At 71.7% G+C, this 57671-nt stretch carries 46 protein-coding genes and 1 pseudogene (2 of these 47 running past the window's edge); 36 read left to right on the top strand and 11 right to left on the bottom strand.

From position 1 onward, the window contains the following. From ACGF5U_RS10420 to truA, 3 genes are all read left to right on the top strand, one after another. A protein-coding gene (locus tag ACGF5U_RS10420; RefSeq protein ID WP_003956430.1) for a DNA-directed RNA polymerase subunit alpha crosses the window boundary here: on the top strand, positions 1 to 681 show its 3' portion. The gene continues 342 nt to the left of window position 1, outside the view; the window shows 681 of its 1023 coding nt (coding positions 343–1023); its start codon lies beyond the left edge, outside the window; the stop codon is at positions 679 to 681. 98 nt (positions 682 to 779) lie between these two features. Beyond that, entirely contained in the window at positions 780 to 1274 is a 495-nt protein-coding gene (gene rplQ / locus ACGF5U_RS10415; RefSeq protein ID WP_392715863.1) for a 50S ribosomal protein L17, read from the top strand. Positions 1275 to 1346: 72 nt separating this feature from the next. Next, a complete protein-coding gene (gene truA, locus ACGF5U_RS10410) occupies positions 1347 to 2210 on the top strand; it encodes a tRNA pseudouridine(38-40) synthase TruA (RefSeq protein WP_392715861.1) in 864 nt (287 codons plus the stop codon). On the opposite strand, the gene ACGF5U_RS10405 is transcribed toward truA, so the two are convergent. Then, positions 2175 to 3122, bottom strand: a complete 948-nt coding sequence (locus tag ACGF5U_RS10405) for a hypothetical protein (RefSeq protein ID WP_392715859.1) — start codon at positions 3120 to 3122, stop codon at positions 2175 to 2177. The genes truA and ACGF5U_RS10405 overlap by 36 nt on opposite strands. A gap of 55 nt (positions 3123 to 3177) precedes the next feature. On the opposite strand from ACGF5U_RS10405, the gene ACGF5U_RS10400 reads away from it, so the two are divergent. The 4 genes from ACGF5U_RS10400 (at position 3178) to glmM (ending at position 7585) form a co-directional block, all read left to right on the top strand. Next, on the top strand, positions 3178 to 4800 hold the full coding sequence (locus tag ACGF5U_RS10400; protein WP_392715857.1) for an ABC-F family ATP-binding cassette domain-containing protein: 1623 nt from the start codon (positions 3178 to 3180) through the stop codon (positions 4798 to 4800). A 320-nt stretch (positions 4801 to 5120) separates the two neighbouring features. Then, the gene (gene rplM / locus ACGF5U_RS10395; protein ID WP_392715855.1) at positions 5121 to 5564 is read left to right on the top strand and encodes a 50S ribosomal protein L13; all 444 of its coding nucleotides are present in this window, start codon (positions 5121 to 5123) and stop codon (positions 5562 to 5564) included. Between the two features lie 41 nt (positions 5565 to 5605). Then, positions 5606 to 6124, top strand: coding sequence for a 30S ribosomal protein S9 (gene rpsI / locus ACGF5U_RS10390; protein WP_392715853.1), 519 nt, complete (start codon positions 5606 to 5608; stop codon positions 6122 to 6124). A 102-nt stretch (positions 6125 to 6226) separates the two neighbouring features. Then, positions 6227 to 7585, top strand: a complete 1359-nt coding sequence (gene glmM / locus ACGF5U_RS10385) for a phosphoglucosamine mutase (RefSeq protein ID WP_392715851.1) — start codon at positions 6227 to 6229, stop codon at positions 7583 to 7585. A 125-nt stretch (positions 7586 to 7710) separates the two neighbouring features. On the opposite strand, the gene coaA is transcribed toward glmM, so the two are convergent. Continuing rightward, the gene (gene coaA / locus ACGF5U_RS10380) at positions 7711 to 8736 is read right to left on the bottom strand and encodes a type I pantothenate kinase (RefSeq protein WP_392718991.1); all 1026 of its coding nucleotides are present in this window, start codon (positions 8734 to 8736) and stop codon (positions 7711 to 7713) included. Between the two features lie 745 nt (positions 8737 to 9481). Here coaA and ACGF5U_RS10375 point away from each other — a divergent pair. The 12 genes from ACGF5U_RS10375 (at position 9482) to ACGF5U_RS10320 (ending at position 27855) form a co-directional block, all read left to right on the top strand. Next, positions 9482 to 17128, top strand: a complete 7647-nt coding sequence (locus ACGF5U_RS10375) for a ricin-type beta-trefoil lectin domain protein (RefSeq protein WP_392818358.1) — start codon at positions 9482 to 9484, stop codon at positions 17126 to 17128. Positions 17129 to 17133: 5 nt separating this feature from the next. Continuing rightward, on the top strand, positions 17134 to 17730 hold the full coding sequence (locus ACGF5U_RS10370; protein ID WP_392711948.1) for a hypothetical protein: 597 nt from the start codon (positions 17134 to 17136) through the stop codon (positions 17728 to 17730). Then, complete coding sequence (locus ACGF5U_RS10365; RefSeq protein ID WP_392711950.1) at positions 17727 to 18416, top strand: hypothetical protein; 690 nt, start codon at positions 17727 to 17729, stop codon at positions 18414 to 18416. Before ACGF5U_RS10370 ends, ACGF5U_RS10365 begins: the two co-directional genes overlap by 4 nt. A gap of 160 nt (positions 18417 to 18576) precedes the next feature. Beyond that, positions 18577 to 19371 (top strand): hypothetical protein, encoded by a 795-nt coding sequence (locus tag ACGF5U_RS10360; RefSeq protein WP_392711952.1) that lies wholly within the window; start codon positions 18577 to 18579, stop codon positions 19369 to 19371. Positions 19372 to 19407: 36 nt separating this feature from the next. Then, complete coding sequence (gene glmS, locus ACGF5U_RS10355; protein WP_392711954.1) at positions 19408 to 21255, top strand: glutamine--fructose-6-phosphate transaminase (isomerizing); 1848 nt, start codon at positions 19408 to 19410, stop codon at positions 21253 to 21255. A gap of 8 nt (positions 21256 to 21263) precedes the next feature. Beyond that, positions 21264 to 21632, top strand: a complete 369-nt coding sequence (locus tag ACGF5U_RS10350) for a holo-ACP synthase (RefSeq protein ID WP_392711955.1) — start codon at positions 21264 to 21266, stop codon at positions 21630 to 21632. 293 nt (positions 21633 to 21925) lie between these two features. Beyond that, on the top strand, positions 21926 to 23434 hold the full coding sequence (locus ACGF5U_RS10345; RefSeq protein WP_392711957.1) for an NAD(P)H-hydrate dehydratase: 1509 nt from the start codon (positions 21926 to 21928) through the stop codon (positions 23432 to 23434). Positions 23435 to 23646: 212 nt separating this feature from the next. Then, on the top strand, positions 23647 to 24312 hold the full coding sequence (locus tag ACGF5U_RS10340) for an SMI1/KNR4 family protein (RefSeq protein ID WP_392711958.1): 666 nt from the start codon (positions 23647 to 23649) through the stop codon (positions 24310 to 24312). 13 nt (positions 24313 to 24325) lie between these two features. Continuing rightward, positions 24326 to 25513, top strand: coding sequence for an alanine racemase (gene alr / locus ACGF5U_RS10335; protein ID WP_392711960.1), 1188 nt, complete (start codon positions 24326 to 24328; stop codon positions 25511 to 25513). Then, positions 25510 to 26721 carry an alpha/beta fold hydrolase gene (locus tag ACGF5U_RS10330; RefSeq protein WP_392711962.1) on the top strand — a complete coding sequence of 404 codons (1212 nt, stop codon included), beginning with the start codon at positions 25510 to 25512 and terminating at the stop codon, positions 26719 to 26721. Before alr ends, ACGF5U_RS10330 begins: the two co-directional genes overlap by 4 nt. Positions 26722 to 26731: 10 nt before the next feature. After that, entirely contained in the window at positions 26732 to 27223 is a 492-nt protein-coding gene (gene tsaE / locus ACGF5U_RS10325) for a tRNA (adenosine(37)-N6)-threonylcarbamoyltransferase complex ATPase subunit type 1 TsaE (RefSeq protein ID WP_392711964.1), read from the top strand. Between the two features lie 359 nt (positions 27224 to 27582). Beyond that, the gene (locus tag ACGF5U_RS10320) at positions 27583 to 27855 is read left to right on the top strand and encodes a hypothetical protein (protein WP_392711966.1); all 273 of its coding nucleotides are present in this window, start codon (positions 27583 to 27585) and stop codon (positions 27853 to 27855) included. A 23-nt stretch (positions 27856 to 27878) separates the two neighbouring features. Here ACGF5U_RS10320 and ACGF5U_RS10315 read toward each other — a convergent pair whose 3' ends face one another. Beyond that, a complete protein-coding gene (locus ACGF5U_RS10315) occupies positions 27879 to 28421 on the bottom strand; it encodes a hypothetical protein (RefSeq protein WP_392712622.1) in 543 nt (180 codons plus the stop codon). Positions 28422 to 28546: 125 nt separating this feature from the next. Here ACGF5U_RS10315 and tsaB point away from each other — a divergent pair, with 125 nt between their 5' ends. From tsaB to ACGF5U_RS10290, 5 genes and pseudogenes are all read left to right on the top strand, one after another. After that, positions 28547 to 29200 carry a tRNA (adenosine(37)-N6)-threonylcarbamoyltransferase complex dimerization subunit type 1 TsaB gene (gene tsaB, locus ACGF5U_RS10310; RefSeq protein WP_392711968.1) on the top strand — a complete coding sequence of 218 codons (654 nt, stop codon included), beginning with the start codon at positions 28547 to 28549 and terminating at the stop codon, positions 29198 to 29200. A 20-nt stretch (positions 29201 to 29220) separates the two neighbouring features. Further along, positions 29221 to 29673 (top strand): annotated as a pseudogene (gene rimI, locus ACGF5U_RS10305) (ribosomal protein S18-alanine N-acetyltransferase); the annotation flags it as partial. A 199-nt stretch (positions 29674 to 29872) separates the two neighbouring features. Further along, a complete protein-coding gene (tsaD, locus tag ACGF5U_RS10300; protein WP_392711970.1) occupies positions 29873 to 30991 on the top strand; it encodes a tRNA (adenosine(37)-N6)-threonylcarbamoyltransferase complex transferase subunit TsaD in 1119 nt (372 codons plus the stop codon). A gap of 26 nt (positions 30992 to 31017) precedes the next feature. Further along, complete coding sequence (locus tag ACGF5U_RS10295; RefSeq protein WP_392712623.1) at positions 31018 to 31290, top strand: hypothetical protein; 273 nt, start codon at positions 31018 to 31020, stop codon at positions 31288 to 31290. A gap of 57 nt (positions 31291 to 31347) precedes the next feature. Beyond that, positions 31348 to 32283, top strand: coding sequence for a polysaccharide deacetylase family protein (locus ACGF5U_RS10290; protein ID WP_392711972.1), 936 nt, complete (start codon positions 31348 to 31350; stop codon positions 32281 to 32283). 99 nt (positions 32284 to 32382) lie between these two features. Here the strand turns inward: ACGF5U_RS10290 and ACGF5U_RS10285 are convergent, their stop codons facing one another. Next, positions 32383 to 33570: an RsmD family RNA methyltransferase gene (locus tag ACGF5U_RS10285; protein WP_392712624.1), complete on the bottom strand. Its 1188-nt coding sequence runs from the start codon at positions 33568 to 33570 to the stop codon at positions 32383 to 32385. Positions 33571 to 33688: 118 nt separating this feature from the next. Here ACGF5U_RS10285 and ACGF5U_RS10280 point away from each other — a divergent pair, with 118 nt between their 5' ends. Next, entirely contained in the window at positions 33689 to 34627 is a 939-nt protein-coding gene (locus ACGF5U_RS10280) for a polysaccharide deacetylase family protein (RefSeq protein ID WP_392711974.1), read from the top strand. On the opposite strand, the gene ACGF5U_RS10275 is transcribed toward ACGF5U_RS10280, so the two are convergent. After that, complete coding sequence (locus ACGF5U_RS10275) at positions 34618 to 34806, bottom strand: hypothetical protein (protein WP_392711976.1); 189 nt, start codon at positions 34804 to 34806, stop codon at positions 34618 to 34620. The two genes, ACGF5U_RS10280 and ACGF5U_RS10275, sit on opposite strands and share 10 nt — an antisense overlap. Before the next feature lie 247 nt (positions 34807 to 35053). Here ACGF5U_RS10275 and groES point away from each other — a divergent pair, with 247 nt between their 5' ends. Both groES and groL read left to right on the top strand, forming a co-directional pair. Continuing rightward, a complete protein-coding gene (gene groES, locus ACGF5U_RS10270) occupies positions 35054 to 35362 on the top strand; it encodes a co-chaperone GroES (RefSeq protein ID WP_018528412.1) in 309 nt (102 codons plus the stop codon). A gap of 146 nt (positions 35363 to 35508) precedes the next feature. Next, positions 35509 to 37137 carry a chaperonin GroEL gene (groL, locus tag ACGF5U_RS10265; RefSeq protein WP_392711979.1) on the top strand — a complete coding sequence of 543 codons (1629 nt, stop codon included), beginning with the start codon at positions 35509 to 35511 and terminating at the stop codon, positions 37135 to 37137. A gap of 597 nt (positions 37138 to 37734) precedes the next feature. Here the strand turns inward: groL and ACGF5U_RS10260 are convergent. The 3 genes from ACGF5U_RS10260 to ACGF5U_RS10250 form a co-directional block, all read right to left on the bottom strand. Continuing rightward, a complete protein-coding gene (locus ACGF5U_RS10260; RefSeq protein WP_392711981.1) occupies positions 37735 to 38508 on the bottom strand; it encodes an SDR family NAD(P)-dependent oxidoreductase in 774 nt (257 codons plus the stop codon). 10 nt (positions 38509 to 38518) lie between these two features. Beyond that, entirely contained in the window at positions 38519 to 40060 is a 1542-nt protein-coding gene (locus ACGF5U_RS10255) for a multicopper oxidase family protein (protein ID WP_392711982.1), read from the bottom strand. A 71-nt stretch (positions 40061 to 40131) separates the two neighbouring features. Beyond that, the gene (locus ACGF5U_RS10250) at positions 40132 to 40812 is read right to left on the bottom strand and encodes an MOSC domain-containing protein (protein ID WP_392712625.1); all 681 of its coding nucleotides are present in this window, start codon (positions 40810 to 40812) and stop codon (positions 40132 to 40134) included. 182 nt (positions 40813 to 40994) lie between these two features. On the opposite strand from ACGF5U_RS10250, the gene ACGF5U_RS10245 reads away from it, so the two are divergent. Continuing rightward, positions 40995 to 41909, top strand: coding sequence for a LysR family transcriptional regulator (locus ACGF5U_RS10245; protein WP_392711984.1), 915 nt, complete (start codon positions 40995 to 40997; stop codon positions 41907 to 41909). Positions 41910 to 42070: 161 nt separating this feature from the next. Here the strand turns inward: ACGF5U_RS10245 and ACGF5U_RS10240 are convergent, their stop codons facing one another. Next, positions 42071 to 42391 carry a WhiB family transcriptional regulator gene (locus ACGF5U_RS10240; protein WP_392711986.1) on the bottom strand — a complete coding sequence of 107 codons (321 nt, stop codon included), beginning with the start codon at positions 42389 to 42391 and terminating at the stop codon, positions 42071 to 42073. Between the two features lie 359 nt (positions 42392 to 42750). On the opposite strand from ACGF5U_RS10240, the gene ACGF5U_RS10235 reads away from it, so the two are divergent. The 4 genes from ACGF5U_RS10235 (at position 42751) to ACGF5U_RS10220 (ending at position 47209) form a co-directional block, all read left to right on the top strand. Next, entirely contained in the window at positions 42751 to 43362 is a 612-nt protein-coding gene (locus ACGF5U_RS10235; protein WP_003948568.1) for a response regulator transcription factor, read from the top strand. Positions 43363 to 43595: 233 nt separating this feature from the next. Next, positions 43596 to 44198 (top strand): sigma-70 family RNA polymerase sigma factor, encoded by a 603-nt coding sequence (locus ACGF5U_RS10230; RefSeq protein WP_392711988.1) that lies wholly within the window; start codon positions 43596 to 43598, stop codon positions 44196 to 44198. A 244-nt stretch (positions 44199 to 44442) separates the two neighbouring features. Beyond that, positions 44443 to 45948: an IMP dehydrogenase gene (guaB, locus tag ACGF5U_RS10225; protein ID WP_392711990.1), complete on the top strand. Its 1506-nt coding sequence runs from the start codon at positions 44443 to 44445 to the stop codon at positions 45946 to 45948. A gap of 136 nt (positions 45949 to 46084) precedes the next feature. Then, a complete protein-coding gene (locus ACGF5U_RS10220) occupies positions 46085 to 47209 on the top strand; it encodes a GuaB3 family IMP dehydrogenase-related protein (protein ID WP_392711992.1) in 1125 nt (374 codons plus the stop codon). 273 nt (positions 47210 to 47482) lie between these two features. Here the strand turns inward: ACGF5U_RS10220 and ACGF5U_RS10215 are convergent, their stop codons facing one another. After that, positions 47483 to 48007 carry a hypothetical protein gene (locus ACGF5U_RS10215; RefSeq protein WP_392711994.1) on the bottom strand — a complete coding sequence of 175 codons (525 nt, stop codon included), beginning with the start codon at positions 48005 to 48007 and terminating at the stop codon, positions 47483 to 47485. Between the two features lie 141 nt (positions 48008 to 48148). Beyond that, positions 48149 to 49390 carry a nucleotide sugar dehydrogenase gene (locus tag ACGF5U_RS10210; protein ID WP_392711995.1) on the bottom strand — a complete coding sequence of 414 codons (1242 nt, stop codon included), beginning with the start codon at positions 49388 to 49390 and terminating at the stop codon, positions 48149 to 48151. A 222-nt stretch (positions 49391 to 49612) separates the two neighbouring features. Between ACGF5U_RS10210 and ACGF5U_RS10205 the strand changes: the two genes are divergently transcribed. From ACGF5U_RS10205 to ACGF5U_RS10190, 4 genes are all read left to right on the top strand, one after another. After that, the gene (locus tag ACGF5U_RS10205; RefSeq protein WP_392711997.1) at positions 49613 to 51319 is read left to right on the top strand and encodes a glycerol-3-phosphate dehydrogenase/oxidase; all 1707 of its coding nucleotides are present in this window, start codon (positions 49613 to 49615) and stop codon (positions 51317 to 51319) included. 147 nt (positions 51320 to 51466) lie between these two features. Continuing rightward, entirely contained in the window at positions 51467 to 54049 is a 2583-nt protein-coding gene (locus ACGF5U_RS10200; RefSeq protein WP_392711999.1) for a protein kinase, read from the top strand. 145 nt (positions 54050 to 54194) lie between these two features. Next, entirely contained in the window at positions 54195 to 56693 is a 2499-nt protein-coding gene (locus ACGF5U_RS10195) for a protein kinase (RefSeq protein WP_392712000.1), read from the top strand. 227 nt (positions 56694 to 56920) lie between these two features. Beyond that, on the top strand, positions 56921 to 57671 hold the 5' end (the start) of the coding sequence (locus ACGF5U_RS10190; RefSeq protein WP_392712002.1) for a serine/threonine-protein kinase. Its footprint extends 1094 nt past the window's final position; 751 of the gene's 1845 nt are visible here — the first part of the coding sequence; it begins with the start codon at positions 56921 to 56923; its stop codon lies off the right edge, out of view.

The following is a 57671-nucleotide window of genomic DNA, read 5'->3' as shown; positions in this document are numbered from 1 at the left end:
GGTGTCGAGGTGCACAACCCCGACCTGGTGCTCGCCACGCTCAACGGCAAGGGCAAGCTGGAGATGGAGCTGACCGTCGAGCGCGGTCGCGGCTACGTCTCCGCCGTGCAGAACAAGCAGGTGGGCCAGGAGATCGGCCGTATCCCGGTCGACTCCATCTACTCGCCCGTACTCAAGGTCACCTACAAGGTCGAGGCGACCCGAGTCGAGCAGCGGACCGACTTCGACAAGCTGATCGTCGACGTCGAGACCAAGCAGGCCATGCGGCCGCGCGACGCCATGGCGTCCGCCGGCAAGACGCTGGTCGAGCTGTTCGGCCTGGCCCGTGAGCTCAACATCGACGCCGAGGGCATCGACATGGGTCCGTCCCCGACGGACGCCGCGCTCGCCGCCGACCTCGCGCTGCCGATCGAGGAGCTCGAGCTCACCGTTCGTTCGTACAACTGCCTCAAGCGTGAGGGCATCCACTCCGTGGGTGAGCTCGTGGCGCGCTCCGAGGCGGACCTGCTCGACATCCGCAACTTCGGTGCGAAGTCGATCGACGAGGTCAAGGCGAAGCTGGCCGGCATGGGCCTGGCCCTCAAGGACAGCCCGCCCGGATTCGACCCGACCGCCGCCGCCGACGCCTTCGGCGCCGACGACGACGCGGACGCGGGCTTCGTCGAGACCGAGCAGTACTGAGCCGTACGGCTCAAGCGATGACTGCCTGTAGGCGTCCGCCTGCGGGGTCCTGACACCGGTACCTGATACGGCCGGTGCAGATCACAAGGAGAAACACCATGCCGAAGCCCGCCAAGGGTGCCCGTCTGGGCGGCAGCGCCGCGCACGAGAAGCTGCTTCTCGCGAACCTCGCGAAGTCGCTCTTCGAGCACGGCCGCATCACCACGACCGAGGCCAAGGCCCGCCGCCTGCGTCCGGTCGCCGAGCGCCTGATCACCAAGGCGAAGAAGGGCGACATCCACAACCGTCGCCTGGTGCTGCAGACGATCACGGACAAGAGCATCGTCCACACGCTCTTCACCGAGATCGCCCCGCGCTACGCCGAGCGTCCGGGTGGCTACACCCGTATCACCAAGATCGGCAACCGTCGTGGCGACAACGCCCCGATGGCGGTCATCGAGCTGGTCGAGGGTGAGATCGCCAAGAAGGCGACCGTCGCCGAGGCCGAGGCCGCGACCAAGCGCGCGGTGAAGGAGTCCGAGGCCGCCAAGGTCGAGGAGACCAAGGCCGAGGACGCCGCTGAGGCTCCCGCCGAGGAGTCGAAGGACGCCTGACGCGTCTGAAGGCTGAAGGACGGGCCCGTTCCCCTTTGGGGGCGGGCCCGTTCTCCTTGAGAGGATTCACGTGTGAGTGATGACGTGCAGCCCGGGTTCGTCCGGGTGCGGCTGGACCTGTCGTACGACGGCAAGGACTTCTCCGGCTGGGCCAAGCAGGCACAGGGGCAGCGGACCGTGCAGGGCGAGATCGAGGACGCGCTGCGCACGGTGACGAGGTCGGCGCGGACGTACGAGCTGACCGTCGCCGGCCGTACCGACGCCGGCGTCCACGCCCGTGGCCAGGTCGCCCATGTCGACCTGCCCGACACGGTGTGGGCCGAGCACCGGGAGAAGCTGCTGCGGCGGCTCGCGGGGCGGCTCTCGCACGACGTACGGGTGTGGCGCGTCGCGGAGGCACCGGCCGGGTTCAACGCGCGGTTCTCGGCGATCTGGCGGCGCTACGCCTATCGCGTCACCGACAACCCCGGCGGCGTGGACCCGCTGCTGCGCGGGCACATCCTGTGGCACGACTGGCCGCTGGACGTCGACGCGATGAACGCGGCCGCCGAGCGGCTGCTCGGGGAGCACGACTTCGCCGCCTACTGCAAGCGGCGTGACGGGGCGACCACGATCCGCACGCTCCAGGAGCTGCGGTGGGAGCGGCTGCCCAGCGGGGTCCTGGAGGCCACCGTGCGGGCCGACGCGTTCTGCCACAACATGGTGCGGTCCCTGGTGGGCGCCCTGCTGTTCGTCGGCGACGGGCACCGGCCGCCGGACTGGCCCGCCAAGGTGCTGGCCGCCGGCGTAAGGGACTCGGCCGTCCATGTCGTACGGCCGCACGGGCTCACGCTGGAGGAGGTCGGCTACCCGGCCGACGAGCTGCTGGCCGCCAGGAACCTGGAGGCCCGCAACAAGCGGTCACTGGCCGCCGGCGGGGGCGGTGGCTGCTGCTGACGCCTGGGCGCGGCCCCGGGCGTAGATCTGGTTGAAGGCGAACGTGCCGAGGTCGTCGCTCGACGCGAAGACGGCGGAGTCGGACTTCGTGACCTTCTTGCCGTTCGTGAAGCCCGCCTGCGTGAAGTAGGCGTAGCGGCCCAGCGCGTTCGAGCGGCGCAGGCAGACCGTGCCGCGGCAGAACTCGCCGACACCCGACCCGGCCAGCGGCGCGATACCGCCCTGGGCCTCGTCCTTCGCCTTCAGCGCGGCGGCCTTGGTGTCGAAGAGGGCGACACCCACGGTGATCGCGACGCCGTCCTTCTCGTACGTCGCACGGATCACACGGGTGCAGCCGTGCTTCTTGAGGATGGTGCCCAGCGAGCCCTGCGTGACCGAGGCGCAGTCCGTGGTCGAGGAGAGGGCGCCCTTGCGGTAGACGCGGTCGCCCATGGTGAGCCGCTTGCCGGGGAACAGGGACTCGGGGGTGAGCGGCGCCTTGTCCTTCGCGGCGGTGGAGATGAAGTCCATCGGGTTCGGCGGGGGCGGCGGGGCGACCGACGAGAACGACGGCTGCGGCTTGGTGCTGTCGGTCGGCAGGTCGGTGGCCGTCGGCAGGCCGCCGTTCTTGCCGGACGCCTTGTTGCCGCTGTTCGTGGACACGACGGCGATCGCGACGATGGCGGCGATCGCGGCGGTGGCGAGCGCGCCCCCGCCGATCAGCAGCCAGCGCTTGCGGCGGGCACGGGCGGCCGACGCCTCCGCCAGAGCGCTCCAGTCCGGTGTCTGACCCCCCGGGCCGCTCGGGCCCCCCTGGGCGCCGAAGGGGGACGGCGACGGTGACTGCTGTCCGTACTGCTGCCCGTACGGGTCGTGGCCGTACGGATTCTGCTGGTGCGGCTCCTGCGGCCACTGCGGTCCCCCAAAGCTCATGCCGCGCATCCTAATCGGGTTGGGGAATGGCCGGTCCCGCCCTGACAATGCGCCCATGGGACATGTGGAGGTCGCGCACCTGGAGTACGTCCTGCCGGACGGGCGGGTACTGCTCGACGATGTGTCGTTCCGGGTGGGCGAGGGCGCGGTCGTCGCGCTCGTCGGCGCCAACGGGGCGGGGAAGACGACGTTGCTGCGGCTGATCTCGGGGGAGGCGCAGCCGCACGGCGGAAGCGTCACCGTGGGCGGCGGGCTCGGCGTGATGCCGCAGTTCGTGGGGTCCGTACGGGACGGGACGACCGTACGGGACCTGCTGGTCTCGGTGGCGCCGGCCCGGATCCGGGCGGCGGCGGCAGCCGTGGACGAGGCCGAGCACCTGATCATGACGGTGGACGACGAGGCCGCGCAGATGCGGTACGCGCAGGCGCTGAGCGACTGGGCGGAGGCCCGCGGGTACGAGTCCGAGACCGTCTGGGACATGTGCACGATGGCCGCGCTGGGCGTCCCGTACGACAAGGCGCAGTTCCGCGAGGTGCGCACCCTCAGCGGCGGTGAGCAGAAGCGGCTGGTCCTGGAGGCGCTGCTGCGCGGCCCCGAGGAGGTGCTGCTCCTCGACGAGCCGGACAACTACCTGGACGTCCCCGGCAAGCGGTGGCTGGAGGAGCGGCTCGGCGAGACCCGCAAGACCGTGCTGTTCGTCTCCCACGACCGGGAGCTGCTGGCGCGGGCCGCGCAGAAGATCGTCGCGGTGGAGCCGGGCCCCGCCGGGTCGGACGTCTGGGTGCACGGCGGCGGCTTCGCGACGTTCCACGAGGCGCGGCGGGAGCGGTTCGCCAGGTTCGAGGAGCTGAAGCGGCGCTGGGAGGAGAAGCACGCCCAGCTGAAGAAGCTCGTGGTCAACCTGCGGCAGGCCGCGTCCGTCAGCCATGAGATGGCGTCGCGGTACGCGGCGGCGCAGACCCGGCTGCGGAAGTTCGAGGAGGCGGGGCCGCCGCCCGAGCCGCCGCGCGAGCAGGACATCCGGATGCGGCTGCGGGGCGGGCGCACCGGTGTGCGGGCCGTGGTGTGCGAGGGGCTGGAGCTGTCCGGCCTGATGAAACCGTTCGACCTGGAGGTCTTCTACGGGGAGCGGGTCGCCGTGCTGGGGTCCAACGGCTCCGGCAAGTCGCACTTCCTGCGGCTGCTGGCCGGCGACGCGTCCGTCGCGCACACCGGGAACTGGAAGCTCGGCGCCCGTGTGGTGCCGGGGCACTTCGCGCAGACCCACGCCCATCCGGAGCTGGAGGGCCGGAGCCTGGTCGACATCCTGTGGACCGAGTACGCGAAGGACCGGGGCGGGGCCATGTCGGTCCTCCGGCGGTACGAGCTGGAGCGCCAGGGCGACCAGACGTTCGAGCGGCTCTCCGGCGGGCAGCAGGCCCGGTTCCAGATCCTGCTGCTGGAGCTCGCGGGTACGACGGCGCTGCTGCTGGACGAGCCGACGGACAACCTGGACCTGGAGTCAGCGGAGGCCCTCCAGGCGGGTCTGGAGGCGTACGACGGCACGGTGCTCGCCGTGACGCACGACCGCTGGTTCGCCCGCTCGTTCGACCGGTACCTGGTGTTCGGCGCGGACGGGGTCGTGCGTGAGACGCCCGAGCCCGTGTGGGACGAGCGGCGGGTCGAACGGAAGCGGTAGGCACGGCGGCGGGGGGCCGGGCGGGGTCGGGCAGGGCCGGGCAGGGCCGGGCGGGGTCGGGACAAGACTGGTCGGACGGGGGCAAGGCGGCCGTGGTCGACGGGGTCGTTTTGACCCGGGTGGGGGAGCCCGAGTATTCTTCTGGTTCGTTATGCGTATTGGCTTGCTCGTTCTCACGTGAGAGGCCGCTACGCCGGTCCACCGGGCCGATGACCAGCGATCAGCACTCGGGTTGCGTCCCCGACGTGTGATCAGGGCTGTCGTGATCGTCCGGGTGGCCTTGTCAGGACCCACTCACTGAAGAAGCGAAGGCTACGACCGTGCGTACGTACAGCCCCAAGCCCGGCGATGTGACGCGCCAGTGGCACATCATCGACGCGCAGGACATCGTCCTGGGCCGTCTGGCGTCCACCGCCGCCACCCTTCTGCGGGGCAAGCACAAGCCGATCTATGCGCCGCACGTTGACGCTGGTGACTTCGTCATCATCATCAACGCCGACAAGGTGCACCTGTCCGGCAACAAGCGCACGCAGAAGATGGCGTACCGCCACTCCGGTTACCCGGGTGGTCTGCGTTCCGTCCGCTACGACGAGCTGCTCGAGAAGAACCCCGAGAAGGCCATCGAGAAGGCCGTCAAGGGCATGCTCCCGAAGAACACCCTCGGCCGTCAGATGCTCTCGAAGCTGAAGGTCTACGCGGGCGAGAACCACCCGCACGCTGCCCAGCAGCCGGTCCCGTTCGAGATCACCCAGGTCGCGCAGTAAGTCCGGCCACCCCCTAAGACGAAAAGAATCTGAGGAGCATCGTGGCCGAGACCACTGTTGAGAACCCCATCGAGGGCGAGGAGACCTACGCCGAGGTCACCACCTTCGAGTCCGAGGCGCCCGTCGAGGGCGAGTACACCTCGGAGTCCCTGGCGTCCCGCTTCGGCGACCCGCAGCCGGCCGCCGGCCTGGGCCGCCGCAAGAACGCCATCGCCCGCGTCCGGATCGTTCCGGGCACCGGCAAGTGGAAGATCAACGGTCGCACCCTCGAGGACTACTTCCCGAACAAGGTGCACCAGCAGGAAGTCAACGAGCCCTTCAAGGTGCTCGAGCTCGACGGCCGCTACGACGTCATCGCCCGCATCGCGGGTGGCGGCGTCTCCGGTCAGGCCGGCGCCCTGCGCCTGGGCCTGGCCCGCGCGCTGAACGAGGCGGACGTGGACAACAACCGCGCCCCGCTGAAGAAGGCCGGCTTCCTGAGCCGCGACGACCGTGCCGTCGAGCGCAAGAAGGCCGGTCTGAAGAAGGCCCGCAAGGCCCCGCAGTACAGCAAGCGCTAATCACGCCTGCTCGGTCTGCTTCACGTACGCCCCGGCAGCACACCCGTGCTGCCGGGGCGTACGTTTCTCCTTGCACGTTCGGAGTATTTTCGGAGGACAGCTGTGGGACGACTCTTCGGCACGGACGGCGTGCGCGGTGTCGCCAACGCGGATCTGACGGCGGAGCTCGCGCTCGGCCTGTCGGTCGCGGCGGCGCATGTGCTCGCCGAAGCGGGGACCTTTGAAGGACATCGGCCGACCGCAGTGGTCGGCCGCGACCCGCGCGCGTCGGGAGAGTTCCTGGAGGCCGCCGTCGTGGCGGGCCTCGCGAGTGCGGGCGTGGACGTGCTGCGCGTCGGCGTGCTGCCGACGCCCGCGGTGGCGCATCTGACGGGTGCGCTCGGTGCCGACCTCGGTGTGATGCTGTCCGCCTCGCACAACGCCATGCCCGACAACGGCATCAAGTTCTTCGCGCGCGGCGGCCACAAGCTGGCCGACGAGCTGGAGGACCGGATCGAGACCGTCTACGAGCAGCACCGCACCGGTGCGCCGTGGGACCGCCCGACCGGCGCGGGAGTCGGCCGGGTCGCCGACTACGCCGAGGGCTTCGACCAGTACGTCGCCCATCTGCTGTCCGTCCTGCCCAACCGGCTCGACGGCCTCAAGATCGTCCTGGACGAGGCGCACGGCGCCGCGTCCCGGGTCTCGCCGGCCGCGTTCCAGCAGGCCGGCGCCGAGGTCATCACCATCGGTGCGACGCCGGACGGGCTCAACATCAACGACGGCTGCGGCTCCACGCATCTGGAGATGCTGAAGGCCGCCGTCCTCGAACACGGCGCCGACCTCGGCATCGCGCACGACGGCGACGCCGACCGCTGCCTCGCCGTCGACCACACGGGTTCCGAGGTCGACGGGGACCAGATCCTCGCCGTGCTCGCGCTGGCCATGCGCGAGGCCGGGACCCTGCGCGGCGACACCGTTGTCGCGACGGTCATGTCCAACCTGGGCTTCAAACTGGCGATGGAGCGCGAGGGCCTCCAGCTCGTCCAGACGGCCGTCGGCGACCGGTACGTCCTGGAGTCGATGAAGCAGCACGACTACGCGCTCGGCGGCGAGCAGTCGGGACACGTCATCGTCCTCGACCACGCCACCACCGGCGACGGCACCCTCACCGGTCTCCTGCTCGCCGCGCGCGTCGCCGCGACCGGCCGGTCGCTGGCCGAACTCGCCGGTGTCATGAAGCGGCTGCCGCAGGTCCTGATCAACGTCAAGGACGTCGACAAGTCGCGCGTGAAGACCTCCGCCGAGCTGGGCAACGCCGTCGCGGACGCCGAGCGCACGCTGGGCACCACCGGCCGCGTCCTGCTGCGCCCGTCGGGTACGGAGCCGCTGGTCCGGGTCATGGTCGAGGCCGCCGACATCGAGCAGGCCAGGTCCGTGGCGGGCCAGCTCGCGGACGTGGTGAAGGCCGCGCTGGGCTGACCCCGGCCCCCGCGTACGGGCACACGGGCCTTCGCGCACGGGCCCCGGCAACACGGGCCTTCGCGCACGGGCCTTCGCGCAGGAGAGAGGCGCCCCACCGCCGGTGGGGCGCCTCTCCCGTACGGTCAGAGCTTGCGGAGCGACAGCCGCTGCACCTTGTGGTCCGGGCCCTTGCGCACGACGAGGTTGGCCCGGCCGCGCGTCGGCGCGACATTCTCCAACAGGTTCACCTTGTTGATCGTCCGCCACATCGTGCGGGCGTAGTCGAGCGCCTCGTCCTCGGTGACCTGCGTGTACTTGCGGAAGTACGAGGACGGGTCCTGGAACGCGGTCTCGCGCAGCTTGCGGAAACGGTTCAGGTACCAGCGCTCGATGTCCTCGGGACGCGCGTCCACGTACACCGAGAAGTCGAAGTAGTCGGCGAGGCCCACGCGGGTGCGGCCGTCCTTGCCCGGCAGCGCCGGCTGCAGGACGTTGAGGCCCTCGACGATCAGTATGTCCGGGCGGCGGACCGTGAGCCGCTGGCCGGGCACGATGTCGTAGATCAGGTGCGAGTAGACAGGCGCGGTCACCTCGTCCTTCCCCGCCTTGATGTCCGCGACGAACCGGGTGAGCGCCCTCCGGTCGTACGACTCGGGGAACCCCTTCCGCGACATCAGCCCGCGCTCCTTGAGCTCCTTCATCGGCAGCAGGAACCCGTCCGTCGTGACCAGCTCGACCCGCGGGTGCTCCGGCCACCGGGCCAGCAGCGCCTGCAGGAGCCGCGCCACGGTCGACTTGCCCACGGCGACGGATCCGGCGACGCCTATGACGAACGGCGTCCCGCGCTGGGCGCCCTTCTCGCCGAGGAACGTGTTGAGCGCGCCACGCAGGTTCGCGGTGGCGCCGACGTACAGATTGAGCAGCCGGGACAGCGGCAGGTAGACGTCCCGGACCTCGTCCAGGTCGATGACGTCCCCGAGCCCCCTGAGCCGCTCCACCTCGTCCGCGGTGAGCGGCAGCGGCGTCTTGTCCCGCAGTGCGCTCCACTCCTCACGGGTCAGATCGACGTACGGCGTCGAGTCGGCCCGGCGGGACGGTGTGCCGGCGGCCGTGGCGGCGGGCTCACTGCTCGGGCTCGTCGTGCTGCTTCGTGGCGGCGAAGTGATCACACGGCCATTGTCGGTCGTACGGCGCCGGTGTGGGGGGTGGGGTCGGCCACACGGTCAGCCGGGCAGGGGAAAGGCGCGCCCACCGGAGAGGTGGACGCGCCTTCATGCCAGCGACGGCCTCCGTTTATCCCCACTGCGTGCCGACCTGTCCGAAACATGCCGATGGCAGGGCCCGGGAGCGGTAGCAGCATGCCGGATGGATTCAGGGGCGGCCATATATCGAGCAGCCCCCGAGAGGGCCGCATGGAGGCACACGGCGAGCGGAACGCGGATTTCGATCCAAGGAAACCGGCTGGTAGTGAGCGCATCGAACTACTCAGGGCAGGGCAAACCCGCCCCTTAGGGCTGCAGCGCTGAGAGCTTCAGCGCGATTTGACGGCCGGTGTCGCTGAATGTCTCCGTTTCCGGTTTATAGGCAATGCAGTGTCGAAAATTGCCGTTCCAAGGGGTTATTGGCTTCCATCCCACGACTCTCTGCCGAACGTTGCGTGATCAAGGTCACAGAAAGAAATTCAGATTTGACGCAACCAGAAAGGATGGCTGAGCATTCGCCCATCAAAATGCGTCAGGTGTGGCTCGGGGCAGGTTGATTGCGGCGAGGCCCCACCTGACATCCGGTCAATCTTGGGGGGCTGCCGCCGTCGTGTTCAGATCGGTTTCTTGGAGTGGCCGGGGTGGGTTGCCGCCCGGCACGAGGGCTGTGAGGCGCAGACGTGCTCGTCTGCGCTTTGCTGTGGTGGCGCCGGTGGCGTTGGCGTTGACGGTCGGGTTGTTGCCGGCCGCGTACGCGTTGCCTCCGGCGGATGATGACCGTGCTGGTGTCGATCTGGTCGACCTGCCGAAGTCGGATGTGGCGTCGGGTCAGGACGGTGGTTCGCTGGCGGAGATGACGACGGCGGAGGTGCCTCCGGCGGTCGAGTACGAGCCGACGAAGACGGTGGCGCCGGCGGGTGCGGCGGCGACGGAGACGGTGACGGGTCTGTCGGCTGGTCAGACGGTGCCGGTGGGGACGTTGCCGGTGGCGGTGGGTGCTCCGGTGTCGGCGACGGCGGAGCAGGCTCGGGCGCTTGAGGGTGACTGGCAGGTTTCGCTGGCGGATCAGTCGGAGCTGGTCGACACCGAGATCGAGGGCATGGTGTTCACCGTGACGCCGCCGGCTTCGGCGACGGGTACGGCGGTGGTGGCTCTGGATTACACGCAGTTCGCGGAGTTGTATGGCGCGAACTGGGCGGACCGGCTTCAGCTGGTCATGTATCCGCAGTGTTTTCTGACGACTCCGGAGGTGGCGGGGTGTCAGGAGCCGACGGAGGTGGACACGGCGAATGTCGTGACGCCGAAGGCGGGTGACGAGCCGGGTGATGGTGTGCTGGATGGTACGCGTCGGATCGAGGCGACGGTGGATGTCGCCACGCTGACCGACCCGGCCGCCGGTGGCACCACCCCCGCCTCCACGGGAGACAAGGGCACGGTCAACGACGCCGTGTACCGGGAGGGCGGCAAGACGGTCGCTCCGTCGGTGCTGACGGCTGCTGCCGCGGCCTCCGGTTCGTCGGTGTTCGTCGCGACATCGGCCGGTAGCGGTGCGAAGGGTGACTTCTCGGCGACGCCGCTGCCGTCGGCGGGTTCGTGGTCGGCGGGTACGTCGGCGGGTGGTTTCTCGTACACGTACGCGATGCAGGCGCCGTCGGTGCCGGGTGGTCCGTCGCCGTCTCTGGGGTTCGGTTACAGCTCGCAGAGTGCGGATGGCCGGACGTCGGCGACGAACAACCAGGCGTCGTGGATCGGTGAGGGCTGGGAGTACAACGCGGGTTCGATCTCGCGTACGTACCGGGCCTGCCGCGATGACCGGACGAACGGCAACAACGCCGATCGCAAGACCGGTGATCTGTGCTGGGGTTCGTACAACGCGGTGCTCACGCTCGGCGGTACGACGACGGAGCTGGTGAAGGACGACACGTCGGGCGAGTGGGTCACCGCGAACGGCGACGGCTCGAAGGTGGAGTTGCTGAAGGACGCGTCGCTGGGCAACGGCGATGGCGACGGTGAGTACTGGCGGGTGACGACGCGGGACGGTACGCAGTACTACTTCGGCAGGCACAAGCTGCCCGGATGGCGTTCCGACAACCCCGCCACGACCGACAAGGTCGACCCGGACCCGGTGACCAACTCGGTCTTCTCGGTCCCGGTTTCCGGAAACCAGTCGGGTGAGCCGTGCTACAACACCTCGTTCGCGAGCTCGTTCTGTGACCAGGCGTGGCGGTGGAACCTCGACTACGTCGTGGACACCTCCGGTGGCGCGATGACGCTGTGGTGGTCCAAGGAGAAGAACCACTTCGCGCGGAACCTGAAGTTCAAGACCCCTGTCCAGTACGACCGTGGTGGGTTCCTGAAGCGGATCGACTACGGCCTGCGCTCCAGCGCCCTGTTCGCCCAGCCGATCGCCCAGGTCACCTTCTCCGTGGACGAGCGGTGCTATGTCGAGGACGGCATCGCGTGTACGGACACGAACTTCGCGTCGGGTGACTTCGCGAAGAACCGGATCTGGTACGACACGCCCGCCGACCTGTACTGCTCGGGCGCGACGGGCAAGGAGTGCTTCGTCCCGGTCCCGACGTTCTGGTCGCGCAAGCGCCTCGCCCAGGTGACCACGTTCGCGCAGCGCACCGAGGGTTCGACGGCGCTGTCGAAGCTGGACACGTGGACGCTGCAGCAGTCGCTGCCGGCCGAGCGTACCGATGAGGGCACCGCGCTGTGGCTGGAGTCGATCACCCGGACCGGCTACGCGCCGAACGGTGAGGCGATCGCGCTGCGGCCGGTGACGTTCGTGGCGAACACCGAGCCGATGCACAACCGGGTGAAGAAGGGCGCCAGCGACCCCAACCCCACCTTCGACCGGCTGCGCATCCACCGGATCGTCAACGAGTACGGCGGCGAGACCGTCGTCACCTACTCCAAGCCCACCGGCCCCTGCGCCACCGGCACCGGATTCCCGTCGGTGTCGTCGAACACGGGCCTGTGCTACCCGGCGTACTGGCATCCGGACCCGGACAAGGCCGACGAGACGATCGACTGGTTCCACAAGTACGTCGTCACCAACGTCCAGGAACTCCCGGGCGTCTCCGGTGTCGCGGAGACCACGACCAGCTACACCTACGTGGGTGGTGGCGCGTGGGCGCTGAACCAGGGCGAGTTCTCGAAGAAGAAGACCCGCACCTATGACCAGTGGCGCGGCTACGGCCTCGTCCGCACCATCGAGGGCGCCGACTCGGCCGACACGTACCGTGGTACGAAGCGGTCGATGAGTGAGACCCGGTACTTCCGGGGCATGGACGGCGACCCGCTGCCCGACGGCACGAAGCGCTCGGTGACGGTCACCGACAGCGCGGGCGCGACGATCGCCGTCGACAAGGAGCCGTTCCAGGGGCGTGTCGCGGAGACGCTGACGTATGACGGTGTGGGCGGCAATCTGCTGACCCGTTCCGTGGACTACCCGGTCGCCGTGGAACTCGCGAGCCGTGCCCGCGACGGCGGCATACCCGCGCTGAAGGCGTACCGGGTCCAGGAGAGCCACAACATCTCCGTCACCCGCGCCTCCGGCACGCTTCCCGGTGACACGCGCACCTGGCGTACGACCAAGACGGCCACGACCTACGAAGACACCTACGGCCTCCCGGTCAAGGTCGAGACGCAGGGCGACACCGGCAAGACCGGCGACGAGTCCTGCACGGCGCTGGCCTATGTCCACAACACCGCCAAGCACCTGATCGGTCTCTCCAAGGAGACGGTGACCACCGCCGGTACCTGTGCCGCGGCCGCCACGGCCACGGCGGCCGACTGGATGGGCGGCTCGCGGGTCGCCTACGACAACGGCGCCTACGGCGCGGCCCCGACCGTCGGTCTGGCGACCACGACATGGGACGTCAGCTCCGCCGGAGGCAGCTGGACGCAGACGGGCACGGTCGCGTACGACTCTTACGGCCGCCCGACGACCACCACGGACGCGGCCGGCAACGCAGAAACGATCACTTACACGCCGGCCACCGGCCAGGTGTACTCGATCACCACGAAGAATCCGCTGAACCACAGCGAGACCACCTACGTCGAGCCGGGTCGCGGCGTGTCGCTGAAGGAGGTCGACGCCAACGGGCGCAGCACCTCCTTCGCGTACGACGCCCTCGGCCGCACGACCAAGGGGTGGAGGACGTCGCAGGCGACGACCGAGGACCCCTCGGTCAAGATGACGTACAACACCACGCCCGGCGAGCCGGTCTCCGTCGTCACCGAGACGCTGAACCACCGTGGCGACTACGAGACATCGGTCGTCTTCTACGACGGTCTCGGTCGTGAGCGCCAGAGCCAGGAGCCGGCGGTCGGCAAGGGCCGGCTGATCACCGACACCATCTACAGCGCCAACGGCACGATCTCCCGGACGAACAACGCGTACTACGCGGCGGGCGAGCCGCAGACGGTGATGTACGAGCTGGCCTCGGACTTCAACGTCCCCAACGCCACGCTGTACAAGTACGACGGTGCCGGCCGCATCCTGGCCGAGACCCCGTACGAGGCCGGTACGGAGAAGCCCGAGAAGGCCACGAAGTACGAGTACGGCTTCGACTACTCGACCGTCATCCCGCCCACCGGCGCCGCGTCCCAGCGCACCTTCATCGACGCCATGGGCCGGATCGTGCGGGCGGACACCTTCACGAACGCGGCCCGGACGACGGCCCGGTCGATCACGTACGAGTACAACGCCCGTGGTGACCAGAGCAAGGCGGTCGACTCCAAGGGCAACACCTGGTCCTGGACGTACGACGCCCGGGGCCGGCAGGCGTCCACGACGGACCCGGACACGGGGACGACATCGCGGACGTACGACGCGCTGAACCGGCCGGTCACCACCACGAACGCGCGGGGCGTGACCGTGTGGATCGGTTACGACAAGCTGTCGCGTCCGGTGGAGGAGCGGCTCGGGTCCTCGACGGGCACGCTGCTGACGTCGACCACGTACGACACGGTGATCGGCGGCCTGGGTCTGCCGGCGACGGCGACGCGCTACACGGACGGCCTGCCGTACACCACGACGGTGACGGGCTACACGCCCGACTACCAGATGACGGGGCAGAAACTGACGCTTCCCGCGTCGATCGCCTCGGCGTACGGGCTGCAGGAGAACTACTCCTACGCCTACGAGTACGACGAGTCCGGCCTCATGAAGTCCGCGTCGATGCCGGCCGCTGGCGGGCTGAGCGCGGAGAAGGTCGTCACCCGGTACAACGAGGACGGTCTGCCGATCTCGACGTCCGGTCTCGACTGGTACACGGCGGAGACGAACTACAGCGTCTACGGCCAGGTGCTGCGCGCGGTCACCGGCGAGCACCCGAACCGGGTGTGGACCACGAGTCTCTACGACGAGCGGACCGGTGCTCTCACCCAGAACATCGTGGACCGCGAGTCGATCAGCGACACGTCCGTGGTCACCGGCCACCGGGTGAACTCGCGCGCGTACACGTACGACAACGCGGGCAACGTCACCAAGCTCGAGGACACCTCGAACGGGGCCACCGACCGGCAGTGCTTCCGCTACGACACCCTGGGCCAGCTGGCCCGGGCGTGGACGACGCACGACGCGGCGTGCACGGTCGACTCGACCGGCAAGCCGACCACCGTCACCATCGGCGGCAAGGCGGACGGCTACGACAAGGCGTACACGTACGACGAGCTCGGCAACCGCGTCCAGCTGGACGAGCGCCACATGGAGCTCGTCGACGGCAAGACCGTGCTGGACCCCACCAAGGACGCCCGGACGACCTACACCTACGGCAAGGCGGACGGCAGCCAGCCGCACACCCTGACCGGCATGTCGTCCACGTACATCGCCGACTCGGGCGCCAAGGTCACGCAGGCGTCGAGCCGCGAGTACGACGCGACCGGCAACACGAAGACCCGCGTCGACGGTGGTGACACCCAGGCGCTGTCGTGGACGTGGGACGGCAAGGTGGAGAAGGTCACCGGCTTCGGTGACAAGGGCTCCGGAGCGTGGGTCGGCCTGGCCGGCAAGTGCCTGGACCTGTCCTCCGCCTCCACCGTCGCGGGCACCGCGCTCCAGCTGTACTCCTGCAACGGTTCCCGCGCGCAGAAGCTGCGGATCGAAGGCTCCACCCCGACGGACTCGTCCAAGGGCGCCCTGAAGATCCTCAAGAACTGTGTGATGCCGAAGGACGGCGCCACCGCCAACGGCACGCCGGTCGTCATCGCCGCCTGCACCGGCGCCGCCAACCAGGAGTGGACGACGGTTCCGGCCGGGAACAAGCTCAAGCACATCGCCTCCGGCAAGTGCCTGGACGTTCCCGGGGCCAACTCGGCCAGCGGCACCGACCTCCAGCTCTCCACCTGCGACACCAACGGCACCGCCCAGTCCTGGGTCCCCGCCAACGAGACCACCTACGTCTACGGTCCCGGCGGCGAACGCCTGATGGCCGTCTCGGCCGGCGAACGCACCCTGTACCTGGGCGACACCACGGTCTCGATGACCAGCACCGGCGCGCACTCGCACACGGAGCGCTACTACTCCCAGCCGGGCGCACCGACCGTGATGCGCAGCGTGTACGGCACGGGTACCTCCACGCTCTCCATGCAGGAGGCCGATCAGACCGGCACGGTCTTCATCGACGTGACGCTCGCTCCGGGTAACGCGGTGAAGTTCAACAAGCTGGACGCGTTCGGTGTGGAGCGCAACGAGCACAACAACTGGCGTTCCCACCGCGGCTACGTCGGCGGTGACGACGACAGGGCGACCGGCCTGGTCCATCTGGGGGCCCGCGAGTACGACCCGGTCACCGGCCGGTTCATCTCCGCCGACATGGTTCTCGACCTCGCGGACCCGGTGCAGATGAACGGGTACGTGTACTGCGAGAACAACCCCGTCACCTTCGCCGACCCGTCGGGTGAGGCGTCGGAGTCCTCCGGTGGCGGCGACTACGGCGGCCCGTCCAACTCGGAGGTCGCCTGGGCCAACGCCCAGCTGAACAAGTCCGTCGGCGACATCATCCTCAGTGTCGGCTGGGCCGCGCTGAAGCAGTTCATCGGCTGGGACGACGTCGTCGGCTGCTTCTCCCGGGGTGACCTGTGGGCCTGCGGAAAGCTGTTCATCAGCGCCATCCCGTGGACCAAGGTCACCAAGATCCCCGGTGTGCTGAGCGCGGCCAAGCGGATCGCGGGTGCCATCAGCGCCTGGATGAAGGCCAAGGAGAAGGCCCGCAAGATCCTCGAAATGGCCCGCAAGGCCAAGGAAGCCGCCCGCAAGGCGGCGGCGGCGAAGAAGGCCGCGGCCAAGAAGGCCGCACAGCTCGCCAAGAAGAAGGCGCAGGAGGCCGCGACCAGAGCCGCGAAGAAGGCGGCTCAGAAAACCGGCAACAAGGTACAGAAGGCCAAGAAGGCCCAGGCCAAGAACAGTGAGAAGCCGTCGGGCAACGGCAAGGGCAAGCCGAGCTGTGAGGACAACAGCTTCACGCCGGGCACCCGGGTCCTGATGGCCGACGGCACCACCAAGCCGATCGACGAGGTCGAGAACGGCGACAAGGTCGTGGCGACCGACCCCGAGACCGGGCAGACCGGTGTCGAGACGGTCACGGCCGAGATCGAGGGCAAGGGCACCAAGAAGCTCGTCGACGTCACCATCGACACCGACGGCGACAAGGGCGACGCGACGGCCACGGTCACCGCGACCGACGGTCACCCGTTCTGGGTCCCCGAGCTCGGCAGCTGGCTGGAGGCGACCGACCTCAAGGCGGGCGACTGGCTGCAGACAAGCGCCGGTACGTTCGTCCAGATCACGGCCGTCGAGCGCCGTACCGCCCAGTCCGCGGCCGTGCACAACCTCACGGTCAGCGGTCACCACACCTACTTCGTGGTGGCGGCGGAGACTCCGCTCCTCGTCCACAACTGCAACGTCGCCGCCAAGCGGTCCTACGACCGTGCGAAGCAACTGCACGAGAAGCTGAAGAAGCCGGACAAGGAGGACGGCGGCTACGCGTACAAGAACGACACGACGGCCGTACTCATGGCGCGTGACGCCAACGGGGACATCCGGACCGTCGTGGCGTCGAACCGGCCGTACGTGCCCCGGCAGATCAAGGACGCCCTCCAGGAAGGAGAGGTGTACGCGAACGGACGCGGCCACGCCGAGGTGACCGCCCTGCGGTACATCGACAAGCAGGGGTGGACGCTCCTGGGCGGCGCGGCGAACCGTAATGTGTGTGCCTTCTGCGAGAACACACTCCGGGACCGTGGCGCGAAACTCGTGGGTGACACCTTCGGGGGCCGCCTGCAGGTCAAAGTGAACGGTGTGAAGCGCTTCTTCAACTACATGGGCGAGAGGATGTTCCAAGGGTGATCGAGGTGCCCGAAGCTGTCGAACAGGCGTCGCTCCGCGACGCCGGCGACAGGATGCGCCTGGGCGCACTGCTGCTCGTGCGGCACTGCGGCTTCCATCAGGACACGAAGTTCTCTCCGTGGTTCGAGCCGAGCCGGCTGATCCTGGGGCGGGTCGTGGAGGCGGCGAAGGCCGTTCACCGCGACGGTGACGCCCACGGTGCCGACCTGGCCGGCCTCCAGGCGGCCGTTCAGGAGGTCCTGGAGGAGAGCGACCCGGAAGGTCCTCCGTTCGAGACCGAGATCGTCGACCACCTGGTGTTCGCCGACGAGGTCCTCGAATTCCTCCTCGCCCCGGACGAGCCTGAGCTGCTCGGCCAGGCCCTGGAGCGTGCCGACGAGCTCGCCGAGGCGCACGAGGAGATGGGCCGCGAGGAGTACGAGGGCTCCGACGACTGGGAGCCGGCGCCGCTGTTCTCCCTGGAGGCGGAGGCCCGCACCCTCGATGTCGAGGGCGACCCCGGCAGTGCGGCGGCCCTGGCGAGGAGCGAGGCGTTCGCCCGTGCCTACGCCGAGGTCATCGAGAAGTGCTACTCCGACGACGACGCGGGAAGGGCCGAGTGAACGGGCCCATACGCCGAGCCGGGTCCGCCCGGCTCGGCGGCTCCGCCGCGATCGGTGCGGCCCTGGTGCTGGCCACCGGCTGCACCGTCGCCGCCGGCGGCGGGACGTCCGGGTCCGGCAGCGGGTTCCGGCCGGTGGCCGAGCCGAGTGCGGCGGCCACCGCGGCGGGCGGGCTCGCGGGTCTCGCCGTGTCCGGGAAGGACATCGCCGGGTACACCGTCGAGGAGACGGCCGCCGGGGAGCGCGTCGAGCGGAAGGACGTGAGCACCGACGGTGCCTGCGCCCCCCTCGGGTACGCCCTGGCCGGTGCCCCCGTCGGGGAGGCGAAGTCCACGGTGGCCCGGCAGGCGGTCGGTGAGGCCGGCACGACGGACGTGACGCTCGGCGCGTACGGCGGGCAGGACGCCCTGGCGGCCATGACCGCGCTCAGCGACTCCGCCGACGCCTGCTCCAAGGGCTTCACCGTCCAGGTGAAGGGCGACGAGCGGCAGGTCACCGCGGTCGTGCGGGAGGTGGCGCCCAGCGGCACCGACCAGGCCATGGCGTTCGCGGTCACGACGACGAGCGGCGGCAAGAAGACGCTGGTCAAGGTGGTCGTCCTGCGTAAGGGCGACACCCTGGTGCAGCTGACGGCACCGGAGGTTCCGCAGGCGGTGGTGGACGCGCAGCTGCTCAAGCTGACCTGACGCGCGCTCAAGCTGACCTGACGCGACCTCTTCGGCCGGTGGCGCACCGGGCGGATGATCACATGGGCATCACGGTCCTGTACCGGCCTGTCCGGATCCGATCATCCGTCCGGTGCGCCGTTTTATCGTGTGCACAACATTCGAAGAGAGAGTTGTGATCATGCGCGCCAGTCTTGCCCGCCGTTCCGCCGTCGCCGCTTCCGCGGTGTCCCTCGCCCTGCTCGTCACCGCCTGCGGCAGCGAGAAGACGACCGGCGGTGACGAGGGCGCCAAGGGCGACAAGGGGGCCGTGGCGGACGCCGGTTCGGCCAAGGCCCTGACCGCCGCCGAGCTGGAGAAGGCGATCATCGCGCAGGGCGACGTCGACGGCTACAAGGTCCAGCAGCCGGGCGCGGCCGACCGCGTCCCCGCCGAGCAGGTCACCGTCGACAAGGCCGCCTGCCAGCCGCTCGCGCACGCCGTGTACGCGGTGGCGCTCGGCGAGCCGAAGGCGACCGTCGGCCGCAAGGTCGTCCAGGAGCCGAAGAAGGGCGACAAGCCGTCGCTCGGCGACCTGTCGGAGAAGGAGCTCGAGGACGCCGTCGCCTCCGCCTTCGACCTGACGTCCACGATGGTCTCGCTCGCGTCGTACGAGGGGAAGGGCGCCGACGAGGCGGTGGCCTCCCTGCGCAAGGCGGCGGGCGAGTGCGCCGGTGGCTTCACCCTGAAGCTGGCCGGAGAGGCGCAGAAGGTCCTCAAGGTGGAGGAGCTGAAGGTGTCCGGCGGTCAGGAGGCCGCGGGCTGGACGGTGCTGACCCAGCAGGAGGGCGGCACGATGCCGCTCAAGGTGGCGGTCGTGCGCCAGGGCTCGACGCTCGCGTCGTTCTCCGTGGTCAACTTCGGCGCCGCCGGCAGCGGCAAGGACTACGACCTGCCCACCGCCGTCATCGACGCGCAGGTCGGCAAGCTCGGCTGACACCGCTCGCGCATGGCGGGGTCGTAGGCTGCCGCCATGTGCGGAATCGTGGGTTACGTCGGCGGTCAGTCGGCGCTCGATGTGGTCATCGCGGGACTGAAGCGGCTGGAGTACCGCGGCTACGACTCGGCCGGGGTCGCGGTGCTCGCCGACGGCGGGCTCGCCTCGGCGAAGAAGGCGGGCAAGCTCGTCAACCTGGAGAAGGAGCTGGTCGCCCGGCCCCTGCCCAGCGGGCCCACCGGGATCGGACACACCCGGTGGGCCACCCACGGCGCGCCGACCGACGTGAACGCGCACCCGCACATCGACAACGCGGGGCGGGTCGCGGTCGTGCACAACGGCATCATCGAGAACTTCGCCGTCCTGCGGGCCGAACTCGCCGAACGCGGGCACCTGCTGGAGTCGGAGACCGACACCGAGGTCGTCGCGCATCTGCTGGCCGAGGCCCACTCGTCGTCGGGCGACCTCGCCGAGGCGATGCGGCAGGTGTGCGGCCGGCTCGAAGGGGCGTTCACGCTGGTCGCGATGCACGCCGACGAACCCGATCTGGTCGTCGGCGCGCGGCGGAACTCCCCGCTGGTGGTGGGCGTTGGAGAAGGAGAGTCCTTCCTCGCGTCGGACGTGGCCGCGTTCATCGCCCATACGCGGTCCGCGATCGAGCTGGGGCAGGACCAGGTGGTGGAGCTCCGCCGGGACGGCGTGACGGTCACCGACTTCGACGGCGCGCCCGCCGACGTGCGGTCGTACCACGTCGACTGGGACGCTTCCGCGGCCGAAAAGGGGGGCTATGACTACTTCATGCTCAAGGAGATCGCCGAACAGCCGAAGGCGGTCGCCGATACGTTGCTGGGGCGGATCGACGCCGGCGGCTCACTGACGCTGGACGAGGTCCGGATCCCCGCGACGGTGCTCCGCGAGGCCACCAAGGTCGTCATCGTGGCGTGCGGGACCGCGTTCCACTCGGGGCTCATCGCCAAGTACGCCATCGAGCACTGGACCCGCATCCCGTGCGAGGTGGAGCTGGCGAGCGAGTTCCGCTACCGGGACCCGATCCTGGACCGGCGGACGCTGGTCATCGCCATTTCGCAGTCCGGCGAGACCATGGACACCCTCATGGCGCTGCGGCACGCCCGCGAGCAGGGCGCGCACGTCCTGGCGATCTGCAACACCAACGGCTCCACCATCCCGCGTGAGTCCGACGCCGTGCTGTACACGCACGCGGGACCCGAGGTGGCGGTCGCCTCGACCAAGGCGTTCCTCACCCAGCTCGTGGCGGTCTACCTCGTCGCCCTGTACCTGGGGCAGGTGCGGGGGACGAAGTGGGGCGACGAGATCCGGGCCGTCGTCCGGGACCTCGCGCGCATCGCCGACGACGTCGACCGGGTCCTGGAGACGATGGAGCCGGTACGGGAGCTGGCGCGTTCGCTCGCCGGCCACGACACCGTGCTGTTCCTCGGCCGGCACGTCGGCTACCCGGTGGCACTGGAGGGCGCCCTCAAGCTGAAGGAGCTCGCCTATATGCACGCCGAGGGCTTCGCGGCGGGCGAGCTCAAGCACGGGCCGATCGCCCTGATCGAGCAGGACCTGCCGGTGGTGGTCATCGTGCCGTCGCCGCGCGGCCGGTCGGTCCTGCACGACAAGATCGTCTCCAATATCCAGGAGATCCGGGCCCGGGGCGCCCGGACGATCGTCATCGCCGAGGAGGGCGACGACGCGGTCGTGCCGTACGCGGACCACCTCATCCGGATCCCGGCGACACCGACGCTGCTTCAGCCCCTGGTGTCCACGGTTCCGTTGCAGGTGTTCGCGTGCGAACTGGCGACCGCCCGGGGCAACGAGGTGGACCAGCCGCGCAACCTGGCCAAGTCCGTGACGGTGGAGTGAGTGAACGAATGATCATCGGGGTGGGGATCGACGTCGCGGAGATCGACCGGTTCGCCGAGGCCATGGAGCGCACGCCCCAGATGGCGGAGCGGCTGTTCCTGGAACGGGAGCTGCTGCTGCCCAGCGGGGAACGGCGCGGCATGGCCTCGCTCGCGGCCCGGTTCGCGGCGAAGGAGGCCATCGCCAAGGCGCTCGGCGCGCCCGGCGGGCTGCACTGGACGGACGCCGAGGTGTACGTCGAGGACAGCGGCCGGCCACGGCTGCGGGTGCGGGGTACGGTCGCGGCGCGCGCGGCCGAACTGGGCGTACGGCACTGGCATGTGTCGCTCAGCCATGACGCGGGGGTGGCGTCGGCCGTGGTCATCGCGGAGGGTTGACGGCAGACGGTCCGGAGGCCGGACGGCGCCGGGCCGAAGCGGGCCGGGTGGAGCGGCCGGGCGCAAGCGGGCCGGACCGAAGCGGGCCGGGTGGAAGCGGGTGGCTGAAGCGGGCCCGGCTGGACACGGTCCCGGCGGCGGGGGCCGTACGGAACACGGCACCGGCCGTGGCGGCCGGGGCTGGAGGACAGTCCCGGTCGCGGCGGTCGGCTGAAGACGGTCCGGGCTGAAGACGGCCCGGGCCGGTGGCGGTCCCGGCCGGTGACGGCCCGGGGCGAAGGAGGGCTGAGCGGATGCGTACCGCCTATCGGGTCGACACCGTGCGGGCCGCCGAGGCCGAGCTGATGGCCAGGCTGCCCGCCGGGGCGCTGATGCTGCGGGCGGCCGCCGGGCTGGCGTCGGCGTGCGCCGGGCTGCTCGGGCGGGTGTCCGGCGCCCGGGTCGTGCTGCTCGTCGGCAGTGGCGACAACGGCGGCGACACGCTGTATGCGGGCGCCCGGCTGGCGCGGCGCGGGGCGGGCGTCTCGGCGGTCCTGCTCGGCGCGCGCGCCCACGAGGGCGGGCTCGCCGCGCTGGCCTCGGCAGGCGGCCGCGTGGCCGACGACCCGTTCGAGGTGCTGGCCCGCGCCGATCTCGTCCTGGACGGCATCACCGGGATCGGCGGGCGCGGCGGGCTGCGGCCGGACGCCGTGCCGGTGGTGCGGGCGGCACGTGGTTCCGACGCGGCCGTCGTCGCCGTGGACCTGCCGAGCGGTGTCGACGCCGACACCGGGGAGGTGGCGGGCGAGGCGGTACGGGCCGACGCGACGGTGACGTTCGGGACGTACAAGCCGGGGCTCCTGGTCGATCCGGCGCGGGAGTACGCGGGCGCGCTGCGGCTCGTGGACATCGGCATCGGGCCCTTCCTGCCGTCGGTGCCGGAGCTGGAGGCGCTCCAGCACGGGGACGTGGCGCGGATGCTGCCGGTACCGGTGGCGGAGAGCGACAAGTACCGCAGGGGCGTCATCGGGGTGGTCGCCGGTTCGGCGCGCTACCCGGGCGCCGCCGTCCTGGCGGTGGCGGGCGCGCTGCGCGGCGGCGCCGGAGCCGTACGGTACGTGGGGCCCGCCGCCGACGCCGTGCTCGCCCGCTACCCCGAGACGCTGGTGCACGCGGGCCCGCCGGAGAAGGCGGGGCGCGTCCAGGCGTGGGCGATCGGGCCGGGCCTCGGCGACACCCCGGGCGTGCGGGACGTGCTGGACTCCGACGTGCCGGTCCTCATCGACGCGGACGGGCTGCGGAACCTGGACGCCGCTGCCGTGCGGGCCAGGGCCGCCCCGACGCTGCTGACACCGCACGCGGGGGAGGCGGCCGCGCTGCTCGGCGTCGCCCGCGAGGACGTGGAGGCACGGCGGCTGGACGCGGTCCGGGAACTGGCCGGCCGGTTCGGCGCCACCGTGCTGCTGAAGGGCTCCACGACCCTGGTCGCCGACCCGTCGGCCGGAGTGCCGGTGCGGGTGAACCCGACGGGCACGCCCTGGCTGGCCACCGCGGGCAGCGGTGACGTTCTGTCGGGCCTGGCCGGGTCGCTCCTCGCGGCGGGGCTCGCCCCGCGCGACGCGGCGTCGGTCGCCGCGTATCTGCACGGGCTCGCCGCCCGCCGGGCCTCCCACGGCGCCCCGATCGCCGCGCACGACGTGGCGGACGCGCTGCCGGGCGCGTGGCGGGACGTGACGGGCGGGACGTCATGGGTGGGACGTGTCGGGCAGGACGAGGCGGGACGCGATGGACGTGACGGGCGGGACGTCATGGGATGGACGTGACGGGCGGGACGTCATGGGCGGGATGTGACGGGCAGGACGTGGCCGGTGGGGCGTGACGGGCGGGATGTGACGGGCAGGACGTGGCCGGTGGGGCGTGACGGGCGGGGCGTGACGGGTCGGCCGGACCGAGAGGGACGTGGTCACCAGGCCGTGGGCCGTGGTGGCGGGGCAGTGATGTCGTGGGCAGGAAGGCAGTGACAGGGGTGGGACGGATGGTGGGGGAGGCACGGCACGTCACCGCGCTGGCGGAGATCATGCCGCCCGAGCACGGGGCGGACGAACAGGTCGACTGGGCGGCCGCCGAGGCCCGGTGGGGCACCCGCTTCCCGGCCGACTACAGGGCGTTCATGGCGCTGTACGGCGGAGGCGGCATCAACGGCGAGGCGGGCGTGCTCCTGCCGCTGCCGGAGCCGGGCATCCAGTGGCCGCCCGGTGACATCGCGGAGGAGACGGCCAACGCCCGCCGCGCCTGGCGCGCCCAGGGCCACCGCTCCGGCCTGGACATCGACCCGGACGACATCCTCGCCTGGGGCGTCACGGCCGGGCCCGACATCCTGTGCTGGCTGACCGCGGACCCCGACCCCGACCGGTGGCCGGTCCTGGTCGCTGGGCGCCACACCCCGTCGCCGTTCATGCTCCACGACTGCGGCATGGCCGAGTTCCTGCGGCGGCTGCTCACGGACGAGTTCGACGACTCGGCCGTCAGCATCGTCTTCTGGGACGGCACCCCGCCCCGGTTCGTCCACTGGCGGGAGGAGCAGCGCCGCTGGCTGGCCGGTCTCGACCCGGTGACCGGCGAGCCCGACCCGTACGCGGGAACGTACCCCGGAGTGAGCGGCGCTACAGGCGAGGGCCGCGGCCCCGGGGACCGCACCTGAGACACTGGGCGCGATGAGTGAGACACCGCAGCCCTTCCGAGCCCGCGCCGAGATCGACCTCGGCGCGCTGCGCGCCAACGTCCGCGCGCTGCGCGCCCGCGTCGCGCCCCACGCCCAGGTGATGGGTGTCGTGAAGGCCGACGCCTACGGTCACGGCGCCGTGCCGTGTGCCCGCGCCGCGCTCGACGCCGGGGCGACGTGGCTCGGCACGGCCACCCCGCAGGAGGCGCTGGCCCTGCGTGCCGCGGGCATCGACGCGCCGGTCCTGTGCTGGCTGTGGACGCCCGGCGGCCCCTGGCGCGAGGCGGTCGAAGCAGGTCTCGACGTGTCCGTCAGCGGCATGTGGGCCCTGGAGGAGGTCACCGACGCGGCGCGCGCGGCGGGCCGCCCGGCGCGCGTCCAGCTGAAGGCCGACACGGGTCTCGGGCGCAACGGCTGCCAGCCCGCCGACTGGCCCCGGCTCGTCGGCGAGGCGCTCAGGGCGCAGGACGCGGGGCTCGTCCGGATCACCGGCGTCTGGTCGCACTTCGCCTGCGCCGACGAGCCGGGCCACCCCTCCGTACCGGGCCAGCTGAACGCGTTCCGCGAGATGCTGGAGTACGCGGAGAAGGCGGGCGCCGAACCCGAGGTGCGGCACCTCGCCAACTCACCGGCGACGCTCACGCTCCCGGAGTCCTTCTTCGACCTCGTACGCCCGGGTATCGCCATGTACGGGCTGTCGCCCAGCCCCGAGCTGGGCACGCCCGCGGACTTCGGGCTGCGCCCGGTGATGCGGCTCACGGCGAGCGTCGCCCTCGTCAAGCAGGCCCCGGCCGGGCACGGCGTCAGCTACGGCCACCACTACGTCACGCCGCGCGAGACGACCCTCGGGCTCGTGCCGGTCGGGTACGCGGACGGCGTCCCCCGGCACGCCTCGGGCCGGGGCCCGGTACTGATCGGCGGCCGGGTGCGGACCGTGGCCGGCCGGGTCGCGATGGACCAGTTCGTGGTGGACCTCGACGGCGACCCCGTGGAACCGGGGGCGCCGGCCGTGCTGTTCGGCCCCGGCGACGACGGTGAGCCGACCGCCGATGACTGGGCGCGGGCGGCGGACACCATCGCGTACGAGATCGTCACCAGGATCGGTTCACGCGTGCCACGCGTCTACATCGACGAGGCTCGTACCGAGGGGGATGTTCATGACGACGGGGAGCCCCGGTGAGTGAGACCGGCGCGGGGGAGGCGGCCGCCGAGGCCGTGGCGGAGGCGGCGGCCTCGGGCAACTGGCGTCGTGCCGGCTTCGCCGGTGCCGCCATAGGGGTGGTCGCGGCGGGCGCCGCCGCCGGTGTCGCCATCGAGCGGCTCACCGTCGGGCGCGGGATGCGCCGCAAGGCGCGGCTCGCCCTGGACGCGGCCGGCCCGTACGGCGCCCTGCGCGGCACGCCCGGCAGGGCGTACGCCGACGACGGCACCGAACTGTTCTACGAGACCGACGAGATCGAGGCCGGGGACGGCACCTCGCGCCGGCGCCGTCTCTTCGGCCGCCGCACCCCCACGCCCGCGACCGTCGTCTTCAGCCACGGCTACTGCCTCAACCAGGACTCCTGGCACTTCCAGCGCGCCGCCCTGCGCGGGCTCGTCAGGACCGTGCACTGGGACCAGCGCAGCCACGGCCGCTCCGCCCGCTCCACCCACCAGGGTGACGGCGAACGGGTGGGTGTCTCCATCGACCGGCTGGGCCGCGACCTGAAGGCCGTCATCGACGCGGCCGCCCCGGAGGGTCCGCTGGTCCTCGTGGGGCACTCCATGGGCGGGATGACGATGATGGCCCTCGCCGACCAGTACCCGGAGCTGATCCGGGAGCGGGTCGTCGGCGTGGCGTTCGTCGGTACGTCCTGCGGCAGGCTCGCCGAGGTCGACTACGGGCTGCCGGTGGCGGGCGTGAACGCGGTACGGCGCGTCCTGCCCGGTGTCCTGCGGGTCCTCGGCGCCCAGGCGGAGTTGGTGGAGCGCGGCCGGCGCGCCACCGCCGACCTGTTCGCCGGGCTCATCAAGCGCTACTCGTTCGGCTCGAGGGACGTGGACCCGGCGGTCGCCCGGTTCGCCGAGCGGATGATCGAGGCCACGCCGATCGATGTCGTCGCCGAGTTCTACCCGGCGTTCGCCGAGCACGACAAGGCGGCGGCGCTCGCCGTCTTCGCCGAGGTGCCCGCCCTGGCGCTGGCGGGCGAACGGGACCTGGTCACGCCCAGCTCGCACACCGAGACCATCGCCGGACTGCTGCCGGACGCGGAACTCGTCATCGTGCCGGACGGCGGGCACCTGGTGATGCTGGAACACCCCGAGACGGTCACCGACCGGCTGGCCGACCTCCTCGTACGCGTCGGCGCGGTACCGGCACCGGCCGACTCCGGCACGCGCAGCGGTTAGGTTGGCTCGTATGGAAGCACCGCTCATCACCGCCCGGCTCACCGTCGACTCGCCCGAGGAGATGCGGGAGCTCGGCCGGACCCTGGCCAAGCTGCTCCGCCCCGGCGACCTGGTGATGCTCACCGGCGAACTCGGCGCGGGCAAGACGACGCTGACCCGCGGGCTCGGCGAGGGCCTCGGCGTACGGGGCGCGGTGACGTCCCCGACGTTCGTGATCGCCCGTGTCCACCCCTCGCTGGTCGCGGGCCCGCCGCTCGTCCATGTCGACGCCTACCGGCTCGGCGGCGGCCTGGACGAGATGGAGGACCTGGACCTCGATGTCTCGCTGCCCGACTCGGTGGTGGTCGTGGAGTGGGGCGAGGGGAAGGTCGAGGACCTGTCCGACGACCGGCTCCAGATCGTCATCGACCGGGTCGTGGGCGCGACGGACGACGACCGGCGCGTGGTCACCCTCACCGGGATCGGCGAGCGCTGGGCGGACGTCGACCTCGCGCCGCGCTGACGACGGCGCCGGGTCGGCGGCGGCAGCGGGCGACGTAGCGGCGGGACAGTGGGGGCGGGGCAATGGGGGACGGGGCGGCGTGCGTCCGCCTGGATCCCGCCGCGTACTCCCGTACACCGGACGCGTGCCGCCCCGTACCCGGCCGCGTGCTGCCCCGTACCGGCCGTGTGCCGCCCCGTACCCGGCCGCGTGCCGCCCCGTACCGGCCGTGTGCGCACGGACATCCGGACGCGTGCGCCGTACGTTCCGACAAGACGTCGGCAAAATGTTGCGTCACACCTCCCAGGCGTGGTCACATGGATACCCGCACTTGGTTAGGTGTACCTAACCATGCCTGCCCCGGAGCCCAGGAGGGGACCATGCCGCAGCAGCAGCCACAGCGGCGGCAGCCGTCGGACGTGTCGATGCGCGACCTGCTGGCGTCGTGCGCGGCCGCGAACGCGGTCTCCACACCGCCGCCCGTGAGCACGGCGGCCGACGGCTGCGAAGGAGCAGGCGAGGGTGGACGCGGTGAACGCGGACGCGGTGAAGCCGGACACGGCGAAAGCGGACGCGGCGGGGCCACCGGAGGCACCGGGAGAGACGGCGTCGACCTGCCCGAGCAGCGCGGCGCCTGCCCCGAGGCGGCGTAGCCCCCCCCGTACTACGGGACGCGTTACGGGACGACGACGACCTTCGAGTTGACCGTCGCGAACGACCACAGCGCGTCGCCGTCCTCACGCTGCATCCGCACGCCGCCCGTCTTCCTGGCCGGGTCCGGGCTGGCCAGCGAGCCGTCCACGGCCGCGCTGAACCCGATCGATACGCCGTCGACGCTGGTGAACCGCACCACGTGCTCGATCTGGACGCCGTCGGAGCCGCGCACCTTTCCCGAACGGGACGTCACGGCGTAGGTGCCGGGGGCCGGGTGGACGGTGCTCGGCACCACCGCGAAGGTGCGCGTCACCTTGTTCTTGGCGCTCACCAGCCACACCCGCCGGTCGGCCAGCGCGTACACGACCCGCTCGCCCTTGCCCGACTGCTCCGGCAGCGCCAGCGGGTCCTTCACGGCCGGCTTCGGCGTGCCGGACGCCGCCGCCGACGGCGCGGCCGCACCCGGGGACTTCGGCTTCACCGCGAGATCGGCCGGGGCGTTCGCCGACGCCTGATAGGCGAGGAAGCCGACCGCTGCGAGCGCCGCCGCGGTGAGCCCGGCCACGAATCCCGAGCTGCTCCTTGCCACACTGCCCACCTCTCGCGCGTACGTACCGGTGTGACGGTAGCAGCAGTGCGCGGGCGGGACAGGGCGCCGTGCCCGCCGCCACGGAGCCGTAGGCTGTTCGCGTGCTCTTGCTCGCCATGGATACCGCAACACCCGCCGTCACCGTCGCCCTCCACGACGGGGAGTCGGTCGTCGCCGCGTACGCACAGGTCGACGCCCGCCGGCACGGGGAGCTGCTGCTGCCCGCCGTCCACCGCGTCCTCCGGGAGGCCGGGCGGAAGCTCGACGCCGTGACGGACATCGTCGTGGGCGTCGGCCCCGGCCCGTACACCGGACTGCGGGTGGGCCTCGTGACGGCCGCCACGTTCGGCTCGGCCCTCGGCGTCCCGGTGCACGGTCTGTGCACGCTGGACGGCCTCGCGTACGCCTCGGAGCTGGACGGACCGTTCGTCGTGGCCACCGACGCGCGCCGCAAGGAGGTCTACTGGGCGCGGTACGAGGACCGCCGCACCCGCGTGGGCGAGCCCGCCGTCGACCGGCCGGCCGACATCGCCGAGCGGGTCGCCGGGCTCCCGGCCGTCGGCGCCGGTGCCCGCCTGTACGGCGAGGTGTTCCCCGACGCCCGCGACCCCGAGCACCAGTCGGCCGCGGCCCTCGCCGGGCTGGCGGCCGAACGGCTCGCGGCCGGCGATGAGCTGCTGGAGCCGAGGCCGCTGTACCTGCGCAGGCCCGACGCCCAGGTGCCGAAGAACTACAAGGTGGTCACCCCGAAGTGACCGCACCGGTTCTGCGCGAGATGCGCTGGTGGGACATCGCGCCGGTGCTGGAGCTCGAGCGCGAGCTGTTCCCCGAGGACGCCTGGTCGGAGGGGATGTTCTGGTCCGAGCTCGCGCACGCGCGCGGCCCGGAGGCCACCCGCCGCTATGTCGTGGCGGAGGACCCGGACGACGGGCGGCTCGTCGGCTACGCGGGCCTCGCGGCGGCCGGCGGACTCGGCGACGTCCAGACCATCGCGGTCGCCCGCGAGCAGTGGGGCAGCGGGCTCGGCGCCCGCCTCCTGACGGAACTGCTCCAGTACGCCACGGCCTTCGAGTGCGCGGAGGTGCTGCTGGAGGTACGGGTGGACAACACGCGGGCGCAGAAGCTGTACGAGCGGTTCGGCTTCGAGCCGATCGGCTTCCGGCGCGGCTACTACCAGCCCGGCAACGTCGACGCGCTGGTGATGCGCCTGACCGTGCAGGAAGACGCCGACGTGAACGCGGATGCGGACGCGGGCGCGGGGGTGAACGCGAACGTAACGGCGGCCGCGGCCGTAACCGCAGACGCGGCCGTATCCGTGGACGCGGCCGCAGACGCAGGCGCGGACGCGGACGCGGACGCGGACGCGACAGCAGACGTAGACCCAGACGTAGACACAGACGAGCAAGAGACTGAGAGCGCTGAGAGCCATGGCTGACGAACCCCTCGTCCTCGGTATCGAGACCTCCTGTGACGAGACCGGTGTCGGCATCGTCCGGGGAACGACCCTGCTCGCGGACGCCATCGCGTCCAGCGTGGACACGCACGCCCGCTTCGGCGGCGTGGTGCCCGAGATCGCCTCGCGCGCCCATCTGGAGGCGATGGTCCCGACGATCGAGCGCGCCCTGAAGCAGGCCGGTGTCTCCGCCCGCGACCTGGACGGCATCGCCGTCACGGCGGGGCCGGGCCTGGCGGGCGCCCTGCTCGTCGGCGTCTCGGCGGCGAAGGCGTACGCGTACGCCCTCGGCAAGCCCCTGTACGGCGTCAATCACCTGGCGTCGCACATCTGCGTCGACCAGCTGGAACACGGCCCGTTGCCCGAGCCGACGATGGCGCTGCTGGTCAGCGGCGGGCACTCGTCGCTGCTGCTCGCGCCCGACATCACCGCCGACGTACGGCCGATGGGCGCGACGATCGACGACGCGGCGGGCGAGGCGTTCGACAAGATCGCGCGCGTGCTGGACCTCGGCTTCCCGGGCGGACCGGTGATCGACCGGCTGGCGAAGGAGGGCGACCCGGAGGCCATCGCGTTCCCGCGCGGGCTCAGCGGGTCGCGGGACCCCGCGTACGACTTCTCCTTCTCCGGGCTCAAGACGGCCGTCGCCCGCTGGATCGAGGCCAAGCGGAACGCGGGCGAGGAGGTGCCGGTGCGCGACGTGGCGGCGTCCTTCCAGGAGGCCGTGGTGGACGTGCTGACCCGCAAGGCAGTGCGCGCCTGCAAGGACGAGGGCGTCGACCATCTGATGATCGGTGGCGGTGTGGCGGCCAACTCGCGGCTGCGGGCGCTCGCCGAGGAGCGGTGCGAACGGGCCGGTATCCGGCTGCGGGTGCCGCGTCCGGGGCTGTGCACCGACAACGGCGCGATGGTCGCGGCGCTCGGCGCCGAGATGGTGGCACGGAACCGGCCGGCGTCCGACCTGGAGCTGTCGGCGGACTCGTCGCTGCCGGTCACCGACCCGCACGTGCCGGGCGACCACGGCCACGGCCACGGTCATGGCCACGATCACGATCATGTGCACGAGGTCAGCAAGGAGAACCTGTACTCGTGACCGGCTCCACCCGTACCGTCACGCTGATGTGGGAGGCCAGGGCCCTGCCCGGCCGGGGCGGCGACCTGCTGGAGTGGGCGCGGGCCCAGCCGCTGGCCGCCGAACCGCTCCGCCGCGAGACGTTCTCGGCGGCACAGGACCGGGTGCTGGTCCTGACCTGGTGGGAGGTCCCGGCGGACGCCCCGTACGACACGGCTGCCCTGCCGGAGCTGCCGGATCCGGCCACCGAACTGGTCACCCGCCCGGTCCACCGCTGGCGGTTCCGATCCCACGGGGTGGACCGGCCGCTCCCTCGTTGAACCTGTGTCCGATTATTTCCGTCAAGCAGTAGGTAGAGCTGTGGCTGACGGATGGACGTGGGGTTTCAGGTGCGCAAGAGGTTCGCGGGGGCGGTTGCCACCCTGCTCATATCGGCCACGGCGGCCCTGTCGGGCTGTACGGCGACGGCGGCGAGCGACCGGCCCACCGGCCAGACCGCCGACCGCTCAGGCCCCGCCACCGCCACCCCCGGCGGTACCGGCGGCAGTGGCGGTACTGGCGGTACTGGCGGCAGCGGTGGCGCGGGCGCCGGGGGAGCCGCGGCGGGCGGCACGGCGCCCGACCGCGCCGCCGCGTACCGCAAGTGGGGTCTGGAGCCGCTCGCCGTCCCGCCCGCGCCACCGGCCGCCAAGCCGGTCAGGACACCCCGGAGCGGCGCGGGCCGGGTCCCGGTGATCAGCGAGATACCCACCGACGACAAGGTCGTCTTCCTCACGATCGACGACGGCGCCGAGAAGGACCCGGAGTTCGTCGCGATGATGCGGGAGCTGGACATCCCCTTCACGATGTTCCTCACCGACTCCGCCATCTCCGCGGACTACGACTACTTCAAGCCCCTCGCCGCCCTCGGCAACGGCGTCGCCAACCACACCCTCACCCACCCCGACCTCCGCACCCTCGGCGCGAGCGACCAGCGGCGGGAGATCTGCGGGCAGCAGACCAGGCTGGCCGGGAAGTACGGCACCACACCCCGGCTGTTCCGCCCGCCGTACGGCAACTGGAACGAGGACACACGCACCGCCGCCGGGCAGTGCGGCATCGACGCGATCGTGCTCTGGCGGGAGTCGATGCAGATCAGCGACATGCAGTACCAGCGCGCCGACAGGAAGCTGCGCCCCGGCGACATCGTGCTGGCCCACTTCCGCGGCCCGGCGGACCTCAAGGGCACGTCCATGACGGAGATGACCGCCAACCTGCTGCGCCGCGTCCACGAGCAGGGATTCACGATCGCCCGCCTCGAGGACTACGTCTGACGGACAGGCCGGGGAGTCCGCCGCCGTCGGCCGCCCGCGAAGGCCGTGGCCCACGGCCGCCTGGCGGTTCGGCTCGTTCGGCTGTTCGGCTGTTCGGCGTCAGCGTGCCGCGGGCCGGCCGATCAGCATCGTCGGAGCCCCCGACACCCGGGTGAGGAAGACGGTCGCGGCGTTGCGGCCCTTCGGCTTCACCTTGCGGCGCAGCTCCTCCGGCTCCACCGCCGAGCCGCGCTTCTTCACGGTGAGGGTGCCGACCTCGCGCTCGCGCAGCAGCGCCTTCAGCTTCTTGACGTTGAAGGGCAGCTCGTCGGTGATCTCGTACGCGGTGGCGTACGGCGTGGGCCGCAGCTCGTCCGCCGTGACGTAGGCGATCGTCTCGTCCACGAGCCCGCCGCCCAGCTGCCGGGCGACCTCGGCGACCAGATGCGCACGGATGACGGCGCCGTCCGGCTCGTACAGGAAACGGCCCACCGTCCGCACCGGCGGCGCCGGCGGCGGAGTGGACGCGGTGAGCGTCGCCCCGCCCGGCAGGAGCGTCGCCCGTACGGAGCCGGGGGCCGTGCCGAACCAGAGCACCGCCTCCTTCACATCGCCGCCGTCCGAGATCCACTCGGCCTCCGCGTCGGGCGGGACGATCTCGTGCGGGATGCCCGGGGCGATCTTCAGCGCCGCGTGCGGGGCCTTCCGCGCGGTCTCCACGGCCCACGACAGGGGCGGCGAGTACGCCTCGGGGTCGAATACCCTGCCCCGCCCGCCCCTGCGCGCCGGGTCGACGAAGACCGCGTCGTACGGCGAGGTGTCGATCTCGGTGACATCGGCGCGGCGCACCTCGATCAGGTCGGACAGACCGAGCACCTCGGCGTTGGCGCGGGCGGCCTCGGCCGCCAGCGGATCACGGTCGACGGCGAGTACGGAGATCCCGGCGCGGGCGAGCGCGAGCGCGTCGCCGCCGATACCGCCGCACAGGTCCACGACGCTCCGCACACCCAGGCGGGCGAAGACGGCGGCACGGTGATCGGCGACCGTCCTGCGCGTCGACTGCTCGACACCGTTCGGCGTGAAGTACATCCGGTACGCGTCGTCGGCGCCGAACTTCGCGACCGCCCGCTGCCGCAGCCTGGCCTGTCCGATCGCCGCCGTCACCAGCTCGGCCGGGTGCTCGCGGCGCAGCCGGGAGGCCACCGCCAGCTCCTGGGCCGGGTCGTAGTCGCGCAGGGCGGTCAGCAGGGCCTGGCCCTCGTCGGTGAGGAGCGCGGAGAAGGCAGCGAGGTCGGTCACCCGCCCCATTGTGGGCCAGGCGGGGGATGGTGCGCGTCCGGCGGCGGTGTCGGCCGTACGCGAGGGCGCGGCGCTGACAGGATGCGGCGCCATGCAGCTAGTACGACAAACTCGGCAATCGCCGCGTATGCGGGCGTCCGTGGCGCTCGCCGCCCTTCTGGTCGCCGCCCTCGGCTCCGCCTGCGCCGCGGGGGGCACGGACGCGTCCGGCCCCCGCGGCGCGGAGATCCGGCCCGCCGCCGGCCAGCCCCAGCCGGCCGGCAAGCGGGCCGGGGAGCGGGCCGAGCGGCAGGCGCAGGCGCCCGGCGCGGCGGGCGCCCTCGCCGCGTACGTCGAGCGGGTGAAGCGCGCGCACGCCGCCCGCGCCGCGGCCGCCAGGAAGTGGGGCCTGAAGCGCACGCCGCTGACCCCGCCCCCGCCGCCCGACAGCAAGCCGGAGATCACCTTCCGCAAGGGCTTCGGCGTCGGGGACCCGAGCCTGCCGCCGGTCTTCACCACCGTGCCGACCAGCGACCGGGTCGTCTTCTTCACCATCGACGACGGCGCCGAGAAGGATCCCGAGCTGCTGAGGATGATGGCCGAGCTGGACATCCCCTACAGCGCGTTCCTCAGCGACTACCTGGTGAAGGAGGACTACGGCTACTTCAAGCGGATGCAGGACCTGGGCGTCTCCCTGCAGAACCACACGCTCAACCACCGGTACATGCCCGCCCTGTCGTACGCGCGCCAGGAGCGGGAGATCTGCGGGCAGCAGGACACCATCGAGAAGCGGTTCGGCAAACGGCCGACGCTGTTCCGTCCGCCGTACGGCAACTACAACGCCGACACGCTGCGCGCCGCCCGGTCGTGCGGCATCAAGGCGGTCCCGCTGTGGGCGGCCGAGGCGTTCCCCGACCGCATGGAGTGGCGGGAGTGGGACAAGGACCTGCACCCCGGGGACATCGTGCTGACGCACTTCCGGGGCCGGGGCGACTGGAAGGGCAGCATGGCCGACATGGTGCGCAGGGCCATGGACGTCATCACGGCCAAGGGCTACGCCGTCGCGAAGCTGGAGGACTACGTGTGACCGACACCGCGGTCCACGGGCGCGGCGCGGCGACGGAACCCCTTGCGCGCGGCGCGGGCGCGGCGCGCCGGGGCGGGCCGGGTGTGCGCGGCGCGGCGCGCCGGGGCGGGCCGGGCGGCGTCCTTCTCGTACGGTCGTGAGGAACCGGCGTCGGCGTGGTCGGGAACCGGCGTCGGCACGGGACGGAACCGTCGTCGGCGTGGGAGGGAACCGCCGCCGGCGCGGCTCGCGGCGCGACGCCGAGGGTGGTGAATTGGCACTCCGCTTGACCGAGTGCTAATCACGGTCATAGTCTCAGCCTTGGCACTCCCCACCGGAGAGTGCCAACACAGCGACGGGCAGGTCCGGCACCCGCGACGACGGATCCACCTGGTCGCCACCTCAGACAGATGACCCCGTGAGATCTCCGAAGGGGGAGGTCGGATCGTGACGACCACCAGCTCCAAGGTTGCCATCAAGCCGCTCGAGGACCGCATTGTGGTCCAGCCGCTCGACGCCGAGCAGACCACGGCCTCGGGCCTGGTCATTCCGGACACCGCCAAGGAGAAGCCCCAGGAGGGCGCTGTCCTGGCCGTGGGCCCGGGCCGCTTCGAGAACGGCGAGCGTCTTCCGCTCGACGTGAAGGTCGGCGATGTCGTGCTGTACAGCAAGTACGGCGGCACCGAGGTGAAGTACAACGGCGACGAGTACCTCGTCCTCTCGGCCCGCGACGTGCTCGCGATCGTCGAGAAGTAGTTCACCGCAGCAGAATGCTCTGAACCGCGCCCCTGGCCCCCGCCGATAATCGAGATCCCGGGCGGCGAGGGGCGCGGTTCGTCTCACCGGCGATGGCGGCCGCAGGCGCGGCCGAGGATCGCAATCGAGAGGACTGAATCGCTCCCATGGCGAAGATCCTGAAGTTCGACGAGGACGCCCGTCGCGCCCTTGAGCGCGGCGTCAACAAGCTTGCCGACACCGTCAAGGTGACGATCGGCCCCAGGGGCCGCAACGTCGTCATCGACAAGAAGTTCGGTGCGCCCACCATCACCAACGACGGTGTCACCATCGCCCGCGAGATCGAGGTCGAGGACCCGTACGAGAACCTCGGCGCCCAGCTGGTGAAGGAGGTGGCGACCAAGACCAACGACATCGCGGGTGACGGCACCACCACCGCCACCGTCCTGGCCCAGGCCCTGGTGCGCGAGGGTCTGCGCAACGTCGCCGCCGGTGCCTCCCCGGCCGCCCTGAAGAAGGGCATCGACGCCGCGGTGAAGGCCGTCTCCGACGAGCTGCTCGCCACGGCCCGCCCGATCGAGGACAAGGCCGACATCGCCGCCGTCGCCGCGCTGTCCGCGCAGGACCAGCAGGTCGGCGAGCTCATCGCCGAGGCGATGGACAAGGTCGGCAAGGACGGTGTCATCACCGTCGAGGAGTCCAACACCTTCGGCCTGGAGCTGGACTTCACCGAGGGCATGGCCTTCGACAAGGGCTACCTGTCCCCGTACATGGTCACCGACCAGGAGCGTATGGAGGCCGTCCTCGACGACCCGTACATCCTGATCCACCAGGGCAAGATCGGCGCGATCACCGACCTGCTCCCGCTGCTGGAGAAGGTCATCCAGGCCGGCGGCTCCAAGCCGCTGCTGATCATCGCCGAGGACGTCGAGGGCGAGGCCCTGTCGACCCTGGTCGTGAACAAGATCCGCGGCACCTTCAACGCGGTCGCGGTCAAGGCCCCCGGCTTCGGCGACCGCCGCAAGGCGATGCTCGGCGACATGGCCGCCCTCACCGGCGCCACCGTCATCGCCGAGGAGGTCGGCCTCAAGCTCGACCAGGCCGGTCTGGACGTGCTGGGCACCGCCCGCCGCGTGACCGTCACCAAGGACGACACCACCATCGTGGACGGCGGCGGCAACTCCGACGACGTCCTCGGCCGGATCAACCAGATCAAGGCCGAGATCGAGACCACGGACTCCGACTGGGACCGCGAGAAGCTCCAGGAGCGCCTCGCGAAGCTCGCCGGCGGCGTGTGCGTGATCAAGGTCGGTGCCGCCACCGAGGTGGAGCTGAAGGAGAAGAAGCACCGTCTGGAGGACGCCATCTCCGCGACCCGCGCCGCGGTCGAGGAGGGCATCGTCTCCGGTGGTGGCTCCGCGCTGGTCCACGCCGTCAAGGTGCTCGACGGCAACCTCGACAAGGACGGCGACGAGGCCACCGGTGTCGCGGTCGTCCGCCGCGCCGCCGTCGAGCCGCTGCGCTGGATCGCCGAGAACGCCGGCCTCGAGGGCTACGTCATCACCTCGAAGGTGGCGGACCTCGACAAGGGCCAGGGCTTCAACGCCGCGACCGGCGAGTACGGCGACCTGGTCAAGGCCGGCGTCATCGACCCGGTGAAGGTCACCCGCTCCGCGCTGGAGAACGCCGCGTCGATCGCCTCCCTCCTCCTCACCACCGAGACGCTCGTGGTGGAGAAGAAGGAAGAGGAGCCGGCGGACGCGGGCCACGGCCACGGTCACGGCCACGCCCACTGACGTCCGGACTCCGGCGCCCGGCGCCTGACGTCCTGACGAGTGCTCGGCACTGAGGCCCGGCGCCCCCACGGGGGCACCGGGCCTCCTGCACGCCCGCCGCCGGGCCGCCGCCCGTTCGACCGTTCGCTGCGGCGCCCGCCATGGTCCGGCCCCCCGGCGCCCGCCACGGTCGGCTCCCCCGGGCGCCCGCGGCCACCCGGCGCCCGCTGAGCCACGGCACCGGGCGCTCACGCGGGCCGACCGCCGGTCACGGCCCGTGTGAGCAGGCCGACCGCCGGTCACGGCACCCGTGTGAGCGGGCCGACCGCCGGTCACGGCATCTGAGTCAGCTGGGCGCCCGCCGGTCACGGCACCCGTGCGAGCAGGCCGACCGCCGGTCACGGCACCTGGTTGACCAGCCCGGCCGCTAGTCACGGCACCCGCTGATCAGACCGCCCACCGCGTCATGTCACCCGGCGCTCACGCCACCCGCGCCCGCCTGCTGCCCCCGGCTCACGGCGCCTGGTCCTCACGGCGCCCGGGGGCTCCCGGTCCCCGCCGCGTCACGGCACCGGACGTGTCAGCGCGCGCAGGCGGGCCGGGGGCTTTCCGGGCGGCTCACCTGGGGCCGTACTTGCGCCCCGCCCGCGAGCTCACCCCGCCCAGCAGGCCGCGCGGCGCCAGCTTCACGACACCCATCAGCGCCTTGTAGCGCGGGTCCGGCACCGACAGCGTCCGCCCCCGGGACAGGTCGGCCAGCGCCGACGTGACCAGCTTGTCGGCGTCCAGCCACATCCAGCCTGGGATGTTGTCCGTGCCCATCCCGGCCCGCTGGTGGAACTCCGTCCGGACGAAGCCCGGGCACAGCGCCATCAGCCGCACCCCGCTGCCCGCCAGGTCCCGCGCCGCGCCCTGGGTGAACTGCACGACCCACGACTTCGACGCGCCGTACGTGCCGCGCGGCACGAACGCGGCCACCGACGCCACGTTCACCACCGCCCCCCGTTTCCGGTCGCGCATCGAGGCGGTCGCCGCGGACGTCAGCCGCAGAACTGCCTCGCAGTGCACCTTCAGCATCTTCAGCTCGTCGGCCATCTTCACGTCCAGGAACCGGCCCTTGTTGCCGAACCCGGCGTTGTTCACCAGCAGGTCGACCGGCTGCTTGGGGTCGGAGAGCCGTGCCTCGACCGCCGCGATCCCGTCGTCCTCCGACAGGTCCGCGACCAGCACCTCCGCCTCGATGCCATGCCGGTCATGCAGCTCGGTCGCCTGCTCCCTGAGCCGTTTCGCATCGCGGGCCACCAGGATCACGTCATGGCCGTCCGCCGCCAGCCGCCGCGCGAAGGCGGCCCCGATTCCCGCCGTCGCGCCAGTAATCAGTGCACTCGTCATACACGGCACGTTAGTGCCCCACGTGCGTGTAAGGAGTACGCGCCCGTCCCGCCGCCCGCTCCCCCTCCTCGACCACGGCGAACTGCCCCATCATCCCCGCGTCCTCGTGGGACAGCAGATGACAGTGGTACATGTACGGCGTCCCGGGGTCCGACGGGCCGTCGAAGCGGAGCGCGATCCTCACCGTGCTGCCCAACGGCACGGCCACCGTGTCCTTGCGTCCGCGCAGCTCGGGGCCCGGTTCCCGCCCGTCGACGTCGACCACCCTGAACTGCACGTCATGGACGTGGAAGTTATGGGTCATGTCGCCGCCGTTGCGGAGGGTCCAGGTCTCCGTCGTCCCCCGAACGACCGTCTCGTCCACCCGGTCCAGCACCATCTCCCGGCCGTCTATGCCGGACCTCAGCAGCTCGAAATGGCGGCTGCGCGTGGACTGAGCCGGATCCGGGAGCTCCTGCTCGACCAGCAGGGCAGGCAACCCCGGCGACGGCCGCAGCGAGGACACCGCCCGCAGCTCGAGTACGTCGAACGAGTCCGCGCCCCCGTTGAACCGCTTCTCCCAGCCGTTGCCACCCCGCCACGGATGGCTGCGCAGCACGGTCCGCTCGCCCGGCGCCATCCGGACGACCACCTCGGCCCGTTCGCCCGGCGACAGCTCTATCCGGTCCATCGGCGCCGGCCGGTCGAGGAGCCCGCCGTCCGTACCGATGAGAGAGAAGGCGCGGTCGTCGTCGAAGCCGAAGGTGTAGACGCGTGCCGTGGACGCGTTGAGCAGCCGCAGCCGTATGAGTTCGTCCCGGACCGTCCGGTACGGCGCGAGCGTGCCGTTCACCAGGATCCGGTCGCCAAGGAAACCGGAGTCGCTCAGGAACCGGTGCCCGTGGTCGAACCGCGCGCCGTCGAAGCGGACGTCCTGCACGATCACCGGCACGTCGTCCACGCCGTACCGCCGGGGCAGGGTGAGGCGGCGCGCCGCCGGGTCGTCCAGGATGAACATGCCCGCCAGGCCGCGCTGCACATGCCGCTCGGTCGCGCCGTGCGGGTGAGGGTGGTACCAGAGCGTGGCGGCCGGCTGGTCGACCGTCCAGCGCGGTGCCCACGCCCCGCCCGCCGCTATCGGCTGGTGCGGCCCGCCGTCCATGGCGGCGGGCAGATGCATACCGTGCCAGTGGACGGTGGACGTCTCGCCCAGGGTGTTCCGTATCCGCACCTTCACCTTGTCGCCGCGCCCGGCACGCAACGTGGGCCCCAGATAGGACCCGTTGAAGCCCCAGGTCGGTGTACGGACACCCGGTGCGAACTCGGTCTCGCCCGCGCGCATGGTCAGGTCGAAGACCCGTGTGCCGTCCCGCTCGACTGCCGGTTCGGCCAGCGGCGGCACGGCCAGCTCGTTGGCGAAGCGCACCCCGCCGACCGTATTGATGTCCGCCGTCGTCCACAGCCAGGCGAACAGTCCGCCCAGAGCCGCGAGGAGCACCCCCGCGGCCGTCCCGATGACGAGCAGCACCCGCCGAAGCCGTCGGCGCCGCCCCCGTACCCTCGTCGTCTTCATGTCATCCAGCCTCACGCCGGCCGCCCCCCGGCCGCATGGGGCAGATCCCTGATCCGCCCCCGACCGGCCCCCTAGGTCAGATCGCGCGCGGCCTGCCCCGCGGTGTACTTCAGCGCCGCTTCCCGCAGTTCGGGGTGGGCGGCCTCGCCGGCGGCGAGGATCCGCGGCAGCAGCTCCCGCTGGGTGGTCTCGGCACGGAACGCCAGCTCGACGGTCACGTCGTGGTCCGGCCGGTGCACGATCTCGACCCGGTCGCCGGCACGGATCTCACCGGGCTCGATCACCCGCAGATACGCGCCGGGCGCGGCCCGCACGGTGAACCGCTTGACCCACCCCCGCTCGCCCAGCCAGTCGGCGAACGTCCGGCAGGGAACGCGCGGCGACGTCACCTCCAGCAGCAGCGTGGCCCCGATCCGCCACCGTTCGCCGATCAGCGCGCCGTTCACGTCGAGGCCGGAGGTGGTCAGGTTCTCGCCGAACGAGCCGTTGCCGATCGGTCGCCCGAGCTCGCGCTCCCAGTGGTCCAGCTCCTCCCGGGCGAACGCGTACACCGCCTGGTCGGAGCCGCCGTGATGACGCAGGTTGCACACCACGTCCCCGGCGACGCCGCCCCCGCCGACGCCCTTCGCCCCCGGATCCGAAACCCGTAGGGGGCCGTCGGCCGGACGCTTGTCGATTCCGGTCGCGCCGCCCGGCGTGTCCGTGAGGACGGTGGACCGCACCCGCCCCACGTTCACGGTCAGGACCTTCACGTCGCCCCCGTCGATGCCGGTCGCGCCCACGCCGCCCCCGTCGATAGCGGTCGCGCCCATGCCGTCCACGCCCGTGCCGTCCACGTCGTCCCCGTCGCTCATGGCCGCACGGTAACCGGGCTGCCTCAAAGTCAGCCATCGGTTATTTCGCGCCACATCCAAGGGACCCTTATATTCAGAAGGTGATCGAAGCCCGCCACCTCCGCGTCCTGCGCGCCGTGGCCGCCACCGGTTCCTTTTCCGCCGCAGCCCGTGAGCTGGGCTGCACCCAGCCCGCGGTGAGCCAGCAGATGAAGGCGCTGGAATCGTCCGCAGGCACGCCGCTGCTGATCCGTACCGGCCGGGAGATGCGGCTGACACAGGCGGGCGAGGCCCTGGTCCGGCACGCCGCCGGCATCCTCGCCGGGCTCACCGCCGCCGAGGAGGAGATCGCCGCTATCGCGGGCCTGCGGGCCGGGCGCGTCCGGCTGGTGTCGTTCCCGAGCGGCAGCTCCACCCTCGTCCCCACCGCGCTCGCCGCCCTGCGCGCGGCGCACCCCGGGACGCGGGTGTCGCTGGTCGAGGCCGAGCCTCCCCGTTCCGTGGAGATGCTCCGTGACGGCGACTGCGACGTGGCGCTCGCCTTCCGGTACGGCGGGGCCGCCAAGGACGGGGGCGCTGCCGCCGCCGAGTGGGACGACCTGGTGGTGCGTCCGCTGCTCACCGACCGGCTCGTCGCCCTGGTTCCCGAGGCCCACGGCCTCGCGGACGCGGACGCCCTCGCGATCGGCGAACTCGCGGGCGAGCCGTGGATCGCGGGGTGCCCGCGCTGCCGCCGCCAGCTTGTGGACGTGTGCGAGAGCGCCGGGTTCACGCCCCGCATCGACTTCGCGACGGACGACTACCCGGCGGTGGTGGGCCTGGTCGGCGCGGGCCTCGGCGTCGCCGTGCTGCCCGGTCTGGCCATCGAATCCGTACGGCCCAGGGGGGTGCGTACGGTGACGTTGGAACCCGTGGTGGAGCGCGAGATCGTGGCGCTGACGCTGCCGGACCTGGCGATGGTCCCGGCGGTCGCGGCCACCCTGGACCAGCTGGCGCACGCGGCGGCCCAGGCCTGAACCGCCCGAGCCGCCCCTCGGTCGCACCGGCAGCCCGTGCGCACGATGCCCTGACCGTCCGGAGGGGCGGAGCGTACGGAGGGGCGGCCTGCCGGGCACAGGCCGCCCCTCGCCCCGCACACCCTCGAGTGCGGAAACGTTACTTCACGTCTGATGGCCCGTCAGGGGCGCCCCGCGTGTGCGGGAGATGTAGTGATCAGTCGGTTGCGCGCTCGTCCCATGAGCTCCTCGCGCTCGTCCTCGGTGAGGCCGCCCCATACGCCGTAGGGCTCCCGCACGGCTAGTGCGTGGGCCGCGCACTCCGCGCGGACCGGGCACCGCATGCAGACCTCTTTCGCCGAGTTCTCGCGCGCACTCCGTGCCGCGCCGCGCTCTCCCTCGGGGTGGAAGAAGAGCGAACTGTCGACCCCGCGGCAGGCCGCGAGGAGCTGCCAGTCCCACAGGTCGGCGTTGGGTCCGGGAAGGCGGGAGAAATCTGCCATAGCGCATGTCCCCTTGAAACCGGTACTGAGCGGACTACTTGTCGCAGTAGATGTAAATATGACTCATTGCGAATCTAGCCATAGACACCAGCAAAGGGAAGGAAAAGGCGCTAAATGGGGCATAGCTGGGAGTGAGGTGGCGGTGACCTGCGGCGTTCTTCTCCGTATGCACTCCCTCACGTAGAGTGTCGGAGGGCGTGGCCGCACCCGTAACTCTTTCGGGTGACCGTCGTTGAGAGTGCGGAGCGGTTGACGCAACTAGCCCTCGGGCAAGTGTCCGAGGGTGTCTACCGCACAGGTGACGATTCGTAACCAGCCTGGAGGCTCAAGGTGACGCGCATCAGCTGCGGAGGACGGCCATGACATCCGTCCTCGTCTGCGACGACTCCCCGCTTGCCCGAGAAGCGCTCCGCCGCGCCGTCGCCACTGTGCCCGGCGTCGAGCGCGTGACGACCGCGGCCAACGGCGAGGAGGTCCTCCGCCGCTGGGGCGCAGACCGCTCGGACCTGATTCTGATGGACGTACGCATGCCCGGACTGGGTGGCGTGGAGACCGTCCGCCGACTGCTCTCCGCGGACCCCGGCGCCCGCATCATCATGCTCACCGTCGCCGAGGATCTGGACGGGGTCGCGCTCGCCGTCGCCGCCGGCGCGCGTGGGTACCTGCACAAGGACGCCTCGCGCGCGGAGCTGCGGGCCACCGTCACGCAGGCCCTCGCCGACCCGACCTGGCGCCTCGCCCCCCGTCGGCTCCGCTCTGCCGAGATGGGCGCCGCGCCCACGCTCACGGCGCGGGAGATCCAGGTCCTCGAAGGCATGAGTCACGGCCGCTCCAACGCCGAGATCGGGCGTGAGCTCTTCCTCTCCGAGGACACGGTCAAGACGCATGCCAGGCGGCTGTTCAAGAAGCTGGGCGCCTCGGACCGGGCGCACGCGGTCGCGCTCGGTTTCCGCTGGGGCCTGGTGCGCTAGGAAGTGACCGGTCGGATCCCCGTCCGCCGCGCGGCGGACGGGGCGGCGGAGGCCCGATGCCGGTTTCCGGCTCGATGCCGCATCCTTGAGGGGTGGAGTTCCTCGGGGACGAGTCGATCGAGCGGGAGGGGAGGGCGCAGGAGATGAGTTCCGGCGCACCTGCTCATAACGCTTCGGTGCACAACTACGGACGCGGTGCCACGGACCGGCAGAGATCAGGGCACCATGGACCGATGCGTGACGACGAGACGGCTGCTTCCGCCACGCCCTCCGGGGCCGGAGCGATCGGCGCACTCGTCCACCGCGCGGTCGAGGGCGACGAACAGGCCACGCACGACCTGCTGGCCCATGTCCACCCGCTCGCCCTGCGGTACTGCCGTACGCGGCTGAACCGACTGCCCGGCGACGCGCGTCACTTCGTGGAGGACCTCGCACAGGAGGTCTGCGTCGCCGTACTGATGGCCCTGCCGCGCTACCGGGACACGGGCCGACCCTTCGAGGCGTTCGTGTTCGCCATCGCCGGGCACAAGGTCGCCGACCTCCAGCGAGCCGCCATGCGGCACCCCGGGTCCACGGCCGTGCCCTCCGACGAGATGCCCGAGCGCCCCGACGACTCGCTCGGACCCGAGGAGCGCGCGCTGCTCAGCGACGACGCGGAGTGGGCGAAACGGCTGCTCGCCAACCTTCCCGAGAACCAGCGCGAACTGCTCGTCCTGCGGGTCGCCGTCGGGCTGACCGCCGAGGAGACCGGGCAGATGCTCGGCATGTCCCCCGGTGCGGTCCGGGTGGCCCAGCACCGGGCGCTCAGCCGCCTGCGGGCGCTCGCCGAACAGTGATGCCGGCGCCGCACGAACAGTGGCGCCAGAGCCGCACGAACGGCGTTGCCGGTGCCGCACGAGCGGTGACACCCGTGTCGCACGAGCCGCGATGACGGTGCCGCGCCGGTCGAACCCCCGTATGGCGGAAGTCATACGTGTGAACGTACAAAGCTTTCGGGTGATCTTGTTCGTGGAATGAGACGCGCCCGCTGGCCGTTAGCATGGACATCCGCACCGATCAAGGCCATATGGGGAAGGTGTCATGACTGCCAACGTCGACGGAGTGCCCGAGAAATTCGCGACACTCGGGCTGACCTACGACGACGTGCTGCTGCTGCCGGGCGCGTCCGACATGGCCCCCGACCAGATCGACACCTCTTCGCACCTGTCCAAGAACGTCCGGCTCAACATCCCGTTGCTCTCGGCCGCGATGGACAAGGTCACCGAGTCCCGCATGGCCATCGCCATGGCCCGGCAGGGTGGTGCCGGTGTCCTCCACCGCAACCTCTCCATCGCCGACCAGGCCAACCAGGTCGACCTGGTGAAGCGGTCCGAGTCCGGCATGGTCACCGACCCGATCACGGTCCACCCGGACGCGACGCTGGCCGAGGCCGACGCGATCTGTGCCAAGTTCCGCATCAGCGGCGTCCCGGTGACCGACCCCGCGGGCAAGCTGCTCGGCATCGTCACCAACCGCGACATGGCCTTCGAGACCGACCGCAGCCAGCAGGTGCGCGACGTCATGACCCCGATGCCGCTGGTCACCGGCAAGGTCGGCATCTCGGGCGTGGACGCCATGGAGCTGCTGCGCCGCCACAAGATCGAGAAGCTGCCGCTGGTCGACGACGACGGCATCCTCAAGGGCCTGATCACCGTCAAGGACTTCGTCAAGGCGGAGCAGTACCCGAACGCCGCGAAGGACAGGGAAGGCCGGCTGATCGTCGGTGCCGCCGTCGGCGTCGCGGGCGACGCCTACGAGCGTGCCCAGGCCCTGATCGAGGTGGGCGTCGACTTCATCGTCGTGGACACGGCGCACGGACACTCCCGGCTGGTCGGCGACATGGTCGCGAAGATCAAGTCGAACGCGTCGGTCGACGTCATCGGCGGCAACGTCGCCACCCGCGACGGCGCCAAGGCGCTGGTCGACGCGGGCGTCGACGGCATCAAGGTCGGTGTCGGCCCCGGCTCCATCTGCACCACGCGCGTCGTCGCCGGCATCGGCGTACCGCAGGTCACGGCCATCTACGAGGCGTCCCTCGCCGCCAAGGAGGCCGGCGTCCCGGTCATCGGCGACGGCGGCCTGCAGTACTCGGGCGACATCGCCAAGGCCCTCGTCGCGGGCGCCGACACGGTGATGCTGGGCTCGCTGCTCGCGGGCTGCGAGGAGTCGCCGGGCGAGCTGATGTTCATCAACGGCAAGCAGTTCAAGTCGTACCGGGGCATGGGCTCCCTGGGCGCCATGCAGTCCCGTGGCGACCAGCGCTCCTTCTCCAAGGACCGGTACTTCCAGGAGGGCGTCGCCTCCGACGAGAAGCTGGTCCCCGAGGGCATCGAGGGCCAGGTGCCCTACCGCGGCCCGCTCTCCGCGGTCGTCCACCAGCTGGTCGGCGGCCTGCGCCAGTCGATGTTCTACGTCGGTGGCCGGACCGTCCCGGAGCTCCAGGACCGCGGCCGGTTCGTACGGATCACGTCGGCGGGTCTCAAGGAGAGCCACCCGCACGACATCCAGATGACCGTCGAGGCACCGAACTACAGCAGCCGGCGCTAGTCACCGCAACCGCGACCGCCGCACCACCACACCGTGATCACGCCCGGGAGGGGCGGCCCGGGACCGCCCGGGCCGCCCCTCCCGCGTGTGTCGGCGATACTGGTAGGCGCAGACGTAGAGGGAAAGGCCACACATCGTGACTGAGATCGAGATCGGGCGCGGCAAGCGCGGCCGCAGGGCGTACGCGTTCGACGACATCGCCGTCGTACCGAGCCGGCGCACCCGGGACCCGAAGGAGGTCTCGATCGCCTGGCAGATCGACGCCTACCGCTTCGAGCTGCCCTTCCTGGCCGCCCCCATGGACTCCGTCGTCTCCCCGCAGACGGCCATCCGCATCGGGCAGCTCGGCGGTCTCGGTGTGCTGAACCTCGAGGGTCTGTGGACCCGGTACGAGGACCCGCAGCCGCTCCTCGACGAGATCACCGAGCTGGACGAGGCCACCGCGACCCGCCGCCTCCAGGAGATCTACGCCGCGCCGATCAAGGAAGAGCTGATCGGGCAGCGGATCAAGGAGGTGCGCGACTCGGGTGTGGTCACCGCCGCCGCGCTCTCGCCGCAGCGCACGGCCCAGTTCTCCAAGGCCGTCGTGGACGCCGGTGTCGACATCTTCGTGATCCGTGGCACGACCGTCTCCGCCGAGCACGTCTCCGGCGCGGCCGAGCCGCTGAACCTGAAGCAGTTCATCTACGAGCTGGACGTGCCCGTCATCGTCGGCGGCTGCGCCACCTACACCGCGGCCCTGCACCTGATGCGGACGGGCGCGGCGGGTGTGCTCGTCGGTTTCGGCGGCGGCGCCGCCCACACCACCCGTAACGTGCTGGGCATCCAGGTGCCGATGGCCACTGCCGTGGCGGACGTCGCGGCCGCTCGCCGGGACTACATGGACGAGTCCGGCGGCCGGTACGTGCACGTCATCGCGGACGGCGGGGTCGGCTGGTCGGGCGACCTGCCGAAGGCCATCGCGTGCGGTGCCGACTCGGTCATGATCGGCTCGCCCCTGGCGCGGGCGACCGACGCGCCGGGCAAGGGCCACCACTGGGGCATGGAGGCCGTCCACGAGGACGTGCCGCGCGGCAAGCTCGTCGACCTCGGCATCGTCGGTACGACCGAGGAGGTCCTCACGGGGCCCTCGCACACCCCGGACGGGTCGATGAACTTCTTCGGCGCCCTGCGCCGGGCCATGGCGACCACGGGCTACAGCGAGCTCAAGGAGTTCCAGCGCGTCGAGGTCACCGTCGCGGACGCGCAGCACAGCCGCTGACGTACACGGCACAGCGCCGGATGTACACCGGCGGAGCCGCCTGACGCGCGGCCGACAGCGGCGAGGGCCCGTACCGGATTCGGTGCGGGCCCTCGGTGTATCCGGCTATCCGGCTATCCGGCCATGCGGCGTGTCCGGCGTGTCCGGCGTGTTCGGCCCTGTGGCGGACGTACGCGCGCGTGCGCGCGGCACAGGGGCCGGTGGCCGCCCCGTGTACGGGTGGCGGCCTGCACTGCCCGTGTGCTTCGTACGTACGTAGGTGTGGTGCTTCCGTCAGCGCGCGGACTTCTTCGCGGCCGAGAAGGCGGTGATGCCGCCGATCGCCAGGAAGAGCCACGTCATCACGTCGGCCTCTTCCTTCCAGCCGTCGATCAGGTCGCCCAGGTTCTCCGTGAGGATCGTGACGGCGGAGAGCTCGCCGCCGGACCACCAGCTGATCAGCAGCGCGAAGCCGAACAGCTGACCGGCGAAGACACCGGCGAGCGCGAGCGGCGCGCTGATGACCGGCAGCAGCGGATTGGCGCCGCCGACCTTGCCGACGGCGAAGCCGACGAGGGCGCCGACGCCCAGAGCGGCGTAGCCGATCTCGGTGTACTCGCCGTTCTCCTTGCCGAAGGCGCGCATGATGCCGCCGTAGACGAGGGCGCCGACGACCATCGCGACGACACCGACCACGATGCCGAGCGTGACGTTGCTCCGCGCCGGGGCGGCCGGCTGCGCGGGGTACGGCGCGGTGGGCTCGACGCCGGGGCCGCCGGCGAACGGGTTGCCGGAGGGCGGCGGAACGGACTGGCTCATGCTGGGATTCCCCCTGGATGCCTGGGCGCGCCCCACGCACAGCTGTGCGTTGACGCACTGCTGTGCGAATCAGCCCCGGACACTAGCAGGAGGGTCCGACAACAGGCCCCGTGATTCCAGGGGCCGCAAGGGCGGAACCGGTCAAAGGCGTTGGGCGGCCCCCGCCGGGGTGGCTCCGCGCGTGTCCAGCAGCAGCTGCGCCTTCACGGAGAGCCCTTGGAGGTCGTACGTGCGGTGGTGCTGGAGAAGGATCGTCAGGTCGGCCCCGGCGGCCGCCTCGTAGAGGGAGTCCGCGCGGGGCACGGGGACGTCGCGTACGCGCCAGTCGGGCACGTACGGGTCGTGATAGCTGACCGCGGCGCCCAGGTCCATCAGATGGCGGGCGATCTCCGGCGCGGGAGACCCTTCCTGGTCGGCGAGGTCCGGCTTGTAGGTGACGCCGAGCAGCAGGACGCGGGCGCCGCGCGCGGACTTGCCGTGCTCGTTGAGGAGGGTGGCGCAGCGCTGGACGACATAGCGGGGCATGCGTTCGTTGACCTGGCTCGCCAGTTCGACCAGCCGGAGCGGGTGGTGGGCGCCGATGGTGTCGACGGGCGTGCCGTGGCCGCCGACGCCGGGGCCGGGGCGGAACGCCTGGAACCCGAACGGTTTGGTCTCGGCGCACCGGATGACGTCCCAGAGGTCGACGCCGAGCTCATGGCAGAGCACCGCCATCTCGTTGACCAGGGCGATGTTGACGTGCCGGAAGTTGGTCTCCAGCAGCTTCACCGTCTCCGCCTCGCGGGGGCCGCGCGCGCGTACCACCTTCTCGGTGAGGCGGCTGTAGAAGGCGGCGGCGGATTCGGTGCAGGCCGGGGTGAGGCCGCCGATGACCTTGGGGATGTGGGTGTAGCCGTGGACGCGGTTGCCGGGGTCGAGACGCCCGGGGGAGTAGGCCAGGTGGAAGTCGCGGCCGGCCCGCAGCCCCGAGCCCTCTTCGAGGATCGGGCGCAGGAACTCCTCGGTGGTGCCGGGCCGTACCGGTGATTCCAGCAGCACGGTGGTGTGCGGGCGCAGCCGCGCGGCCAGGGCGCGGGCCGCGTCGGAGACGGCGCCGAGGTCGATGCCGCGATCCACCCCGAGTGGGGTCGGTACGCAGATGACGGCGGTGCGGACGCGCCCGAGTTCGGCCGGGTCGGTGGTGGGCCGGAAGCCCCCCGAGAGCATCCGGCGGATCTCCGACGCGGTGAGGGAGCCGTCGACGGGGGTGCGTCCTGCGGCGAGCTCCGCTACGGGGCGGGGGTCGATGTCGTAGCCGATGGTGGCGATGCCGGCGGCTGTGGCGGCCTGGGCGAGGGGCAGTCCGTGGTGGCCGAGGCCGATGACGGCGAGGTCTGCGGGCATGGGTGGGCCGTCCTTCCCAGTAGCCGGAGCGGACGAGGGCCGCAAGTCCTGTGGACGGAACAAGCGGGTGCAATGTCAGACTAGGCGTAAATATGACCGTTATGTTGCATTGCGCGGCGATGGGCGTCCGAGTGTTGTCCACAGGCGGTGGCTGAAGTCGGAGTGCCGGGACAGAATCGAAGCTGTGAGCCCGACCACACGGGGGGACGACGGGAGGCAGCGGTGAGGACAGCGACACTGGGACCCACGGAGCGCGCGGAGGCGCTGGCCGCCATGGCCGAGCGCGAGCTCGACGTACTGGTGGTCGGCGCCGGCGTCGTGGGCGCGGGCACCGCACTCGACGCGGCGACCCGCGGCCTGGCCACCGGACTGGTGGAGGCGCGTGACTGGGCGTCGGGCACGTCCAGCCGGTCGAGCAAGCTGATCCACGGCGGCCTGCGGTACCTGGAGATGCTGGACTTCGCGCTCGTACGGGAGGCACTGAAGGAGCGCGGACTGCTGCTGGAGCGGCTGGCGCCGCACCTCGTCAAGCCGGTGCCCTTCCTCTATCCACTGCGGCACAAGGGCTGGGAGAGGTTCTACGCGGGCTCGGGCGTCGCGCTGTACGACGCGATGTCCGTGTCGTCCGGGCACGGCCGCGGCCTCCCCCTGCACCGGCATCTGACACGGCGGCAGGCGCTGCGGGTGGCGCCCGCGCTGCGGAAGGAGGCGCTGGTCGGCGCGTTGCAGTACTACGACGCGAAGATGGACGACGCCCGCTATGTGACGACGCTCGTACGGACAGCCGCCGCGTACGGCGCCCACGCCGCCAGCCGGGCGCGCGTCATCGGCTTCCTCCGCGAGGGCGAACGCGTCGTCGGCGCGCGCGTGCGGGACGTGGAAGCCGGCGGCGAGTACGAGGTCCGGGCCAAACAGGTCGTCAACGCGACCGGTGTGTGGACGGACGACACCCAGGCGCTCATCGGCGAGCGCGGCCAGTTCCACGTCCGCGCCTCGAAGGGCATCCATCTGGTCGTACCCAAGGACCGGATCCATTCGAGCACCGGGCTGATCCTGCGCACCGAGAAGTCCGTGCTGTTCGTCATCCCGTGGGGCCGCCACTGGATCGTCGGCACCACGGACACGGACTGGGACCTCGACAAGGCCCATCCGGCGGCGTCGAGCGCCGACATCGACTACCTCCTGGAACATGTGAACAGCGTCCTCGCGACCCCGCTCACCCGGGACGACGTGCAGGGCGTCTACGCCGGGCTGCGCCCCCTGCTGGCCGGTGAGTCCGACGCGACCAGCAAGCTGTCACGGGAGCACACGGTCGCCCACCCGGTCCCCGGCCTGGTCGTCGTCGCGGGCGGCAAGTACACGACGTACCGGGTGATGGCCAAGGACGCCGTCGACGAGGCGGTGCACGGCCTCGACACGCGCGTGGCGGCGTGTGTCACGGAGGAGGTGCCGCTGGTCGGCGCCGAGGGATACCGGGCGCTGTGGAACGCCAGGGCCCGCATCGCGGCGCGGACGGGGCTTCACGTGGTACGCGTGGAGCACCTGTTGAACCGGTACGGGTCGCTGGTGGAGGAGGTGCTGGAGCTGATCGCCGCCGAGCCGGGCCTCGGTGAACCCCTGGGCGGTGCCGAGGACTACCTTCGAGCCGAAATCGTGTACGCCGCGTCGCACGAGGGCGCGCGGCATCTGGACGACGTCCTGACCCGGCGGACCCGTATCTCCATCGAGACGTTCGACCGCGGCACCCGCAGCGCCCGTGAGTGCGCGGAACTCATGGCACCGGTGCTGGGCTGGGACAACAGGCAGATCGAACGGGAGGTGGAGCACTACGAGAAGCGTGTGGAGGCGGAGCGGGAGTCGCAGCGCCAGCCCGACGACCTGACGGCCGACGCGGCCCGTCTGGGCGCGCCTGACATCGTTCCGCTCTGAGCCGCGGGGGCCCTTCGGCGCACCAGTGCGGACCCGGGAGTACCGCTGGTCCTGGAGTGAGGGACAATGAAGGCTCTTCCAGGGCGGGTTACCGCATCGCGCGGAAGCGGCAGGCGCGGGCGAGGAACAGGATCGCAGAGGGGACGCATGTCGGGAGCGGAGCAGGCGCGGAACGCGGCGCGGGAACCTCGGCGCGGCGCCGCCGAGTCGGAAGCCGGGCCGGGCGTCGAGCCGGGTGCGGCGACCGATGACGGCGTGGCCATGGAGTCCGGTGACGAGGCGGCCGCACGGAACACGGTTCCGGCCGCCCGGTCGGGTGTGGACGCGGGCGAGGACGGCGGCGAGACCGCCGCGACCGACGTGCCCGAGGACAGGAAGCCCACGGAGCAGGCGGAGCCCGAGCGTCCCACGGAGCCCGGGGACGACAAGCCCGGGGCCGGGAAGGCCCAGGACGGGAAGCCCGGGGCCGGGAAGGCCGGGGACCGGACACCCGAGGCGGCTGCGCCCGGGGACAAGACGCCTCGGGCGACTGCCGGTCAGGGCACGCCGTCGCAGGATTCCCCCCGGGACGGGACCCCCGACAAGGCACCTCGAGACAAGACCCCCGAGGGCGGAGCCGGCGAGAACAAGGCTTCCGACGCCGGCGTCCCCGAGGCCGAGGCCGCCGAGGTCGATACCCCGCAGGGCCGGGCGCCGCTGACCAAGGCCGCTCAGGGCGTGCCCGCGCGGGACGCTGCCCAGGCGGAGGCCGCTCAGGAGGCCCCCCGAGCCAACGCCCCCCAGGCCAAAGCATCCCTGGCCAAAACGCCTCAGGACAAGACGCCTCAGGACAAGACCCCGCCGGACAGGGCGCCGCAGGCGGCGGCCGCGCAGGCGGCGGGACCGTCGGGGCGCAGGGCTGGCGCCGGTGCCGCGCCGACGGCGGAGGGGCGGCTGCTCGCCGGGCGGTACCGGCTCGGCGGCGTGCTCGGACGCGGCGGAATGGGAACCGTCTGGCGTGCTGTGGACGAGACGCTCGGCCGTACCGTCGCCGTCAAGGAGCTGCGCTTCCCCGGCAGCATCGACGAGGACGAGAAGCGCCGGCTGGTCACGCGAACCCTGCGCGAGGCCAAGGCGATCGCCCGGATCCGCAACAACGGCGCGGTGACCGTCTACGACGTCGTGCACGAGGACGACCGGCCCTGGATCGTCATGGAGCTCATCGAGGGCAAGTCCCTCGCGGACGCCGTGCGCGAGGACGGCACCCTCACACCCCGGCGCGCCGCCGAGGTGGGGCTCGCGATCCTGGACGTCCTCCGCTCGGCCCACCGCGAGGGCATCCTGCACCGCGATGTGAAGCCGTCCAACGTACTGATCGCCGAGGACGGCCGGGTCGTCCTCACCGACTTCGGCATCGCGCAGGTCGAGGGCGACCCGTCCATCACCTCCACCGGCATGCTCGTCGGCGCGCCCTCCTACATCTCGCCCGAGCGGGCCCGGGGCCACAAGCCCGGCCCGGCGGCCGACATGTGGTCGCTGGGCGGCCTGCTCTACGCGTGCGTGGAGGGCGTCCCGCCCTACGACAAGGGTTCCGCGATCGCGACACTGACCGCGGTGATGACCGAGCAGCTCGACCCGCCGAAGAACGCGGGACCGCTGGAGGAGGTCATCTACGGCCTGCTCGCCAAGGACCCGGCGCAGCGGCTCGACGACGCGGGCGCACGCGCGCTGCTCACCGCCGTCATCGACGCGCCGGACAAGCCGGTCGTCCCTCCGGCGCCGGAGCCGTCTCCCGAGGCCACGCGGGTCGTGCCGCTCCCGCCCCGGCCGCCGGAGCGTGACGTGGCCGCCGACCGGATGCGCGGTGCGCTGCGCTCCGTACGGAACGCGGCCGCGGCGACCGCCACGCGACCGGAGCGTCCCGGCCCGCCCGCGCCCGTGCGGGCGCCGCTCACGGACGTGGTGCCGCGCCGCACGCTGGTGACCATCGCGGTCGTCGCCGTACTCGCGGTGCTGGCCACCGTGCTCGCGTTCGCGCTCGGCGGGGACGACGACCCGGGAGCCAAGGGCGCGGGCACCGGCGACCAGGCGGCCTCGACCGGGGCGACCGCCGGTTCCGACGGCGACGGCGGCACCGCGGGGAAGACCGGTGGCAACGACGGCCGACCGGACGGCGACAAGGGCACGGAGCAGGACGGCACCAAGCCCGGCACCAGCACCGAGGGTCAGCAGGGCGGACAGCAGGGCGGCGCCGGTGCGACCCCCTCCGTGACGCCCAGCGGCGGGCCGATGCTGCCCGCCGGGTACAAGATGATCACCAACAAGCAGTTCCGCTTCTCCATGGCCATGCCGTCGGATTTCCGTATGACCGGCATAGCGGGCAACAACTCCGGCGGGATATTCAGCGCCGACGGCGGATTCCCGCGCATACAGGTCGACTTCACCGGCAGCCCCGGCCAGGACGCGGCCGCCGCGTGGACCGCCGCCATGGGCGCCGTCGCCGCGAGCAGCAACGGCTACAAGCACCACGGCATCAAGCCCGTGGCCTACAACGGCTATCCGACCGTGGCCGATTGGCAGTTCGAGCGCAATCAGGGCGGCGAACGGGTATGGGTGCTCAACAGGGGGTTCAAGGTCGACGCCAAGCACGGCTACGCGATCATGATCACGTGCAGGTCCGCGGAGTGGAACGGCGCCGAGTGCAAGACCTTGCGGGAGACGGCGTTCGCGACATTCAGCCCCAAGGACTGACCACGGGGACGTATCGTGAGACCTGGGGGACCGCGCGCGGCTGAATCGCGCGCGTAACTGCACACGAACCGACCGGAATTGGCGGTATTGACGGTTTCGTACGGACGGCGAGGCCGGGGGGACAGCGCGCTCACGGGGAGGCGTCGTGGACGACTACGCGGGACGGGTACTCGCCGACCGCTACCGCCTGCCGCTGCCGCCCTCGGACGCGTTCGACGTGGTCGAGACCCGGGCGTTCGACACCTACAGTGGGCAGGAAGTCCTGATCCGCCAGCTGCCGCTGCCCGAGGTCGTGGACGCCGAGGTGGTCGACGCCGACCCGGCGTACGGCCAGGCGGGCGGGTACGGCCGGCGGACCGCGCAGCCCCGCCAGGCGCCCCGGACCGCCACGCGCCGGCCCGCGGACCCGGCGGTGCGGCGGGCCGTCGAGGCCGCTCAGACCGCCGCGCAGATCCCGGACCATCCGCGCCTGGACCAGGTCTTCGACGTCTTCGCGGAAGGCGGCTCGCTGTGGATAGTGAGTGAACTGGTCGACGCCCGGCCGCTCGCCGCCCTCCTCGCCGAGGAGCCGCTCAATCCGTACCGCGCGGCCGAGATCGCCTCGGACCTGCTGACGGCGTTGCGCGCCCTGCACGCGCACGGCTGGACCCACCGGAACATCACCGCCCGCACGGTGCTGATCTGCGACGACGGGCGGGTCGTCCTGACCGGGCTCGCGGCCGGCGCGGCGGAAGAGGCCCTCTGCGGCTACGCCCCGGTCCCGGAACCCGACGTGCTCGGCGCGGGCGACCGGGGCGACGTGATCGACGAGGTCGGCGCGATCGACGAGGGCGGCGGGTTCTCCCCACAGGACGCGGGCTCCGGGCAGGACGAGGGCTCCGGGTCGTACGCCTTGTACGACACCTATGACGACGTCCACGGCGTACGGCTGCCGGCGCCCGCGACCGGCCCGGTTCCCCTCCCGCCGGGCCCTCCCGCCCTGCCCAGCGGCTACACACCGCAGTGGTGGTCCCAGGCCGCCGACCGGGGCGACGACGACGAACACGACGACGAACACGACGACGAGCACGACGACGGAGACGTCGGCGACCACGGCGACGGGCGGGGCGAGGACGGCGGTGGGGCGGCGGCGCCACGTGCCCTGCTGGCCGGGACGTGGCGTGACGGCCCGCGGCCCGTGTCCGCGGGCGGGGGCAGCTCCCCGTACGGCGACGTCTCCCCGTACGGCGGCCCCAAGGCGGCGCTGCGGGCCGAGGCCCAGCGGGCAGACGCGGCGCGGCGGGTCGGCGCCCAGCGCGCACCCGACGCCGCACCGGGGGCCGAGCGGGCGGGCGGCCCGGCCGGGCGCTGGGACATGGCCGCCGAGGACGGCGGCGTCCCCGTGTACCGGGGCCCGGCGACCCCGCTCGCGGCCGAGCGCGCCCGCCAGGCCAGGATCGCCGTCGTCGGCGCCGTTACCGAGCGGTGGGCGCCCGAACAGGCCGGCCCCGTGCACGACACCTGGCAGCTGGCGCCGCCCATCGGCCCCGCAACGGACCTGTGGGCACTGGGCGCCCTGCTCTTCCGGGCCGTCCAGGGGCACGCCCCCTACCCGGAGGAGAGCGCGGCCGAACTCGTGCAGATGGTCTGCGCCGAGCCGCCCGCCTATGCGGAGGACTGCGGTCCGCTCCGCCCTGTCGTGGAGTCGCTGCTGCGTCAGGACCCGACGGAACGACCGGACTTCGAGGAGTTGCGCGGCTGGCTGCGCTCGCTGATCCGGTCGGCGCCGGAACCGGACGCGGGCAGCAGCGTCGTACCGATGCCGTCCGCCGACACGGCGAAGCTGCCGATGGTGCGCCGCAAGGGGGAGCTCGTCCGCAAGCGCCGCACGGGCGCGGCCGCGCCGCCCCACGGCCGGCACCGGCACAAGAAGGCCAAGGAGCGGGCACGTGGCCCGCGCGCCCTGGGCCGCACCCTGCTGGTGGCGATACTGCTCGTGCTCGCGGCGGCCGTGGCGTACGCCGCGCTGTTCATGCCCCGGGCGGAGTCGCAGGACCAGTCGCGCCGCCCGTCGGGGCAGGCCGCGCCCACGGCCACCGCGTCCGACGGGAGCGCCGGGCCCCGGCCGGGCGCGACCTCCGGCGGGGGCCGGACCACCGCTCCGGGGCAGGCACCGTCGACCAACGCGGTCACCCCGAGCTCGCCCGCACTGGCGGCCGGGTACGTCGTCAGGGACGACCCGGAGGGGTTCAGGATCGGGGTGCGCGAGGAGTGGCGGCGCAGCCCCATCAACGACATCGGCCAGATCCGCTACAACGGCGGCGACTACACGCTGATCGTCGTGCCCGGCCGGGACGCGGTCGCGGCGAACGGCGAGGACCCGCTCGAATACCAGCGAACCAGGGAGCGCGAGCTGCAGCCGTGGCGGGACTCCACGTGGGCGTCCGCGACCGGGCTGCGCCGCATAGACGTCGGCCGACAGGTCATGGCCGAGGGCCAGTTCACCTGGCGGGATGTCAACGGCCGTGACGTGTACGTCCGGAACCTGGCGCTCGTCGTCGGGGACCGGTACCACGTCATCCAGGTCATCGGCCCCGACAGCCAGCGCGACGAGGTGTCCGAGATCTACCGGCAGGCCATCGCCGCCTACCGTTCCACCCGCTGAGACGGCACGGCCGACGTCCGTCGCGGAAGGGTGAAGTACGCCGAGAACAAGGGCCCATGAGCCCCAGAACATTACGGAGAGTGGCCTTCGGGGCCTCTCTGAGGACCCGCTCATCACGGTGCGGTCTCCGTGGCGGCCCCGAGGTTCCGCTGGGCGCACACCCTCCGTAACCTTGCTCCGAAGCAGCGGGCGGGGCCGAGCGGGGACACGTGGAAGACAGTCAAGGCATGGGCGTGGGTCTGGTGCTCGCCGGGCGTTACCGGCTGGGCGAGACCATCGGCCGCGGCGGCATGGGCAAGGTGTGGCGTGCCCACGACGAATTGCTGCACCGGACGGTGGCGGTGAAGGAGTTGACGGCAGGACAGTACGTGTCCGAAGCCGACCGGATCGTGCTGCACGCCCGTACGCAGAAGGAGGCGCGGGCGGCCGCCAGGATCAGCCACCCCGGCGTCGTCACCGTCCATGACGTGCTCGAACACGACGACCGGCCCTGGATCGTCATGCAGTACGTCGACGGGCCCTCGCTCGCCGACGCCACCAAGGAGGCCGCGGACGCGCGCATCGCCCCCCGGGAGGCCGCCCGTATCGGCGTGCACGTGCTGGGCGCGCTGCGCGCCGCGCATGCCGCCGGGGTTCTGCACAGGGACGTCAAGCCCGGGAACGTCCTGCTCGCCCGCGACGGTCGGGTACTGCTCACCGACTTCGGCATCGCCGCGATCGAGGGCGACTCGACCATCACCCGCACCGGTGAACTCGTCGGCTCGATCGACTATCTGGCACCGGAACGGGTACGCGGTGCCGATCCCGGCCCGGCCTCCGACCTGTGGTCCCTGGGGGCCACGCTGTACACGGCCGTCGAGGGCTCGTCGCCGTTCCGCCGTACGTCGCCGATCAGCACCATGCAGGCCGTGGTGACCGAGGAGCCGTCACCGGCCGTGCACGCCGGGCCGCTCGGACCGGTCATCACCGCACTGCTGC

Source organism: Streptomyces sp. NPDC047886 (assembly GCF_043204435.1).
GTDB lineage: Bacteria > Actinomycetota > Actinomycetes > Streptomycetales > Streptomycetaceae > Streptomyces.
Note: the sequence above shows the minus strand (reverse complement) of the source record. Positions and strands in the feature narration are given on the sequence as shown.

Excerpts from the sequence above, each read along its gene's own strand:
- rplQ (WP_392715863.1), top strand. The coding sequence starts at position 780 with ATGCCGAAGCCCGCCAAGGGTGCCCGTCTGGGCGGCAGCGCCGCGCAC.
- ACGF5U_RS10405 (WP_392715859.1), bottom strand. The coding sequence starts at position 3,122 with ATGAGCTTTGGGGGACCGCAGTGGCCGCAGGAGCCGCACCAGCAGAAT.
- ACGF5U_RS10400 (WP_392715857.1), top strand. The coding sequence starts at position 3,178 with ATGGGACATGTGGAGGTCGCGCACCTGGAGTACGTCCTGCCGGACGGG.
- ACGF5U_RS10360 (WP_392711952.1), top strand. The coding sequence starts at position 18,577 with ATGCGCGCCAGTCTTGCCCGCCGTTCCGCCGTCGCCGCTTCCGCGGTG.
- glmS (WP_392711954.1), top strand. The coding sequence starts at position 19,408 with ATGTGCGGAATCGTGGGTTACGTCGGCGGTCAGTCGGCGCTCGATGTG.
- ACGF5U_RS10350 (WP_392711955.1), top strand. The coding sequence starts at position 21,264 with ATGATCATCGGGGTGGGGATCGACGTCGCGGAGATCGACCGGTTCGCC.
- ACGF5U_RS10345 (WP_392711957.1), top strand. The coding sequence starts at position 21,926 with ATGCGTACCGCCTATCGGGTCGACACCGTGCGGGCCGCCGAGGCCGAG.
- ACGF5U_RS10340 (WP_392711958.1), top strand. The coding sequence starts at position 23,647 with ATGGTGGGGGAGGCACGGCACGTCACCGCGCTGGCGGAGATCATGCCG.
- alr (WP_392711960.1), top strand. The coding sequence starts at position 24,326 with ATGAGTGAGACACCGCAGCCCTTCCGAGCCCGCGCCGAGATCGACCTC.
- tsaE (WP_392711964.1), top strand. The coding sequence starts at position 26,732 with ATGGAAGCACCGCTCATCACCGCCCGGCTCACCGTCGACTCGCCCGAG.
- ACGF5U_RS10320 (WP_392711966.1), top strand. The coding sequence starts at position 27,583 with ATGCCGCAGCAGCAGCCACAGCGGCGGCAGCCGTCGGACGTGTCGATG.
- tsaD (WP_392711970.1), top strand. The coding sequence starts at position 29,873 with ATGGCTGACGAACCCCTCGTCCTCGGTATCGAGACCTCCTGTGACGAG.
- ACGF5U_RS10295 (WP_392712623.1), top strand. The coding sequence starts at position 31,018 with ATGTGGGAGGCCAGGGCCCTGCCCGGCCGGGGCGGCGACCTGCTGGAG.
- ACGF5U_RS10285 (WP_392712624.1), bottom strand. The coding sequence starts at position 33,570 with ATGGGGCGGGTGACCGACCTCGCTGCCTTCTCCGCGCTCCTCACCGAC.
- ACGF5U_RS10280 (WP_392711974.1), top strand. The coding sequence starts at position 33,689 with ATGCGGGCGTCCGTGGCGCTCGCCGCCCTTCTGGTCGCCGCCCTCGGC.
- groL (WP_392711979.1), top strand. The coding sequence starts at position 35,509 with ATGGCGAAGATCCTGAAGTTCGACGAGGACGCCCGTCGCGCCCTTGAG.
- ACGF5U_RS10260 (WP_392711981.1), bottom strand. The coding sequence starts at position 38,508 with ATGACGAGTGCACTGATTACTGGCGCGACGGCGGGAATCGGGGCCGCC.
- ACGF5U_RS10255 (WP_392711982.1), bottom strand. The coding sequence starts at position 40,060 with ATGAAGACGACGAGGGTACGGGGGCGGCGCCGACGGCTTCGGCGGGTG.
- ACGF5U_RS10240 (WP_392711986.1), bottom strand. The coding sequence starts at position 42,391 with ATGGCAGATTTCTCCCGCCTTCCCGGACCCAACGCCGACCTGTGGGAC.
- ACGF5U_RS10235 (WP_003948568.1), top strand. The coding sequence starts at position 42,751 with ATGACATCCGTCCTCGTCTGCGACGACTCCCCGCTTGCCCGAGAAGCG.
- ACGF5U_RS10230 (WP_392711988.1), top strand. The coding sequence starts at position 43,596 with ATGCGTGACGACGAGACGGCTGCTTCCGCCACGCCCTCCGGGGCCGGA.
- guaB (WP_392711990.1), top strand. The coding sequence starts at position 44,443 with ATGACTGCCAACGTCGACGGAGTGCCCGAGAAATTCGCGACACTCGGG.
- ACGF5U_RS10215 (WP_392711994.1), bottom strand. The coding sequence starts at position 48,007 with ATGAGCCAGTCCGTTCCGCCGCCCTCCGGCAACCCGTTCGCCGGCGGC.
- ACGF5U_RS10210 (WP_392711995.1), bottom strand. The coding sequence starts at position 49,390 with ATGCCCGCAGACCTCGCCGTCATCGGCCTCGGCCACCACGGACTGCCC.
- ACGF5U_RS10200 (WP_392711999.1), top strand. The coding sequence starts at position 51,467 with ATGTCGGGAGCGGAGCAGGCGCGGAACGCGGCGCGGGAACCTCGGCGC.